Source organism: Nostoc sp. (assembly GCF_036917375.1).
Lineage (GTDB): Bacteria > Cyanobacteriota > Cyanobacteriia > Cyanobacteriales > Nostocaceae > Nostoc.
The window spans coordinates 1-57,671 of record NZ_JBALDN010000086.1; the positions used below are offsets into that span (position 1 = coordinate 1).

Annotated in this window: 49 protein-coding genes (1 of these 49 running past the window's edge); 17 read left to right on the top strand and 32 right to left on the bottom strand. The window is 41.2% G+C overall.

Features of this window, described 5'->3' with window-relative positions:
- Nucleotides 1-665: 665 nt before the first annotated feature.
- Nucleotides 666-1,241, bottom strand: coding sequence for a TIGR04376 family protein (locus V7K45_RS22295; protein ID WP_335007170.1), 576 nt, complete (start codon nt 1,239-1,241; stop codon nt 666-668).
- A gap of 149 nt (nt 1,242-1,390) precedes the next feature.
- On the opposite strand from V7K45_RS22295, the gene V7K45_RS22300 reads away from it, so the two are divergent.
- Nucleotides 1,391-2,899, top strand: coding sequence for a DUF3131 domain-containing protein (locus V7K45_RS22300; protein ID WP_335007171.1), 1,509 nt, complete (start codon nt 1,391-1,393; stop codon nt 2,897-2,899).
- Between the two features lie 343 nt (nt 2,900-3,242).
- On the opposite strand, the gene V7K45_RS22305 is transcribed toward V7K45_RS22300, so the two are convergent.
- Nucleotides 3,243-5,696: an ATP-dependent Clp protease ATP-binding subunit gene (locus V7K45_RS22305; protein WP_335007215.1), complete on the bottom strand. Its 2,454-nt coding sequence runs from the start codon at nt 5,694-5,696 to the stop codon at nt 3,243-3,245.
- A gap of 308 nt (nt 5,697-6,004) precedes the next feature.
- Here V7K45_RS22305 and V7K45_RS22310 point away from each other — a divergent pair, with 308 nt between their 5' ends.
- Nucleotides 6,005-6,301 carry a DUF3288 family protein gene (locus V7K45_RS22310; RefSeq protein ID WP_094353136.1) on the top strand — a complete coding sequence of 99 codons (297 nt, stop codon included), beginning with the start codon at nt 6,005-6,007 and terminating at the stop codon, nt 6,299-6,301.
- 458 nt (nt 6,302-6,759) lie between these two features.
- Here V7K45_RS22310 and ypfJ read toward each other — a convergent pair whose 3' ends face one another.
- A complete protein-coding gene (gene ypfJ, locus V7K45_RS22315) occupies nt 6,760-7,617 on the bottom strand; it encodes a KPN_02809 family neutral zinc metallopeptidase (protein WP_335007172.1) in 858 nt (285 codons plus the stop codon).
- 722 nt (nt 7,618-8,339) lie between these two features.
- On the opposite strand from ypfJ, the gene V7K45_RS22320 reads away from it, so the two are divergent.
- Nucleotides 8,340-9,302 carry a general stress protein gene (locus V7K45_RS22320; RefSeq protein ID WP_335007173.1) on the top strand — a complete coding sequence of 321 codons (963 nt, stop codon included), beginning with the start codon at nt 8,340-8,342 and terminating at the stop codon, nt 9,300-9,302.
- Between the two features lie 519 nt (nt 9,303-9,821).
- On the opposite strand, the gene V7K45_RS22325 is transcribed toward V7K45_RS22320, so the two are convergent.
- Entirely contained in the window at nt 9,822-11,336 is a 1,515-nt protein-coding gene (locus V7K45_RS22325) for an MlaD family protein (RefSeq protein ID WP_335007174.1), read from the bottom strand.
- Nucleotides 11,337-11,430: 94 nt separating this feature from the next.
- Nucleotides 11,431-12,213, bottom strand: coding sequence for an ABC transporter ATP-binding protein (locus V7K45_RS22330; RefSeq protein ID WP_335007175.1), 783 nt, complete (start codon nt 12,211-12,213; stop codon nt 11,431-11,433).
- Between the two features lie 653 nt (nt 12,214-12,866).
- Between V7K45_RS22330 and V7K45_RS22335 the strand changes: the two genes are divergently transcribed.
- Nucleotides 12,867-13,925 carry a threonine aldolase family protein gene (locus V7K45_RS22335; protein ID WP_335007176.1) on the top strand — a complete coding sequence of 353 codons (1,059 nt, stop codon included), beginning with the start codon at nt 12,867-12,869 and terminating at the stop codon, nt 13,923-13,925.
- A 323-nt stretch (nt 13,926-14,248) separates the two neighbouring features.
- Here V7K45_RS22335 and V7K45_RS22340 read toward each other — a convergent pair whose 3' ends face one another.
- The gene (locus V7K45_RS22340) at nt 14,249-14,689 is read right to left on the bottom strand and encodes a thermonuclease family protein (protein WP_335007177.1); all 441 of its coding nucleotides are present in this window, start codon (nt 14,687-14,689) and stop codon (nt 14,249-14,251) included.
- A gap of 422 nt (nt 14,690-15,111) precedes the next feature.
- Here V7K45_RS22340 and V7K45_RS22345 point away from each other — a divergent pair, with 422 nt between their 5' ends.
- Nucleotides 15,112-17,571, top strand: coding sequence for a single-stranded-DNA-specific exonuclease RecJ (locus tag V7K45_RS22345; protein ID WP_335007178.1), 2,460 nt, complete (start codon nt 15,112-15,114; stop codon nt 17,569-17,571).
- 134 nt (nt 17,572-17,705) lie between these two features.
- Here the strand turns inward: V7K45_RS22345 and V7K45_RS22350 are convergent, their stop codons facing one another.
- From V7K45_RS22350 to V7K45_RS22390, 9 genes are all read right to left on the bottom strand, one after another.
- On the bottom strand, nt 17,706-19,052 hold the full coding sequence (locus V7K45_RS22350) for an NAD(P)/FAD-dependent oxidoreductase (RefSeq protein ID WP_335007179.1): 1,347 nt from the start codon (nt 19,050-19,052) through the stop codon (nt 17,706-17,708).
- Nucleotides 19,053-19,385: 333 nt separating this feature from the next.
- The gene (locus tag V7K45_RS22355) at nt 19,386-20,174 is read right to left on the bottom strand and encodes an SDR family oxidoreductase (protein ID WP_335007180.1); all 789 of its coding nucleotides are present in this window, start codon (nt 20,172-20,174) and stop codon (nt 19,386-19,388) included.
- 18 nt (nt 20,175-20,192) lie between these two features.
- Complete coding sequence (locus tag V7K45_RS22360; protein WP_335007181.1) at nt 20,193-21,014, bottom strand: NADPH-dependent oxidoreductase; 822 nt, start codon at nt 21,012-21,014, stop codon at nt 20,193-20,195.
- A gap of 101 nt (nt 21,015-21,115) precedes the next feature.
- On the bottom strand, nt 21,116-22,234 hold the full coding sequence (locus tag V7K45_RS22365) for a sulfonate ABC transporter substrate-binding protein (protein WP_335007182.1): 1,119 nt from the start codon (nt 22,232-22,234) through the stop codon (nt 21,116-21,118).
- A 152-nt stretch (nt 22,235-22,386) separates the two neighbouring features.
- Nucleotides 22,387-23,148: a class II aldolase/adducin family protein gene (locus V7K45_RS22370; protein ID WP_335007183.1), complete on the bottom strand. Its 762-nt coding sequence runs from the start codon at nt 23,146-23,148 to the stop codon at nt 22,387-22,389.
- Nucleotides 23,132-23,806, bottom strand: a complete 675-nt coding sequence (locus tag V7K45_RS22375) for a hypothetical protein (RefSeq protein ID WP_335007184.1) — start codon at nt 23,804-23,806, stop codon at nt 23,132-23,134. The genes V7K45_RS22370 and V7K45_RS22375 overlap by 17 nt, the downstream gene beginning before the upstream one ends.
- A 168-nt stretch (nt 23,807-23,974) precedes the next feature.
- Nucleotides 23,975-24,181, bottom strand: coding sequence for an RRXRR domain-containing protein (locus V7K45_RS22380; RefSeq protein ID WP_335007185.1), 207 nt, complete (start codon nt 24,179-24,181; stop codon nt 23,975-23,977).
- Between the two features lie 1,050 nt (nt 24,182-25,231).
- A complete protein-coding gene (locus V7K45_RS22385; RefSeq protein ID WP_335007186.1) occupies nt 25,232-25,483 on the bottom strand; it encodes a hypothetical protein in 252 nt (83 codons plus the stop codon).
- Between the two features lie 365 nt (nt 25,484-25,848).
- Nucleotides 25,849-27,111 carry an HhoA/HhoB/HtrA family serine endopeptidase gene (locus V7K45_RS22390; RefSeq protein WP_335007187.1) on the bottom strand — a complete coding sequence of 421 codons (1,263 nt, stop codon included), beginning with the start codon at nt 27,109-27,111 and terminating at the stop codon, nt 25,849-25,851.
- Between the two features lie 324 nt (nt 27,112-27,435).
- Here V7K45_RS22390 and V7K45_RS22395 point away from each other — a divergent pair, with 324 nt between their 5' ends.
- The gene (locus V7K45_RS22395) at nt 27,436-28,332 is read left to right on the top strand and encodes an ATP adenylyltransferase family protein (protein ID WP_335007216.1); all 897 of its coding nucleotides are present in this window, start codon (nt 27,436-27,438) and stop codon (nt 28,330-28,332) included.
- 14 nt (nt 28,333-28,346) lie between these two features.
- Here the strand turns inward: V7K45_RS22395 and V7K45_RS22400 are convergent, their stop codons facing one another.
- The 6 genes from V7K45_RS22400 to trxA all read right to left on the bottom strand — a co-directional run bounded on the left by V7K45_RS22400 (nt 28,347) and on the right by trxA (nt 33,952).
- Nucleotides 28,347-29,636, bottom strand: coding sequence for an MFS transporter (locus tag V7K45_RS22400; RefSeq protein WP_335007188.1), 1,290 nt, complete (start codon nt 29,634-29,636; stop codon nt 28,347-28,349).
- Between the two features lie 190 nt (nt 29,637-29,826).
- Nucleotides 29,827-30,492 (bottom strand): nitroreductase family protein, encoded by a 666-nt coding sequence (locus V7K45_RS22405; protein WP_335007189.1) that lies wholly within the window; start codon nt 30,490-30,492, stop codon nt 29,827-29,829.
- A gap of 98 nt (nt 30,493-30,590) precedes the next feature.
- Nucleotides 30,591-31,022, bottom strand: coding sequence for a YybH family protein (locus V7K45_RS22410; protein WP_335007190.1), 432 nt, complete (start codon nt 31,020-31,022; stop codon nt 30,591-30,593).
- 124 nt (nt 31,023-31,146) lie between these two features.
- Nucleotides 31,147-32,259 carry an alkene reductase gene (locus V7K45_RS22415; protein ID WP_335007191.1) on the bottom strand — a complete coding sequence of 371 codons (1,113 nt, stop codon included), beginning with the start codon at nt 32,257-32,259 and terminating at the stop codon, nt 31,147-31,149.
- 328 nt (nt 32,260-32,587) lie between these two features.
- Nucleotides 32,588-33,382 carry an SDR family NAD(P)-dependent oxidoreductase gene (locus tag V7K45_RS22420; protein ID WP_335007192.1) on the bottom strand — a complete coding sequence of 265 codons (795 nt, stop codon included), beginning with the start codon at nt 33,380-33,382 and terminating at the stop codon, nt 32,588-32,590.
- A gap of 246 nt (nt 33,383-33,628) precedes the next feature.
- Complete coding sequence (trxA, locus tag V7K45_RS22425; RefSeq protein ID WP_012412473.1) at nt 33,629-33,952, bottom strand: thioredoxin; 324 nt, start codon at nt 33,950-33,952, stop codon at nt 33,629-33,631.
- 80 nt (nt 33,953-34,032) lie between these two features.
- Between trxA and V7K45_RS22430 the strand changes: the two genes are divergently transcribed.
- Complete coding sequence (locus V7K45_RS22430) at nt 34,033-34,383, top strand: ArsR/SmtB family transcription factor (RefSeq protein ID WP_335007193.1); 351 nt, start codon at nt 34,033-34,035, stop codon at nt 34,381-34,383.
- 248 nt (nt 34,384-34,631) lie between these two features.
- On the opposite strand, the gene V7K45_RS22435 is transcribed toward V7K45_RS22430, so the two are convergent.
- Both V7K45_RS22435 and V7K45_RS22440 read right to left on the bottom strand, forming a co-directional pair.
- Nucleotides 34,632-35,231: a nucleotidyl transferase AbiEii/AbiGii toxin family protein gene (locus V7K45_RS22435; RefSeq protein WP_335007194.1), complete on the bottom strand. Its 600-nt coding sequence runs from the start codon at nt 35,229-35,231 to the stop codon at nt 34,632-34,634.
- The gene (locus V7K45_RS22440) at nt 35,228-35,464 is read right to left on the bottom strand and encodes a hypothetical protein (protein ID WP_335007195.1); all 237 of its coding nucleotides are present in this window, start codon (nt 35,462-35,464) and stop codon (nt 35,228-35,230) included. Before V7K45_RS22440 ends, V7K45_RS22435 begins: the two co-directional genes overlap by 4 nt.
- A gap of 129 nt (nt 35,465-35,593) precedes the next feature.
- Here V7K45_RS22440 and V7K45_RS22445 point away from each other — a divergent pair, with 129 nt between their 5' ends.
- The gene (locus tag V7K45_RS22445) at nt 35,594-36,208 is read left to right on the top strand and encodes a pentapeptide repeat-containing protein (protein ID WP_335007196.1); all 615 of its coding nucleotides are present in this window, start codon (nt 35,594-35,596) and stop codon (nt 36,206-36,208) included.
- 127 nt (nt 36,209-36,335) lie between these two features.
- Here V7K45_RS22445 and V7K45_RS22450 read toward each other — a convergent pair whose 3' ends face one another.
- The gene (locus V7K45_RS22450; RefSeq protein ID WP_335007197.1) at nt 36,336-37,583 is read right to left on the bottom strand and encodes a glycosyltransferase; all 1,248 of its coding nucleotides are present in this window, start codon (nt 37,581-37,583) and stop codon (nt 36,336-36,338) included.
- 122 nt (nt 37,584-37,705) lie between these two features.
- Here V7K45_RS22450 and shc point away from each other — a divergent pair, with 122 nt between their 5' ends.
- Nucleotides 37,706-39,622, top strand: coding sequence for a squalene--hopene cyclase (shc, locus tag V7K45_RS22455; RefSeq protein WP_335007198.1), 1,917 nt, complete (start codon nt 37,706-37,708; stop codon nt 39,620-39,622).
- Between the two features lie 154 nt (nt 39,623-39,776).
- Here shc and V7K45_RS22460 read toward each other — a convergent pair whose 3' ends face one another.
- A complete protein-coding gene (locus V7K45_RS22460; RefSeq protein ID WP_335007199.1) occupies nt 39,777-40,223 on the bottom strand; it encodes a TOBE domain-containing protein in 447 nt (148 codons plus the stop codon).
- A gap of 372 nt (nt 40,224-40,595) precedes the next feature.
- On the opposite strand from V7K45_RS22460, the gene V7K45_RS22465 reads away from it, so the two are divergent.
- Nucleotides 40,596-41,393: a hypothetical protein gene (locus V7K45_RS22465; RefSeq protein ID WP_292731256.1), complete on the top strand. Its 798-nt coding sequence runs from the start codon at nt 40,596-40,598 to the stop codon at nt 41,391-41,393.
- A gap of 651 nt (nt 41,394-42,044) precedes the next feature.
- Here V7K45_RS22465 and V7K45_RS22470 read toward each other — a convergent pair.
- Both V7K45_RS22470 and V7K45_RS22475 read right to left on the bottom strand, forming a co-directional pair.
- On the bottom strand, nt 42,045-42,704 hold the full coding sequence (locus V7K45_RS22470) for a sugar transferase (RefSeq protein ID WP_335007217.1): 660 nt from the start codon (nt 42,702-42,704) through the stop codon (nt 42,045-42,047).
- Between the two features lie 463 nt (nt 42,705-43,167).
- Nucleotides 43,168-43,983 carry a WecB/TagA/CpsF family glycosyltransferase gene (locus V7K45_RS22475; protein ID WP_335007200.1) on the bottom strand — a complete coding sequence of 272 codons (816 nt, stop codon included), beginning with the start codon at nt 43,981-43,983 and terminating at the stop codon, nt 43,168-43,170.
- Between the two features lie 1,002 nt (nt 43,984-44,985).
- On the opposite strand from V7K45_RS22475, the gene V7K45_RS22480 reads away from it, so the two are divergent.
- The gene (locus V7K45_RS22480; protein WP_335007201.1) at nt 44,986-45,279 is read left to right on the top strand and encodes a hypothetical protein; all 294 of its coding nucleotides are present in this window, start codon (nt 44,986-44,988) and stop codon (nt 45,277-45,279) included.
- Between the two features lie 2 nt (nt 45,280-45,281).
- On the opposite strand, the gene V7K45_RS22485 is transcribed toward V7K45_RS22480, so the two are convergent.
- The 5 genes from V7K45_RS22485 to V7K45_RS22505 form a co-directional block, all read right to left on the bottom strand.
- Complete coding sequence (locus V7K45_RS22485; protein WP_335007202.1) at nt 45,282-45,962, bottom strand: response regulator transcription factor; 681 nt, start codon at nt 45,960-45,962, stop codon at nt 45,282-45,284.
- Complete coding sequence (locus V7K45_RS22490) at nt 45,952-47,463, bottom strand: ATP-binding protein (RefSeq protein WP_335007203.1); 1,512 nt, start codon at nt 47,461-47,463, stop codon at nt 45,952-45,954. Before V7K45_RS22490 ends, V7K45_RS22485 begins: the two co-directional genes overlap by 11 nt.
- A gap of 381 nt (nt 47,464-47,844) precedes the next feature.
- The gene (locus V7K45_RS22495; RefSeq protein WP_335007204.1) at nt 47,845-48,015 is read right to left on the bottom strand and encodes a hypothetical protein; all 171 of its coding nucleotides are present in this window, start codon (nt 48,013-48,015) and stop codon (nt 47,845-47,847) included.
- Between the two features lie 55 nt (nt 48,016-48,070).
- Nucleotides 48,071-48,457, bottom strand: coding sequence for a hypothetical protein (locus tag V7K45_RS22500; RefSeq protein ID WP_335007205.1), 387 nt, complete (start codon nt 48,455-48,457; stop codon nt 48,071-48,073).
- A 288-nt stretch (nt 48,458-48,745) separates the two neighbouring features.
- Nucleotides 48,746-49,960: a GAF domain-containing sensor histidine kinase gene (locus V7K45_RS22505; RefSeq protein ID WP_335007206.1), complete on the bottom strand. Its 1,215-nt coding sequence runs from the start codon at nt 49,958-49,960 to the stop codon at nt 48,746-48,748.
- Between the two features lie 399 nt (nt 49,961-50,359).
- On the opposite strand from V7K45_RS22505, the gene V7K45_RS22510 reads away from it, so the two are divergent.
- The 6 genes from V7K45_RS22510 to V7K45_RS22535 all read left to right on the top strand — a co-directional run.
- Nucleotides 50,360-51,775 (top strand): GumC family protein, encoded by a 1,416-nt coding sequence (locus V7K45_RS22510; RefSeq protein WP_335007207.1) that lies wholly within the window; start codon nt 50,360-50,362, stop codon nt 51,773-51,775.
- 196 nt (nt 51,776-51,971) lie between these two features.
- Nucleotides 51,972-53,264: an O-antigen ligase family protein gene (locus V7K45_RS22515; protein WP_335007208.1), complete on the top strand. Its 1,293-nt coding sequence runs from the start codon at nt 51,972-51,974 to the stop codon at nt 53,262-53,264.
- Nucleotides 53,265-53,308: 44 nt separating this feature from the next.
- Nucleotides 53,309-54,577: a lipopolysaccharide biosynthesis protein gene (locus tag V7K45_RS22520; RefSeq protein WP_335007209.1), complete on the top strand. Its 1,269-nt coding sequence runs from the start codon at nt 53,309-53,311 to the stop codon at nt 54,575-54,577.
- Nucleotides 54,578-54,734: 157 nt separating this feature from the next.
- Nucleotides 54,735-55,625: a beta-1,6-N-acetylglucosaminyltransferase gene (locus tag V7K45_RS22525; protein ID WP_335007210.1), complete on the top strand. Its 891-nt coding sequence runs from the start codon at nt 54,735-54,737 to the stop codon at nt 55,623-55,625.
- A 137-nt stretch (nt 55,626-55,762) separates the two neighbouring features.
- On the top strand, nt 55,763-56,806 hold the full coding sequence (locus V7K45_RS22530) for a glycoside hydrolase family 5 protein (protein ID WP_335007211.1): 1,044 nt from the start codon (nt 55,763-55,765) through the stop codon (nt 56,804-56,806).
- A 286-nt stretch (nt 56,807-57,092) separates the two neighbouring features.
- Nucleotides 57,093-57,671 carry the start of a hypothetical protein gene (locus V7K45_RS22535; protein WP_335007212.1) on the top strand. The gene runs 687 nt beyond the window's last position, so 579 of the gene's 1,266 nt are visible here — the first part of the coding sequence; the start codon lies at nt 57,093-57,095; its stop codon lies beyond the right edge, outside the window.

Sequence of the window (57,671 nt, forward strand, 5' to 3'; positions counted from 1 at the left end):
TCTGCTTAATATTAAAGATTTCCATGTTTAAAGCTTGTATTTTATCAACTCAGTGCTGCTGGGTCATTTTTTCCTACTTAGTCTAAACTCCAGATGGAAGCTTGGTATATATAGTTTATATACATACTACACGCTTATTAGTTTTGTCGTCGCTGTGCGAATTTGACAACCGATTCAGGGACGGGATAATCCTGATTTACCTGGAACTGCTGCTTTTTCCCATGAGCAACAGCAATGAACCTATCCTACTATTCTAAAAATTCCTAATTCTTGTCGTAAAATGTGCCTGAAAACTTTGATTTTTCGTTTTTAATGCTCACTCAGCTTAAGAGGTTGTTTGAAAAGTAGTTGGCTGTGATTTTAATCACATTATTACCCCCCTTAATCCCCCCTTGTAAAGGGGGGAAACCGGAAAATCTTGTTCCCTCCCCTTTACAAGGGGAGGGTTAGGGTGGGGTAAAACTGACGCGAAAAACCAAGTGAGTAAGCTATTTCTGGCGATGCCTACGGCTGGCTGCACCTACGCATTTGTTATTTCGGCGATCGCATTTGCTATTTCGGCGATCGCATTTGTTATTTCGGCGAACGCATTTGCTATTTCGGCGAACTCATTTGTTATTTCGGCGAACGCATTTGTTATTTTGGCGTATTTTAGCCAATACGCGCTACTTTTTCATATTCCGCTTCATTTGTTCTAATTCATCCTGAGTTTCCCAGTTACGGAACTTCTCTTCTAAGTCATCAAAACCACTAGAAAAATTGCTAGTTTGATTCGACCAGCCAATGCTTTCCGATCGCTGCTGGGTTTGCGCTTTAGCACGGGCTGTCTGTGCTTCGGCGGCTTTAGCTTGCACTTCCTGTCGCCGTTGCTGAATTTTTTGCAGTAATTCTTGAGATTGGTTAATGCGTTCTTTCAGCCCTTGCATGTGTCCCCAGCGCTGATTACCTTCGCGCAACAGGGCTGCTTCTCGCTCGCCCGCCGCCGCTGCCAAATCCTCTCTATTGGCGTTTTTGGCTTTTTGAATGCGGATATGCCAACGCTGAATTTCTTGAGCGGTGGAGAGAATTTCTTCTTCCGATCGCTTCTCTTGTAATTTTAAATCTGCGATTAACTTTAATGTGTCTTCTTCTTGCTCACGCAGCTGTTCTAGCAGCGCCTCTAACTCCAAATGTGGATTATTACGCAAGAATTCTTCTAAACGGTTTTCTAGAAACCGACTCAAATCATCAAATAAGCCCACTGCTAGAACTCCAGAGATCGGGTGCGTGACTATTTTATTGTAGTAGTCAGGTGGACTTCTGGGTGTTAGTTAGATTTCAAAGTTGGGAAGAATGTATTTGGTGAAACTACGCAAATAACCCTGACTTACAACATAAGGCTTTAATCAGTATGAGTTCTGACTTTCAACCACCACCTAAGAGCTTGTCCATACTAGCTACTGTAGGAGGAGTCGTTACCGCTGCGATCGCGATCGCACTTTTAAATGGTTGGTCTAAGCAACTTTCCAATACTTCTATTATAAAAAAAGCTGAAATATCAACATCCCCAATTGCTTTACAACCAGAGAAACCCCAACCCCCTGTCTTTGGTGTCAAAGATCCTGAAATAGTTGCCAGCCTTGATGCTCAATCCGTAGTTTTGCCAGGTCAACCCATTCCTAAGAATCAACTAACAGTAGCCATAATTCCATACGTTGCCCCTGGAGTTGGAAAACTGACCCCAGAAGAAATGACAACGGCACGTATTGCTTGGTCATACTTCCAGCGCAACTGGAACGATGAAACTGGCTTGATCAATTCCGTTGATGGCTTTGCCTCGATAAGTATGTGGGATCAAACAGCAGCGATCGCAGCTTTAGTCAGTGCTAGAGAACTGAATATCGTGCCTGCGGCTGAATTTGAAGCCAAAATGAGCAAAATGTTGAATACACTGGCATCAATGCCTTTATATAAAGGAGAACTACCCAACAAAGTTTACAATGCGAAAACTCTCGTACCTGTTAATTATGGTCAACTAGATAAACGGGAAGAAATTGGCTGGTCAGCCATTGATTTGGGAAGAATGGCAATCTGGCTGAAGATTGTCGAGGCAAAGTATCCAGAAATGCGATCGCAAACAGCAGCAGTTTGGAAACACTGGCAAGTCAAGCGTCTGACCACAAACGGTCAAATGTTTGGTACTGCTGTCATCAAAGGCAAAGAACAATACAATCAAGAAGGTCGCTTGGGCTATGAGAATTATGCTGCTTATGGTTTGAAGCTTTGGGGTTTGAATGTTAATAAAGCTTTAGATTATCAGTTCAATACTGCCTTTGTCGATCTTTATGGACAAGGAATTCCTTACGACAAACGGGACTATAAAAACTCTGGAGCCAATAATTACGTTCTTAGCGAACCCTATATCTTAGATGGTATTGAAACTGGGTTTCAAGCTTTGCCTAAAGCTTATGCCGATCGGATTTTAGCTGCCCAAGCAGCGCGTTATGAAGCGACAAAACAATTAACCGCCGTCACCGAAGACAACTTAGATCGCGCGCCATACTTTGTTTACAGCAGCCTATTTGTCAACGGACAACCTTGGGCAACCATCGCGGATACCAGAGAACAGCACAACAATTTGCGATTCCTCAGTGCCAAAGCTGCGATCGGCTGGCACGTGCTTTATAATACTGCTTATACCCGTCAGTTATTTGATTTCGTTCAAGGCAATCTTAAGTCTCAAGATGGCTGGTACAATGGCTTTTATGAGTCTCTGCGTCAGCCGAATAAAACTCTTACTGCTAACAATAATGGTGTAATTATGGAAAGCTTACTGTATAAGCAAGTTGGGCAGCCACTTACTGTTTGGGCAGGAGTCAGAAGCCATAAGTCAACTGAAAAGACTATAAAAAGACCGTAAGTTATACCAATTTGAAAAAAGAATGCGACAAATAGACTATTTGTAGAGACGCGATTCATCGCGTCTTTAGCCAAGGATGTGTTGCAATCATTAATTGAATTGATATTATTTCATGACCGCGCATCTCGTATTCCTCCTCAATCCTCCCCTTGCTACAGTGTGTAGGCGGGTATTGCCCCTCAAAATAAATCGCATAAAAAAACCCCTAGTATTTCTACTAGGGGTGAGAAATAATACCATTTCACTTGATGTTTGTCTGAGATGACCCTGTTTATGCCTCTGCTCTAGGCAAGAGGCTGGAGTGTTTCTCAAATATTACAGTAAAAAGCGATCGGGTATAAAATTAGCCAACATTTGCCAAGAGCAATTCTCGTTTTTCTGATTTTTGTACTCTCACTTGAGAGTCATCATCAACATCGATAAGGGCTGTGTCGCCATCTGTAATTTCACCAGACAGCATTGCTTCGGCGAGAGAATCTTCTAAGAGGCGCATAATTGCCCGACGTAACGGCCTAGCGCCGTAGCTGGGGTTATAACCCTGTTGTACCACAAGCTCTTTGAAGCGATCGCTGACTTCTAAGATAATTCCTTTTTCCGTCAAGCGGCTAGCAACATCGCGAAGCATAATTTCGGCGATTTGCTTAACTTCATCCTTGGAAAGCTGGGTGAAGACGATAATCTCATCAAGACGGTTAAGGAACTCAGGACGGAAGTAAGCTTTCAATTCCTCATTTACCAAGGTGCGGATGCGGTTATAACTAGCGTCGGCTTGAATGTCGAAGTCAAAGCCTAAACCGCTACCACCTTTTTCAATCACCTTGGAACCGATGTTAGAAGTCAAAATGATCAGCGTATTCTTGAAGTCCACTTTCCGACCTTTGGCATCGGTAAGATGACCGTCATCCAAGAGTTGCAGCAGCATATTGAATACATCGGGGTGTGCTTTTTCGATTTCGTCGAATAGCAGCACTGTGTAAGGTTTGCGCCGCACGGCTTCTGTCAGCTGTCCGCCTTCGTCGTATCCTACATAACCGGGAGGCGAACCAATTAGCTTGGCGACGGTATGACTTTCCATGTATTCGGACATATCTAGCCGAATCATTGAGTCTTCCGCGCCGAAGAAGTAGGAAGCTAGTGCTTTCGCCAATTCTGTTTTACCAACTCCAGTAGGCCCAGAGAAGATAAAGCTAGCAATAGGACGATTGGGATTTTTTAAGCCAACGCGAGCGCGACGGATACCGCGAGCTACAGCCGACACTGCTTGCTCTTGTCCGATGAGCCGCTGATGCAGGGTGTCTTCTAAGTGTAGGAGCAACTCTGACTCAGATTCAGTGAGCTTGTTGACTGGTACGCCAGTCCAAGAGGCAACGATTTGGGCGATGTCTTCTTCATCAACTACAGTCGAGTTGACAGGTTGATCGTTTGGTGTAAAGGTTGCTTGCAGTTGTTCTGCGAGTTTTAACTCTTGGTCGCGCAGTTGTGTTGCTTTGTCAAAATCTTGGACTCTGACTGCTGCTTCTTTTTCTTTGGTAACGCCAGCGAGTTCGCGCTTGAGTTCTTTATTGGGAGAACTTTGGGAGTTCCGCAGCCGAACGCGAGAACCAGCTTCATCAATCAAGTCTATTGCCTTATCGGGCAAGAAGCGATCGCTAATATAGCGGTCTGATAATTCTGCTGCTGCGACAAGTGCTGAATCCAAAATTGTGACTTTGTGGTGTTGTTCGTAAGCACCGCGCAAGCCGTAGAGAATTTGTACGGTTTCCTCTACCGATGGTTCCCCTACCTGAATCGGTTGGAAACGACGTTCTAGGGCAGCATCACGCTCAATATGCTTACGATATTCATCGAGGGTAGTTGCGCCGATGCACTGGAGTTCACCCCGTGCTAAGGCAGGTTTAAGGATGTTGGCTGCATCCAAGCCACCTTCTGTACCACCAGCGCCAACCAAGGTGTGAATTTCGTCAATCACCAAGATGATATTGCCCACAGTGCGGACTTCTTCCACAACTTTTTTGATGCGTTCTTCAAAATCGCCACGGAAGCGAGTTCCAGCTACCAATGACCCCATATCGAGGCTGATAACTTGCTTGTCTTGTAAGCTTTCAGGAACATCTTGGTTAATAATACGTTGAGCTAGACCTTCTGCGATCGCAGTTTTGCCAACTCCTGGTTCCCCAATCAACACCGGGTTATTCTTGGTGCGGCGACCGAGAATTTGGATTGCCCGCTCAATTTCCTTCTGGCGACCAACTACGGGGTCCAGTCTGCCTTCTTGGGCTAATTTGGTCAAATTTCTGCCAAACTCTTCCATCGTTAGCGGTTGGGTGCGCTTTTGATTACCACTACCAGCAAAAGCCGGTGCATTTTCACCCAAACGGCGAACTATGGCACTACGGACACTCTTGAAGTCAACCCCTAGATTTTGTAGTACTTTGGCGGCGACACCTTCACCAGCCTCGGTTAATCCTAAGAGTAAGTGTTCAGTGTTAATGTAATTCTGTCCCAAACTATGAGCTTCTTTAAACGATTGCTCGAAGAGGCTTTTTACTTTAGGAGTAAAAGGAATTTCTGGTGGTACAAAGCCAGAACCCCTACCAATAATTTTTTCTACCTCGCGACGTGCATCTTTGAGGGTAACGCCTAATTCAGCCAGCACTTTAGCAGCAACCCCAGTTCCTTCTCCCATCAAACCCAGGAGAATTTGTTCAGTTCCTACAAAATTGTGTCCCAGGCGACGTGCTTCCTCCTGAGCTAGCATAATTACTCTAATGGCTTCGGAAGTGAAGTGTTCAAACATAATGGGTTCTTGCTCCCTCGCTGCTTGGACTTTGGGTGAGATAAAATTCACCCTCATCTAAAGTTTTTTGTATTTTCTTAAGGACTAATGTAACTTTATTTAAAGTTAAGTGGCAGTGGTGAGAGCCGTAAGACATCAGGTGTACTTGCCGTCTACTAGGAGTGCTGAGTGGAGTACGGGGAAAGTCAGAAGTTGCAAAGTTGACAGTTAAACTTTCGGTATTTGACAATTTTCTTTTGTCTGTTTTGTTTTCCACTGTCAGCTAAACTTAAAATTCAGGACTTAGCACTCTAAACTCAGGACTGACAATGACTGAAGCAACGGCCGGTAAGGACCAACAACATCCACTTTATAACCGCGATCGCCCCCTTATTGATATTTTACTCGCTCAAGAGGCGACAGACTATAACTTAGCAGAATTGGCTAGACTGCGAATGCGCTATCAAGGGTTTCCAGGGGCGAGAGACATCCAAAAAGACCTAGATAAAGTCTTGCAACAGTGGGGTTTGACCGAAGCCGAGCTTTTTGAGAAAACTCGTCAAATTCACGATTTGGGTGGAATTTACAAAAGCCGTGGCAAGAAAGATGAACAGGATTGGAATTAGTTATTCTTTTCCATTCCTAACTCCTGACTCAGCCCTGGAAGGATGATCGCTAATTTTGTGCCTTTCCCTAATTCAGATGTCACTGTGAATTGTACACCATGTTTTTCTTCTATAATCTACCGGGAAATGGCTAATCATAAGGGAGTATTTTTACTTACTGGGTTAGTGGTAAATAAATAGCCAAATAGTTTTTGGAATATTAAAATAAACCTTGCTAGCGATCGCTACCTCGTTTCCAGAACGAGATGAGTTTAGACAAGTCTTCTTGGAAATAGTCTAAATCGATTGTGGCGATCGCTTCTTCAATTTCTGCTCCTGCGATCGGGAAAGTTTTGCCAATAAAGCTCGATACCTGCCAGAGAATCGTAAAACTTGAAATACAGCATATTTCAAGTTTGTTTACCCAAATATAAAGTGTATTTTACTCCTGAATTCCGAATTTTGGATTCTGCTATATCTTAGGAATTTGTCTTGGCAAAAGTATTACATTTCTGAGGATCGCCCGTTTGGATACCTTGTTTAAACCAACGAACCCTTTGGGCGGAACTACCATGTGTAAAAGATTCTGGCACAGCATAGCCTTTAGCTTGTTTTTGCAAGCGGTCATCTCCAATACTGCTAGCTGCGTTCAATGCTTCTTCAATATCACCTGTTTCCAGAATTTGCCGTGAGCGTTGAGCATGATTTGCCCAAACGCCTGCAAAACAGTCTGCTTGTAATTCTAATCGCACAGAAAGCTGATTTGCTTGTGTCTGACTCACTTGGTTCTGCAAGGTTTGAACTTGCTGCGAAATCCCCAGTAAATTTTGGACATGATGCCCAATTTCATGAGCAATCACGTATGCTTGAGCAAAATCTCCCGGTGCCTGATATCGAGTCTTCAAATCGCGGTAAAAACTCAAGTCAATATACACCTTTTGATCGCGCGGACAATAAAACGGCCCAACTGCTGAACGTGCAAATCCACAAGCAGACTCCACCGCCCCTGAGTAAAGAACTAACTTTGGTTCTACATAACTTTTTCCATCTTGCCGAAACTGCTCACTCCATGTATCTTCTGTATCAGCCAGTACAACAGATACAAAATCCGCCATTTGATCTTGAGTTTGAGATCCTGTTGTTTGAGGTGACTCAGCGATCGGGCTATCACTTGGTGGGGAATCTTGTTGCCAAAGGGCACTGGGATCTCCACCCAATAGTAAAACCACTAGCGATATGAGTGCTGCTCCTACGCCCCCACCCACGACAGGAGCGGAAATCTTCATCCCACGCCGATCTTCAACATTTGTACTCCGACGACCTATTTGCCAACGCATAATTACTGCTTACCAAACTCATAAAAAAATACAGCTTGAACTACGTAGGATGAAATCTACACAAGCCTTTTAGCTATACAAATGAATATTACTTCTTCTATGTATCGATCTCTTCTGCCTACGGACAAACTAGAAATAAAGGACACTCAGCCTTTAGGAAGGTTTTGTTAAATAGGTTGCCCATCAGAGCGCACAGAATTCCCGGACTCCTTATAGGGAACACCACAGTCAGGACGGAAGCGAAATTTCAAACACGTAATTTGCATTCCATGACCAAGCTCTGAGGATTTGGGATATCAACACAGGGGAATATCGTTATGTCTGCGTTGGATATAGACTTTTAGTTGAGGCTGTCTCGTGTCACTCAATACGGTTCGGTTAAAGGTGAAAGGGTTAAAGGGGAAAGGTTTTTAATACATCCTTTCCCCTTTACCCGCAAACCCATTCCCCAGACCACAAAGAAAGTGAAAAATGCTTATCCAAACCGTATTGCCGTGTCACTCACTAACAATAATTCCGCATCAGTTAGGGGTCTTTCCGACTTAGTGTCTTCACTTTTTGACTTGCACCGTTGAGGCTGTTACTGCTTACCTCATGAGCGAAAGAATATATTTTATTACTAAGGATAGTTTTGAATTGAACCAACTCGTATTTAATATAACAGGTACTGAAGAATCAACTTTGTCAGTTATTAATTTTTCCCCTGCGACCAAGGAGTAATAATGGTTTTAATTCAATATCAACGTGCTGTAGGCGTATTTACTCATCGAAGAGATGCAGAGCGGGCAATACATGAGTTGAGAGATTCTGGCTTGGCGATGGAGAAAGTATCTATACTTGTACAAAACTCAGATCGCAATCATGAGATTGCCGATAATAAAGTTAAAGAGGAAACTGGTGATAAAGCTGACGAAGGTGCAACAGTAGGAGGGCTTTCAGGAGGCGCTGTTGGTGGGTTAACTGGTTTATTAGTAGGTCTTGGGACTTTAGCAATCCCTGGAGTTGGCCCAATAATGCTGGCTGGGGCGGCAGCAACTGCTTTAGTTACAACCCTTGTTGGGGCAAGTATTGGTGCTGCCACTGGGACTTTTGCTGGTGCATTAGTTGGTTGGGGAATGTCGTCAGAGCAAGCTAGAGCATATAACGAGCGAGTAGAGGAGGGACACTATTTAATAATCGTGGATTGTACATCTTTTGAAATTGCTAAAGTACAAGAAATACTACAGCGTTGGGGTATTGAAGAGTTTGGTATTTACGAACATCTTAACAGTGAATATGAAACTACAAATTCTCTGACCACAACGACTTCTACTACTGCCATTCCTAATAAAAGTGGGATGATGTCTAAATATAGTGTTAGTTGCTTCAATAGCATAGATAATGCTGAGGCGGCAATTAAGGATATGTGTGTCGCAGGTTTTTCAGTAAATCAGATTTCCTTAATTTGCAAAGACTTTTCTCAATTGGTTGGGTCAACAGGCATTAATTTAAGTGAACGCTTTGACGCTATGAGGTTAGGAATAGCAGATGAATGGGCACGCTTTTATAATGAGCAAATAGAGCAAGGCAATTACATACTTATCGTTAGTGGCACAGATCGCGAGCAAGATATAGCTAGGTCTATTCTATGTAATTATGGGGTTCAAGAGTCTCAAATTTATGACCCAATGTTAATTCGTTCTTAAAAGCGGCTGCTGTCAATAAATGGCAGCAAAGTTATTTGAGTTTTGGAAGATACAGCAGAATTCAGAATTCAAGAGTAAAACACAACACAGTCCAGAATGAGCAACAAATCCCAGATGTAGAGACGCGATTTATCGCGTCTTGAAAGAGCAATTATCTACACCAATAACCTTTAACCCAAGCATATTGGAGTAAAACACGCTTTATATCTGGGTAACAGAATTAGCTTGTGTACCTCACTTTCCTTGAAATCTGCTGTATCAATAGACTGCTTGGCATTTGTCGGGAAAAGGGGAAGGTGGGGTCCCCTCTGGGGATAAGGGGAAAAGGTTCTGTATTGTCCCCTTCCCCTTTAACCTTTACCCTTTTCCCCAAGAATGCAAAAAGCACTTTTGCAAAAGGTCTAATAAGCAATGGGTTTTGCAGCCTGAAAACTGTATTATGCAGACAATCGACACCTTTCAAGGTTATAGCAAGTGGTGTCGATGAACTTCAATACATTCACCTGACAGTAAAATATTTTACTTAAAATTCTCAGCATTTCTGCTCCGCTCAGGGTCAGCAGTGAGCGAAGGCGAAGGGTCAAGCTGTATTGCCTCTTTCTGTGTCTCCAGTTGCTCCCGTTGCTTGCCATACTCCCGCAGCTGCTTCAAAAGGTTTGCTTGGGATGAGTTTGGGATAGACGGACTGGGACTTGGTTGAAGGTCGGTGTCGGTACTTGCAAAATTAGCCGCTGAGGAATTATCTTCGTAGACTGGTAGCGACTTGTCATTAAACATCGCCTGTTGGGTTGGTGTTGGGATAGGAATTAGATTCTTTGGTTTGCTCACAGCAGCTTTTACCGAATCTAGAGTAGTAGCAACCTGCACTTGTTGCTGCATCTGTTGTGTAGAAGATACTAAACCACTTAAACCATTCACCAATTGCCGCAGATTTTTACGGAAATTTGGATCGCCTGTCAATTCATCTAAATCAGATGTAATTTTTTGGGTATTTTCAAAGGTTACTCGTGCTGAATCTAAAGTTTGTTGCAGCAACACCGCATTCTTTGGATCGTTTAAGGTTTTAGAAGCATCACGTAAATTAGCTGAAGCTTGGGCTGCATTTGCTGAAAGCATTTCTAAATTGTTGAGTAATTGTCCTTGAGTTAATCGATTGACTGATGGTGATAAGCTACTGACTGTAACACGCAGTTGGTTGCTGGTTTCGGTGATATTGTTCAACGCACCAACCAGTGTCGAACGATTTGTTGTCACCAAATTATCCAGGTTGTTCAGCAATCGATTTGCTTGAGTTGCAGTTGCACCGAATTTATTTACTGTTTGATTTGCGGATGCATTAAGTTGGTTTGTCGCCCGTTGCACTGAATTAGCCGTAGCGGAAAAGGTAGTAAGTTGTAGTTGTAAGCTTTTGGTCAAACCTTGTAAATCCTGACTTAACTCAGTAAAACTGGATGCTGCGCCTGTGGTAGTTTCTAGAACCCTATTGACATTTCTATAAAATTTTGGATCGTTGTATGCACCGGCTAGCTCAGTTGAACTGCGAATTAATGCATCAACACTGATACCAACCTGACCTTTTAATCGAGAGCCATTACAGACTATGAGGCTAATATCACAATTTTTATCTAGGGGTTTAGCAATCACAACCCCAGTAGGCAAGGTTGTTCTTGGTGTGATGTCGATAATACTTTCGCTAATTAATCCGCTTTGATTAGCTTCCACCACTACATTACGGGGGATAATTAGGTTAGTTTGGGCAATTTCAATCACTACATCAATGGCATTTGCCCCTGGTCGAACCTGGGAAATAGTTCCTACCTTAACGCCACGATAGCGAACTGCTGCTCCCTTTTGCATTCCGCCAGCGTTGGCAAATTCTACAATAATTTTGTACGAACGACCAGCAGCAGTGAATCTATTTAACCACAGAAAGAGTAATCCAAATACCCCTAGTCCTAGCAGGAGTAATAACCCCACAGAACCTTCTCTAAATGTTCGCCCAGACGCGAAGCGACTTGTCATAAGACCTCGCATTTTTTTGCCTCCACCAACAACCAATAACCAATTAGGAGTTAAAAGTTAGGAGTTAGTAGTTAAATTTAACTCTTTACTCCTGGCTTTTAAGTTTCTAGCCGGCGACTTTAATCGGGCCTTGAACACTTCCACTGATAAATTGTCTGATCAAGGGATGTTCTGTGTTGTATATTTCACTAACTGTACCTTGCCACTGCACTTTACCTTCATAGAGAAATATAAGTCTATCAGATGTACGGCGGATAGTGCTGTCCTGGTGGGTAACAACAGCATAAGTACTACAAACTCCATGTAAACATTGCAAGTGGCGGATTAAATCTTCGATGACTGTCGAGGCAATGGGATCGAGTCCGGCCGTTGGTTCGTCGTATAGTAGAACTTCTGGCCCTTCATTGGGATTATCGGGGTTAGACATAATCGCACGGGCAAAACTTACCCGTTTGCGCATTCCCCCAGAAAGTTCGGCTGGGTATAGGTGGCCTATTTCTGGCAAACCTACCATCTCCAATTTCTCGTTTACCAAATCTCGGATGCGCGATCGCGGCAGCTTTGAATTTTGATAAAGTAAAAATCCCACATTTTCCTCTACTGTCAGCGAATCAAATAGCGCCGCCTGCTGAAACACCATACCAATGCCAACCTGCTGGCCGCCATCCTCAATCAAACCCTCTCGCCGCACTCCTTGCACATAAATTTCTCCTTCATCGGGACTAAGTAACCCCGCTATTACTCGTAAGATTGTTGATTTACCCGTCCCTGATGGCCCAATAATCCCCAGTGCTTCTCCCCGGTAAATGGTCAAGTCTACATTATCTAGAACTTTATGGCTACCAAAGGACTTAGAAACACCTTTCAGTTCAATCAATGGTTCAGTCATTAGTTATTAGTCACTTGTACTGGGCGCAGCCGAAGTATTGGTCATCGATCGTTGGTCATTAGTCAGTAGAAAATAAACAAATGACTACTGAGAACTAACAAAGGACAAATATGCCCAATAGTGATTTCATGGCGATCGGTAGTACATTGTATAGTGTATTATAAGTAAATAATTAGCATTTTAATTAGCAAACTTTATTTTTTTAGCATAATATTTAGTTATTGGCGATGTTTATCGTCTCGAAATATCCTCAACGCCAAGCTGACGAAGACACCGTAGTAATTAAACATCTCAGTGATGTGAAAATAAGATTTCAGTTTTCTGTAGACATCAGCAAAGTAATTTATATATTATTAATATCCCACTTAACTTGATAACGATTCAGGTTGATACAAGATAGAAAAGTCAGATTTAAGTTGTGAAAATCAAAAGGTTCAGACTCGCTATTTTTTATATAAGTCAAAAATCTTCTTTTTCATTAATTATTAACTATAGCTCTAAAAAATTAGCTTTCTGCTATCCAAAGTTATTGTAATTAGCAGAATTATTAAATCATTGGAAATATTAATAGCATTACTCTTCAATGATTTGGCAAAGCCCAAAATTATTTACTAGTATTGTAACAACTACTGTTAAAAAGCAAAGTAAAAATTATGAGTAACCAATTAGAACAGTTTGCAAGTGATAATTCTTCTGGGATTTGTCCAGAAGCACTGGAATATATAATTAGGGCAAATCAAGGTAGTGTTCCAGCTTATGGAAATGATGAATGGACTCAAAAAGCAACAGATTATTTTCGGGAACTCTTTGAAATTGATTGTGAAGTATTTTTTACCTTTAACGGCACAGCCGCAAATTCTTTATCTTTAGCTGCTCTTTGCCAGTCATATCACAGCGTCATTTGCCATGAGACATCTCACATAGAAACAGATGAATGTGGCGCACCGGAATTTGCATCTAATGGCTCTAAACTACTACTTGCTCACGGTAAGAATGGCAAATTAACATCACAGGCTATAGAGTCAATTGTCACCAAACGTACTGACATTCATTATCCCAAACCTAAAGTTATTAGTATTACGCAATCAACTGAATTAGGAACTTTATATTCTATTGAAGAACTTTTAAGTATTAAAGAAGTTGCAAATCAATATAACTTAAAACTTCACATGGATGGCGCTCGTTTTGCAAATGCAGTTGCCGCTATGAATAAAAGCCCTGCTGAAATTACTTGGAAAACTGGGGTGGATGTATTATGTTTTTGTGGTACCAAGAATGGAATGGCATTAGGTGAAGCCATTCTTTTCTTCAATAAAGCGCTAGCAGAAGATTTTGATTATCGATGCAAGCAAGCAGGCCAGCTAGCTTCAAAAATGCGGTTTATTTCGGCTCCTTGGTTGGGTTTATTAGAAACTGGTGCTTGGCTAAAAAATGCTAGACATGCTAATCAATGTGCTGAATACTTAGAAAATCAACTATCAAATATAGAAGGTGTTGATTTGATGTTTCCTAGAGAAGCTAACGCCGTATTTGTGAAATTACCTGAAGAAGTTATTCACAGTTTAAAAGCCAAGAACTGGCAGTTTTATACATTTATTGGTGTGGGAGGAGTACGTTTTATGTGTTCTTGGAACACTACTCAATCAAGGATTGATGAGTTGATTGGTGATATTAAAAACGCAACAATCAATGGGGTAAAGGGGAAGGGGTAAAGGGGAAAGGGATAGAATTAATTTCCCTTAGCACTTTAATTTTTCCTCGACATCTTGCAAAATTTACTTTTGCAAGATGTCTCATAAGTAGTCAAGCATACATGATATTATTTATTGACAAAAATTAAATATGAAAAATCTCAAATAGGGAAATAAGTACAGTAATCCTAAAATTTAAGACGATTCAGTTAAGGATTATTGATGTAGATAATTTGTCTTTTAAGACGCGGTAAATCGCGTCTCTACATTAGGGTTTTGTTGCTCATTCTGAACAGTATTGTCCTAAAATTGCTCTAGGTTATTATAACTGATAATGTCAGCGCTTACTTGGTATGTAACTTCAACTGTAATTTTGATTGTTGCCACAAACCCAAATGCTTATTTTTAGCATTAGCTTCTGCAATTAAAAATTGGGTTTTGCTCTCATAGCAATTTTGTAAAGATTCTTGGTCAACGACCGCATTACCTGACTCTACTAAAAAGAGATTTACTGACCGATTATCTACAAACACTTCACCCGCTGGGCGACCATTTTTAATTTGTTCTGTGCTTCTAATCACGACGGGAGTTTGAGGTGGTAATAGCTGTTTTAGCCTTTGTGTTGCTGCTAAACCATAGCGCTTGTCAGTTGCCTCTGGTGCGTTAATACATGCTAACTTAACTATAGTTGTTTGTCCTGCATTATCTTTAACCAAAATTGTGTTCCCGTCTGTAACACCAACTACTGTACCTAGCACCAACATTAGTTGAAGTAATTCCATCATTTTATATGTAATATTTTATGTACAAATAGAATTTTATTTCGGTGCTGAGTTCCCTAGTGTGATTTAGCTCACAAATTACTGATAAAAATGATATAAAGAATCTACTAGAGACATCTGCTATTTATATACAACTAAATTATGAAACTTTACTTAAATAAATTTAAATTTATACAACAATTAAATAGGTAAAAATAAGCTGTATCATTGTAAGCAAAGTTAAATAATTTTAGAAAATTATGCTTGGTTGACTTCAGTCTTTTACGTTTTCGATGATATTGTTGTACTTGAATTTAAGTTTGATGACCAGATTATCTGAGCAATTCCTGGAACCTTTCTTCACTCTTCTAAAATTCAACTCCACAGGTTTACAAATTATCCTTGTATTTTAAGAGTTTTAACTTCTAAATCCTAACTTTGTTTGTATGCCAGAACAACAGCAGTGGACTATAACAGCAACTGAACAACCACCAGAGTGGTTTATCCAAGCAGTGAAACAGTATACACCTGCATCAAATGGACTGTATGCAGCGCAGTTGTTGTGGCAACGAGGTATTAAAGATCGTCAACAATTAACAGCTTTTATCAACTATAAAGTTTATCAACCAGCAAGTCCCTTGGAGTTTGGGCAAGAAATGCATCTGGCGATCGCACGGTTGCAACAAGCATATAATACTAAAGACAAAATCGCCATTTGGGGAGATTTCGATGCCGATGGGATTACCGCTACATCGGTACTTTGGGATGGATTGGGGCAGTTTTATGCTCAAAATACTCAGCTAGTTTACTACATTCCCAATCGCCTGAAAGAATCCCACGGACTTAATAATCAAGGAATTGATAACTTAGCAAAAGAAGGTTGCAAATTAATTGTTACTTGCGATACAGGTAGCACAAATGTTGAAGAAATTATCTATGCTAAACAGCTAGGTATAGATGTAATAGTTACAGACCATCACACTTTACCAGCCGAACGCCCCCCTGTTGTAGCGATTATCAATCCTCGCTATTTTCCAAAAGAACATCAGTTATTTAATCTTTCCGGGGTGGCGGTAGCTTATAAGTTGGTGGAGGCACTATATCAAACTCTGCCCAATGTTGCTAAATATCCGTTAGAAGATTTATTAGATTTAGTTGCAGTTGGATTAATTGCTGACTTAGTGCAGTTAAGTGGAGATTGTCGCTACTTGGCACAGATGGGAATTCAACGACTGCAAGAAGATTTTAAACAGCCAGCAGCAGCGCGGAGGCGTCCAGGGGTAGGAAGATTATTAGAATTGTGCCAGAAAAGTGGCGATCGCCCCACAGATATTTCTTTTGGTTTGGGGCCAAGAATTAACGCCGTTAGTCGCATTCAAGGCGATGCTAGTTTCTGCGTGGAATTATTAACTAGTCGGGATGTCAAACGTTGTAACGAACTAGCTGAAGTTACAGAACTCGCCAACGCCCGCCGCAAATCTTTACAAAAAGATGTGCAAGCACAGGTGGCGCAAAAACTTACTCAATTAGACTTATCAACCACCAGCGTCATTGTCTTAGAAGATGCCCAATGGCCTGCGGGTGTATTGGGCTTAGTTGCGGGACAGATAGCACAAGAAACAGGACGCCCGACGATTTTGTTGAGTACGGAAGGAGCAGAGGAGCAGGGGAGCAGGGAAGCAGGGGAGCAGAGGAGCAGCACTTCGGCTACGCTCAGTGACCAGGGAGCAGGGGAGCAGGGGAGCAATACTTCTCCTCTGCCCCTCCGCCCCTCTGCCCCTCTGCTTGCAAGGGGTTCCGCTCGTTCGGTTAATTCTGTCGATTTATACCAGCTGGTGAAAGAGCAAGCACATTTGTTACATCGCTTTGGGGGACATCCCTTTGCAGCAGGTTTGAGTTTGTTGGTGGAGAATATTCCTTTATTTACAGCGGCGATTAATCAGCAGTTGCGGCAATCTTTGGGTAGTACAACTTTAACGCCAACTGTACAAGCAGACTTGACGGTAACGGTAGCAGACTTGGGGAAAGAGTTATTTTTGGAACTGAAACTGTTAGAACCTTGTGGAATGGGTAATCCTGTTCCGAAATTGCTAATTCAAAACTGCTGGTTTGAAAATTCTTGGCATCGCAATCAGCAGGATTGGCAAGGGAAAAAGGTGCAGTACATTAAAGCTGAGTTTGATATTCGGGATGACTCTAGCAGAAGTGCTTTTCCTGGCTTATGGTGGGGACATTACAAAGATGAATTGCCCATAGGAAGATGTGATTGCATAGCAGAACTAGACTACAACACCTTCAAAAAACGTTATGAAATCAGATTAATTGCCGTGCGTTCTTCTGCTAACTCAGCACTCAACGCCCCGCTATCGCTAACACCCTTCATCCTAGACTTACGGAATCAGGAACACTCAGCAATTCAACATTCAGGACTAATTATTGAAGATTGTCCCACAAATTGGGATGATTTACGTATGTGGTTGCGGCGATGTTTGGCGATCGGCCGCTCTACGTCTGGGCTTGAGAATCAGCAACAATTAGCGATCGCTTGGTCTAAACCTAACCATCAACCACCCAATCAAATTTGGCTGACTCTTGTCGGAATTGCCAAATATCTCAGTCGCACAAATCAACTAGTTACCCGCGGACAACTTTTAGAGAAAATCGGCGTTAGCGACCAAACCTTACTTGTCGGCATCAAAGCTTTAAAATATTTAGGGTTCACAGTTCAACGACAAGACCGTTCTTTACAAATTACCTGGAATCCAAACGATAGTGCCGAAAACCTTGCTGACGAAGCAGTTGCGCGATTTTTAGCTGCTGTTCGAGAAGAACAATTTCAGCAACAGTATTTTGCGGAAGTTCCTTTATCTACGATTGTTGCGATCGCCAGCTACGACAGTAAATAATTTAAAGGGTTTATAGCGTTTGCTACACAGCCTCTTCCCCCCTGCTCCCCTGCTCCCTGGTCACTGAGCGTAGCCGAAGTGCTGCTCCCCTGCTCCCTGTACGATATGAGTCCTATCGGGTATCATGCCTGAAGTTACAGAGGTGTGCCAGAAGGCTGTTGCACCCTCTTGTTAACAGTTTTTCCTTCTACAAAACCATCTCGGCCTGTAATCAATCTAGAGCGACGATTACGAGTGATATAATTCCATCCCCACTGAATTGCTACTACTACTTTAGTGTCAAACTCGATTAAGAAGTAGATGTGAATTACTAGCCAAAAGAGCCAAGCAATGAAACCTTTGAGTTTGACTAAGCCTAAATCTACAACAGCTAGATTTTGCCCAATCATCGCCAAAGTACCTACGTCATTGTAACGAAATTGTGGCAAAGTCTCACCTTGCAGCCTGCGTTTAATGAGTTTAGCTACATACTCTCCTTGTTGTTTGGCTACAGGTGCAACACCAGGTAAGGGTTTACCATTTTGATGGGAAAAGTTGCCTAAATCTCCCACTACAAAAATGTTGTTATAACCCTTGATAGACAAGTCCGGTTCTACAATTACACGTCCGTCGCGATCGCACTCTACACCTGTACTTTTTGCTAGGGCTTTCCCCATAGGCGAACCTTGAACACCTGCTGCCCACAAGATAGTTTTTGAGGTAATTTCTGTCAATTCATCGCCTTGCTTGAAAGTAACGATGTTACCTTCAATATTTGTCACTCTGGTGTTGGTATAGACAGCCACACCCAACTTTTGCAAAGATTCTGCTGCTACTTTCGATAATTCTGGTGAAATGTGTGGAAGGATGCGATCGCCACCTTGCAATAGTACAATTCTCGCTTCTGAGGTGTTAATGCTGCGGAAATCTTCTGTGAGAGTTTGGTATGCTAATTCTGCGATCGCCCCGGATAATTCTACACCGGTAGGCCCACCCCCGACAATCACAAAAGTCAATAAAGCACGGCGTTTTTCAGGATCGGTTTCTTTTTCTGCTGCTTCAAATGCCGAAAATATCTGGCGACGCATTTCTATGGCATCTTCAACAGTTTTCAAGCCAGGAGCAAATTCTTTCCAGTTATCCTTACCAAAATAGGAATGGTTAACACCTGTGGCGACAATCAATGTGTCATAAGGTACTACTTCATCACCCAGAATAACTTCTTGCGCTTTTGGATCGATATCATTTACCTCTCCCAACAACACTTTTGTATTCTTGCTTTTGCTGAATACAGATCGCAATGGTGCAGAAATATCAGCAGGTGATAGCGTACCTGTGGCAACTTGATATAAAAGCGGCTGAAATAGGTGAAAGTTACGTTTATCAATGAGAGTAACATTTACATTTGCTTTCTTCAAAGCTTTTGCTGTATACAGTCCACCAAAGCCGCCACCAACGATAACAACCCGATGTGGTGCATTCTTTTCAAGTGAGACTTCCATAAGAAATATTTCCTTGTGTTAAGAAGTTGTAACTATTCTTAACAAAGATGTAACAGCATTATGATAGTGGTTGCTGTCTATTTGGAACAATTGAAGAAATGATGAAAGTAGTCAAAGTTAGTTTTTTGAGGAAGGTAGGGGTTCGATTACGCAGCAGTTGAGCGTAGTCGAAACTCAACAACCGGGCAGGGAAAGGCTTGCCGTGAGCGTAGTCGAACGGGGGCAGGAGGAAAACTGCGTAAGGGTACGATGACTCGCTAGCCGCCAGTCGTAGAGAATTCATTCTGAATTCTGATTCCTGACTCCTGAATTCTGTTCGATGGATCGAGCCGCTCAAAATGTGCTTTGAATAATTCCGCCATCTACTTGCAGCATGACTCCGTTCACAAATGAGGCTGCTGGTGAACTCAGAAATACCGCAACATTGGCAAACTCTTCAGGTGTCCCCATACGACCCAAAGGGACTGTTTCATTGATTCTAGCAATTTCTGCTTCTTTCGTTTCACCACTTTTAACGATGCGGGCGTTAATTAATTCTTCTACCCGTTCTGTATATGTCCAGCCTGGTAGAATACTGTTGACGCGAATTTTATCGCTACCCAGTTCTTGGCTGAGAGTTTTCGTTAAACCAATCACTGCTAATCGAATGGAATTAGATAAAACCAGATTTTGGACTGGTTGTTTAGTTGAGGTTGAGGTGATGGTCAGAATTGCTGGTGCAGTAGATTGGCGTAAGTGAGGTAGAGCGTACTTTACCAGACGTACCGCACTCAGCAAAGTCAAGTTGAGCGAAGTTTCCCAAGTTGCCAAATCGATATCATCAAAACTGCCAGCAGGTGGGCCTCCAGCGTTGGTAACGAGGATATCTAACCCGCCGAATTTTTCCACTGTGGCGTTAATTACCCGTTCAATATCTTCTTGATTAGTAACATCCGCACGCAGAGGTAGCACTTCTGTACCTGTTTCGCTTTTAATCTCCGCAGCAGTTTTGTCAATTAACTCACTGCGGGCGCAGATAGCAACTTTTGCACCCTCACGGGCAAATTGCCTGGCTGTAGCTTTGCCCAAACCTTTACTAGCAGCTGTCACTAAGGCGACTTTGCCACGGAGTTGCAAATCCATAATCTTGATTCTTCTTGTTTACAGCAATTTGAAGCCCAGGTTATTAAGAGCTTCACGCAAGCGATCGCGTCCTCTCAATGATTCTACAGTGGCAATGCGTTGGGCTGAGTGTTCTGACCAATCACCAGGAACATTCATCTTTTGTTCAGTATAGAATTCTTTGATGATGTCGTTGTAGTGAGCGATCGCTTCTTCTTGTTCTGCCAATTTATAGGTTTCACGATGCAGCACAGCTGACTGGGGCAACCTTGGCTTAATCGCCGCTTCTACTTCCGGATTTGGATAGCCTACACACAATCCAAATACAGCATACACAGAGGACGGCAAATTCAATATCTGTGCTACCTCTTGCGGGTGGTTTCGGATTCCACCGATATATACTGTTCCTAAACCAAGTGACTCAGCTGCAACTGCGGCATTTTGCGCCGCCAACGTTGCATCAATTGTTGCCATCACAAACATTTCCAAATATTCCAGCGCATCATGAGATATGCCGCGACTGTCAGCAACATGACTTAGACGCGCCAAATCTGCTAACCAAACCAAGAATAAAGGAACCTGCTTAATATGTGCTTGGTTTCCCGCTAGCTTGGATAACTCCTCTTTGCGCTGTCGATCTTCGACTGCTACCACACTCCAAGTTTGCAAATTCGAGGAAGTAGATGCAGATTGGGCAGCTGCAATTAGTAACTCCAGAGTTCCCTGTGGTAAAGGATCGGCTAAATAAGACCGAATTGAACGGTGAGATAGTAGTGCTGTTAGCGAATCATTCCATGCAATTTCGGGATTGAAGGGAATTTCACCGTAACGCGATCGCAGTAGTTCTGTAGGATTAGTCATAATCAATTCCAAGATTTACATTTTCAAATTTGCTACTAATACCAATTTCATCTGTAGGTGCATACATCTCTATGCCCCTACAGCCGATTCATTGTACTAGTTTAAGTTTTTGGTGAGAAAGCAGCATATTCTTCTTTTGTCAACATTGCATCTTTCACATTTATCTGTTTGGGAATTAACTTCAATTTGTAATATGTATCTGCAACACCTTGTTGTAGATTTATCAGATTGTCGTCAATTGGTACAATCCCAAAAGTCCGCCTGTTAGTTGCTTTTTTCATCGTCTCCAAGTCAATTCCTAACACAGGTGCGAGAGTTTTTGCTACCTCTTCTCGATTCTGTTTAGACCATTCTTCGAGATTTTTAATTTCCTCCACTATTGCCTTGACAGTTTGAGGATTTTCAGTGACAAATTTGCGAGTCATCAAATAATATCCTCCCTGTTTATTAATTCCTGTACCATCAATTAGGACTCTGGCTTTAGTTGCCTCTTGAGCCGCAGCATAGAAAGGGTCCCAAATTACCCAAGCATCTACACTCTCTTTCACAAATGCAGCACGAGCATCAGCTGGAGCTAAATATTTAGGTTCAATGTCTGTATATTTTAATCCGGCTTTTTCTAAAGCTTGGACTAACAATAAATGGGCACTAGATCCTTTTTGAAAGGCAACTCTTTTGCCCTTCAAGTCAGTAAGTTTTTGAATTTGCGAATTTTGAGGAACAAGAATTGCTGAACTAGCCGGAGTAGCCGCAGTACCAATAACATAAGTTAGTGATGTTCCCGCAGCTTGGGCAAAGATTGGCGGTGATTCTCCCACAGGGCCAATGTCAATACTACCTACATTCATCGCTTCTAGTAGTTGTGGCCCCGCTTGAAATTCAGTCCACTTTACAGTTATTCCTTCTGGTGCCAAACGCTTTTCTAAAACACCCTTAGTTCTCAGCAAAATGGTCGATTTTTGATAGCCAACTCTGACTACTGTTGCTTTAGTGGAAGTAGAATTCCCCTGAGATGTGGCATTGGCATTAGGGGCATTAACAGTAGGTGTCGATGAACAAGCAGCAAATAGCAAGCTCAGACAAAGACCTGTAACAAAAGCCCCCACTACTGGTAAAGGAAAAGAAAAGAATAATTTATGTTGGTTGTTAAAGGGGATATTCCTGAATTTTATCAACGATATCCACTTGGGAATTAAGCGGCGCAAGATTTGGTTAATCATCAAAATGATTTCTCTGAACTATAGCAATACTATAAACTTATAGGTTTACCGGAGTATATAAATAAATTTAAGTTTAGTGGACATCACAATAGCGGGAAGTGAGTTAACTGCATACTTCCCCGCTTATTATCCTAATGCCAAAAAATACAGCACTAATTTAGTAAATCGGGTTCTTCGCGCACAATCCGGTCGTAAAGCGGCTGAAAACTGAACCACCCACTTACATGTGACCCCACTTGAGTTTGTGTTAAACGGGCTGTTTCGTGTTTGATAGTAGTAGGTCTACCCGCAGCTTCAGCCAACAGTTGGCCTTGGCACGATCGCTCCAAGCTAATGTACCAAAAAGCAGCTTCATCAACTGTATGTCCCACAGTTAAAATGCTATGGTTACGTAGGATTATGGCTTTCTTTGGCCCCAAGGTTTGCGCCAATCGCTGACCTTCAGAAGTTTCTAAAACAACACCTGTAAAATCGTCAAACAGGGCATGGTCTTCGTAAAAAGCACAAGAATCTTGAGTCAAGGGGTCAAGGAGACGCCCCAAACTAGACCAGGCTTTACCATAAAGTGAATGGGCGTGAGCCGCGGCGATGACATCCGGTCGAGCTTCATGAATCTGAGAATGGATGGCGAAAGCAGCTTGGTTTACCTCAGCATCGCCTTTAACCACCTCACCTTCTTTGTTAACTAAAATCAGGTCAGAAACTCGGATATGACCAAAGTATGCCCCGAAGGGATTGACCCAGAAATGGTCTGTAAACTCAGGATCGCGAGCCGTAATATGGCCTGCGATTCCCTCACTGAAGCCAAACTTACCAAACAGGCGAAAGGCAGCGGCGAGGCGTTGCTTGCGGTGCAGGCGTTCGTCTTCAACTCGCTCGAAAACTGGGGGTTTTGGTCTAATATAATTGGCCATGTTCTTTTTCCTCCTCTTCTTTACAGGGAGCGTTGGAATATCCAGAGCGAAAGGATTTGACGCTGTGAGATGCTGGGATGAACTGGTGACGCAAGACGCAACCAGTATCATTACCCAAAGTATGAATGGATACAGATGCGCTCTGGGATGTGGTTTTGACGGCGTGGATATCACCATCTGGGGGCAAGAGGCGGTAGATATCCCCTGGTTGAAGCGATCGCACTTCAGTTACTTGTAATTGTGCATGTCCTTCGGTATCACCGGTATCTACACGGCGATAGACTGTTTCTTCTTGATCGCCCTTGTATAAACCAATCAATCCCCAAGCTAAATGATCGTGGACAGGAGTCGTTGAACCTGGGGGAATTACCAAACTGAATACCGACAGCGAACGGTCTTTAGCGCGATAAAGCAGCCATTGACCAATACCGCCACCCATCCGGCTTTCGGGATTAACTTGGGCAAACTCTTCCGGTAGCCATTCCTGTTGAGCAAGCAGTTCTTGAAAATAGGGTTCTAGTCTAGCTAGAGTTTGTGTGCGATCGTCAACAGTGCTAGCGGTAATTTCCCGCACTGTTGCGACAAAGGATCGTAGTTCCTGGCTCTCAATAAACCATTGGTCTTCTGGTAACGGTTCTAAAATAGTGTGGTTCGTCATCTATATTCCTCTGTTTAGGAGGCGACTAAGATTAACTAATTACGACTTAGTAATTAGTAATACAACTCTTGGAGAGGCTGCACTTCGACTACGCTCAGTGACCAGGCCAACGGTTACGTCCTAAGACTACGCTCAGGACAAACTCAGTACAAGTTCGTAATTAAGAATTCAATTACGATTTATTTTAATACTATGATGAATCTTGAAGCCAAGTTGCTCAAGTTTTAAATGAGAAAGGGACTCCTTCAGAATGATAGTAAAAGGATATCGCTGAAATACAGTAGCTTTACCTTGTGACAATAGCAGCCTAGCATGGCTGATGCGTACTGGATATAACGGTTGTTTGTTGGCATCGAGAATGAATACTTTAGTCATACAATTTTGAATTTTAGATTTGCTATCGCCAGATTGAAAATTGGGGACTGGACACAAGAGGCAGAGATGGAGACAATACGGTTCGGATAAGCATTTTTCACTTTCCTTGTGGTCTGGGGAGTGGGTTTGCAGCTAAAGGGGAAAGGTTTTTAATACATCCTTTCTCCTTTCACCTTTAACCGAACCGTATTAGAGGTGGGAAGGTGTATAGGGGAAAACTGACTGCAACTTCTCCTCGGTTACAGAGCGCAGCCTCTCGTAGAGAAGTGCTGCTCCCCTGCTCCTTTTATAAAAAGAGAAAATAAGAATGAGAGTCTAGAAGTCAACTCCAGCACTCTCGTCTTTACCTATCATTTAGGGATTTCCAAGAAATCAATCATCCAATTTTGTGAGGTGTCTCACAATCATTTGTAGTTGGATATTTTTATTAGGAAGCCTCTTAGCAGTTATATTAATTCCTTTAAGTACTGTAAGTCCATCGGATAACCGCTGAATTGACTACAAGCAGAAATTATCACATACAAATTTAAAAAGCAATAGGCTAGCTGTTAGGGGAGACAAAGCGTAGCTTTAGCTCTTTGGGTTTCTTGGGATTTCAAGGAATTAAGCTGATATACAGCAGAATTTAGGAGTAATATGATGTCCGTTAAATTGCTCGTAATAAAAGCACCCCATACCCAGCCCCTTTCCCCAAGGCATCGCTACCGTGTATATACAAGTCGGATGTAAAGTAGGTACAGAGGATTTTCAAGAGGCAAAAACAGTGGATAATCCCATCTTAATTCACGCTGCGAAGATACCAGGAAAGGCATTTGGAGACGCTCGGTTGATAAAAAGGGGGCAGCATTAAAAGTTTGTAGTCAGGACTAAAGTACCGATCGATCCCAAGAAGCGATAAATCGCTCACTACAAACTAGGATTTTTTTGTATATAAAAATTATGCCCCTTTAGAAAGATTCTAAAGGGGATTTTTAAACAATAACTAAAGCTATGAAAAAATTGTAAAAAAAATATTATCCATCAATATTTTTTTTGCAATTGTAAGACTTTTTATCGATATACATAGCGAGCAGGTATCCAGCGGCGACCACGATTTGTTTGCACCCAACGTCCAGGAACCACTATCCTCCTTCTGGCTTGAACAGGGGTATGAACTCTAAATCGCACTGGTCTTCTGATTATTCTAACTGGAACCGATCGCCTGACTGGTCGTCTGATCTGAGCATCGGCTTGAAAAGGAATAAAGGTAACAGCAATTGGTAAAATCAGTGCCGCACTAGCAAGCATTCTTTTAATACTCATTCGCAAACTTCCCTTTTATGATATTGACATCAAAGAGATGAATATTTGCCCAAATATTCATCTCTTCGACAAATAAATACTAGGGTTAAAAAGAGCTATACACTAGTGAGAAAGGTCATTAGTTGAACCGTGACTAATGTCATGGATAAAAATTGTAAACATAACTCTGCTATTGAATAAAACAATTTTAATAAGGTAAAACTATTAATACCGAAAACTCCGATTTTAATGTTTGGGACACTGCCTACCTGACGGCAATACGGTTACTACAACTCAATTTTGCCACCTGAAAAAAAGGGACGAGTAAAATACCCATCCCAGAAAATTCACTTTTATTCAATTGATAGAAAACGATCGCAAAACTTTTATTGCACTTGGGTTTGGGTGGGGAAAGCACCAGGTTGCACAGCTATGTTAAGATTCTGCCCATTGCGACGTAATTCCATACGTAAATCGCTCCCAACTTGGCTATTTTCTACAGCCCTTTGGACACTGCTGGCATCTGTGACTGGTTGACCTCCAAGGGTTTGGATTACATCACCAGCACGTATCCCTGCTTTAGCAGCTGGTGAATTTGGTACAACTTTTACAACTAATACACCTTTATCTTCATTGACACTCAAACCGCTATTGGGATCTGAGTTGATATTTTGTTTTAGCTGAGGTGTTAACCCCACCATTTGAATTCCCAAGTAAGGATGTTCTACTTTACCTGTAGCTATTAGTTGACTAGAAATGCGTTGTGCTGTGTTGATAGGAATAGCAAAGCCTAATCCTTGTGCCCCTTGAATAATGGCTGTATTCATCGCAATTACCTGACCGCGAGAATTTAGCAGGGGGCCGCCGGAGTTACCGGGGTTAATTGCGGCGTCGGTTTGAATATACTCTACTCGCTTATCGGGAGCGCCGATTAGATTGCTACTGCGTCCGGTGGCACTAATGATTCCGGTAGTTACTGTATTATCTAATCCAAGGGGGTTGCCGATCGCGATCGCCCATTCTCCGGGTTGTAGTTGATCTGAGTTACCCAAGGCTACTAACGGAAGATTATCTGCCTGAATCTTGACAACAGCAACATCGGTTAACTCGTCTTTTCCTAACACTTTACCTTTAAAGCTACGCCCATCCTTGAGTGTTACTGTTACGGTATCAGCACCATCAACTACGTGGGCGTTGGTAAGAATACGACCATCAGCACTAATAATAAAACCTGAACCAGTACCCCGTTCTACGCGATCCTGTTGTTCTGGTATTTGAGAACCAAAAAAACGTTGGAAGAGTGGATCGTTAAATTCATCTGGTAACTGGGTTTTTACGGTTCGGGAAGAGTCAATTCGCACTACAGCAGGCCCTACCTTTTGCACCACCTGGGTAACAAAGTTAGGATCTGTAGCTGCTGGTAATGGAGGAGCAGCATTTACTCGACTTACTGCCAAATTAGATGCATTTTCAGACACCTGCTGAGAGTGTCCAGCTAGATAGCCGCCTGCCAACGTCATCCCCGATCCCAGCAGCACCAGCGATAGAGAGGCGGCAGCTTTTCGCCAGGGTTTATAATATTTGGCATCAGCAGTGTTATGTAAAATGCTATTTGATGGGTGTTCTCTGTCGCGAGATTCGTTTTGCATTGCTGTCTGGAAGGATATTTAGATGTATTACTAATGTAGATATGATTTATGACAGTTTTGTTGCAAAGGTATTGCGTTGTTGTGAAAGCTTTGGTATTTTATTGAACCGTATTGGAATATAGTCATTCGTAGAGACGTACATCGCTGCGTACTCTTTACCAAACTTAGCACTACACATCTTACAAAAGTAACAAATGCCAAGATGTTGGGGAAAGGTTAAAGGTTAAAGGGGAAGGGAAAATTCCATCCTTTCCCCTTTAACCCTTCCCCTTTACCCGACAAATGCCAAGAAGTCTACTCTTCATCATGCCTGAAGGAATGAAAATGGCACAGGGGAAAATCTTACTTAAACCTGACACTTTATGGACAAGTGTTAAAGAACGAACTGAATATGCTTTGCAATGCGGGGCGCTACTCTCGATTCCAACAGAATTTGAATTTGTTGAACAGGATGGCGTGCGCTTTTTGGTACGGATTTTGTCTAATCTGAATCGCAAAAAAGCAGCGAAGGATAAACAGGAAAAACAATCTGTTACTTCTGGTGAAGAATTTAATCCTTTTTTGCCTTACGAAGAGGATTTATTTGTGGCGGATATCTCCGATACCCATGTATCTATTTTAAATAAATTCAATGTTGTAGATTATCATCTGCTAATCATCACCCGTGGTTTCGAGGAACAAGAAAGCTTACTCACCCTGGAAGATTTTACGGCTATGTGGGCTTGTTTGGCTGATTTCGATGGTTTAGCATTTTACAACAGTAGCAAAACCGCAGGTGCTAGTCAGCGACACAAGCACTTACAATTAGTACCCCTACCACTTGCCCCTTCAGGGTTGCAAATACCGATTGAAGCTTTACTAACATCAGCACAATTTCAAAACTCGAATGCAACTTCAGCAAAACTTCCTTTTGTACACGCTTTCGCACCACTAAATTCTAATTGGGTGCGATCGCCATTGGCAGGGGCCCAAGCAACATTGGAAGTTTATCACGCTTTGCGTCACGCTGTAGGTTTAGATCCAAAGCAATCTGGTGCTTACAATCTGCTAGCGACACGAGAATGGATGTTAATCGTACCGCGATCGCAAGAGCATTTCCAATCTATCTCTGTGAATTCATTAGGATTTGCTGGTGCGCTGCTGGTGCGAAACGCAGCAGAAATGGAGATTCTCAAAACCCAAGGGCCGATGACTATCCTCAAAAATGTTGCTGTATCCTAATACTGACGCACACTCTACGAATTCTTCTCTACGAGATAATTATCCTTAGTGGGAGTTTGACCAATTTGCAGCACACAAACTGCGGCAATCAGACAGAGAACGCCTGATAAAATAAACGCTTGTAAATAACTACCCGTCCAAGTTCTCAAGACTCCGGCTCCGAATGCTGCTGTCGCTGCACCAAGCTGATGTCCTGCGACAATCCAACCGAACATCACACCGACATTTTCTTTACCAAAGGCGTTGGCAACAAGACGGACTGTTGGTGGTACGGTGGCAATCCAATCAAGTCCATAGAAGACGGCAAAAATGGAAAGTCCATAGAAGGAAAAATTGAAACTGAAGGGCAAGAAAATCAAAGATAAACCGCGCAGTCCGTAGTACCAAAACAATAAGTAGCGATTGTTCCAACGGTCAGATAGCCAACCGGACATAGTAGTTCCAAAAAAATCGAATAGTCCCATGATTGCCAAAAGCCCAGCAGCCTTGACTTCAGGTATATTGTGGTCAATACAAGCAGGAATTAGATGAGTTCCAATTAACCCATTTGTGCTTGCACCACAGATAAAAAAGCTACCAAATAACAGCCAGAAGTCTCGATTACGCATTCCCAGCCAGAGGGCGTTAAGAGTGGAGGCGATGGAATTGACTTTAGGCTGTAATATTTCCACAGTTTCGCTGTTGTCGCCAAAGGCTCGCAAACCGACATCCGCCGGACGATCGCGCATAAAGACTGCGATCGCTGGAATAATTAGAAGTGCTGCACCAGTCAGAGCCAAAGCCGCAGTTCGCCACCCAAAGCGATCGGCTATTGAAGCCAGCATCGGTAGAAACACTAGTTGTCCCGTGGCTGTACTGGCGGTTAAGATCCCCAGAACTAAACCCCGCTTTTCCCAAAACCAGCGATTGACGACAATAGCACCTAAAACTAAGGCAATAACTCCGCTACCAGAACCGACAACTACACCCCACAGCAAAACTAGTTGCCAAGAAGCTGACATCAAAGTGGTTAAACCGACACCGAGCGCAATGACAGCAAGCGAGAATACCATCATCCGCCGAATGCCGATTCGCTCCATAACTGTGGCAGCAAAAGGGCCAATTAATCCGTAGAGTACTAAGTTAATGGAGATTGCCAAAGATATAGTCGCTCTACTCCAGCCAAACTCTTGTTCGAGAGGCACTATAAAAACTCCCGGAGCAGAGCGGATTCCGGCTGCCACCAGCAAGGCTAGGAATGTTAAACCAGCTACGATCCAGCCATAGTGGAACGAACGACGCGCTAGGAAGGAGGGTAAGGACATAAGTGGGGATTGGGGACTGGGGAGTAGTCTGTCAAGAACTAATTGACGGATAAATTCCTTGTAGAGACGGCGATTTATCGCGTCTCTCTAACCGTAAAAATGAATGAATTTGACAGATTTAGTACAAGGATTAAGGGGAGCAGTGGGAGAATAACTATTGCCCAATGCTCCATTCCCAATTTAGAAAAAACTACCCTGCATAAGGATTACCAATTCTATCCACAGAGACGTTGGAGGAGAATGGCAAACGACCTGGATTTAAGCGTGGTTCTGCGGCATAGCCAACAGGAACTAAAACAGCGATCGCTAAATCTGGATTATCTTTTGCACCAATCACTTCTTTTACCTTGTCTTCAAGCCAACCATTCATAAAACAGGTAGATAAACCCAGACTTTCAGCTGCTAACACTAAATGGGTGGCAGCGATAATCGCATCTTTGATTGCATACTCCCGTTGTTTGTCTCCTAGTGTCTTTTGAAATTGTGGAATAGCAGTTTTAAAATAATTAGCTGTGCTTTCATTCCATGCCCCAGTTGCAAGAGCCTGTTCAATTATCGGGTTCAAGTTTTTTTCAGATGCACTCGCATCGGCAGCAAATACAAAGGTAACTGGTGCTTGGACAATTTGCTGTTGATTCCAAGCTGCTGCTGATAAGGCTGCCTTTTGCGCCTCATCTTGCACGAGAATAATTTGCCAGTCCTGAATATTGAAGCTACTGGGCGCTGCCACGGTTAACTCTACCAATTGCTTGAGTAGTTCTGGGGCGATGGGGTCTGTTTTAAAAGTTTTGATAGAACGACGTTGAGCGATCGCACTGGGTACATCTAAAGGTTGGGTTTGGATGATGGAACTCATGATATTCTCCTGATAGTTTGATTATGAGAGGGTTTCGGATTTTATATCTAAAGTGATTAAGAGCGTTAAAGAGCAGGGCAATCCAAATATATTCCTTTCTAATTGGCAATGTTAACCGGGTTAGAGATATGCTCGTGGATAATGCGCCATTGTCCCTCTCGCTTCTCCCATACAAGCGTCGCATGAGCCGTAATTCCAACCGCCTCATTCCCGATGGTGGTTGCTGTACTGTGGAAGAGCAAAGCAGAGACGGTAATGTTATCACCTGCAAATATCTGAATATCCCCAACTAATTTAACTTGCCACTGGGTTATTGCTGTCATGAAGGGCTTCCATATTTCCTCATAGGATTGCCATCCTTGAATTCGAGTCGTCTGCGGTGAGAGGGTATCGAAGGCGAGGAATTGTTCATCTTGCCAGTAGAGATTGTCTAAAAGAGAGAAATCAAAGGGTTTGTTGCCGGGACTAAACGCAGCTAGCCAATCGTTAACGCGTTCTTTGATTTGCGCTGCATCTAAAGTATCTTTCATAGTTCAAAACCAATTTTTACAATCATTTTACTGATGTTGTATCTGGGAAAAATCTAAAAATTCTCAGTTTGATTTGATACTTTAGAGTGCGGGAAGTGGGTTTTAATTATTTAGATGAGAAGAATTAGGCATTGACCACCTGCTCGTTAGCCGCCGACCAAAATGGATAGTCTGTATAACCCTTTTCACCGCCGCCGTAAAAGCTTGCTTGATTTGGTTCATTTAGTGGTGCATTTAAAGCCAAGCGTCGGGGTAAATCTGGGTTTGATATAAATAATGTGCCAAAGGCAACTAAATCTGCTGCTTTATTTGCCAGTACTGCATCGCCTTTTTCACGAGTATAACCACCATTGACCATGAGAGTACCTGTAAAGCGATCGCGTATATGACTAGTGGGTACTATTATCCCACCATGTCTAATATCTGCCTCTGTTGCCTCATAAATATGCAGATATGCCAAATTAAACCGGTTCAACGCTTGAGCGGCATAACCGAATGTCTCCAGAGGATTGGAGTCATGCATATCGTTAAAAGTCCCACTGGGAGAGAAACGTACCCCAACTCGGTTAGAATCCCACACACTAGTTACCGCCTCTGTCACCTCCAACAGGAATCGGGCACGATTTTCAATAGAACCTCCATATTTATCTGTGCGTTGATTCGTGCCATCCCGGAGAAACTGATCTATCAAATAACCATTAGCTGCGTGAATTTCCACGCCATCAAACCCAGCCGCTAGGGCATTTGCGGCTCCCTGACGGTACTGTTCGACTATCTGAGGTATTTCCGAAGTTTCTAAAGCACGAGGAGTAACAAAGGGTTTTGGCCCCTCATAAGTTGCAGCCTCACCTTTAGGAGTAATGGCAGAAGGTGCCACAGGTAAAACTCCATTCGGTTGTAAATCAGGGTGAGAAATCCTGCCTACGTGCCATAGTTGCAGAAAAATTCTGCCGCCGTGCTGATGTACGGCATCGGTTACTAACTTCCATCCCTCCACCTGTTCTAGTGAATGAATTCCTGGTGTCGCGGGATAGCCCTGTCCTTCAGGAGTTACCTGTGTTGCTTCAGAAATAATCAGTCCGGCGGAAGCACGTTGGACGTAGTAAGTAGCATTCAGTTGGTGTGGTACGTTTCCCTCACCTGCCCGGTTTCGGGTTAAGGGTGCCATCACTATCCGGTTAGGTAGTTCCAGATTTCCTAACTGGTAAGGAGAAAATAAGTCGATCTCAGTAGTCATTGGTTATATCTCCAAATTATTTTAGTCATTAGACTTCTTGCATAAGTCGGGAAAAGGGGAAAGGGGAAGGGGAAAAGGTTCTGTATTATCCCTTTCCCCTTTAACCTTTACCCTTTTCCCCCTCTTGCAAAAAGCACAAATGCCAAGAGGTCTATTAGTCATTTACCTCGTTCCCAGTCTCCGACTGGGAATGCTCGTCGTTGAGGCTCCGCCTCCCGAACTTGCGGCAGAGCCGCAATTGAAGTGCATTTCCAGCATCAGGCTGGAAACGAGATTTGAAAAGGGTTTGGTCTATTGCTGTGCCTTTACGACACATGTGCTTCAAATACTAAACAATCGACCGAATAACGCCACCATCTACCCGCAAAGCTGCACCATTAGTTGCCGATGCTACGGGACTAGAAAGATAAACTACGATCGCTGCTACTTCTTCATTAGTTGCAAAGCGTTTGATTAAAGAACTTGGACGCACATTTTGAAAAAATTCCGCCTCAACGTCAGCGCGAGTAATACCGCGTTCCTGCGCCAAGTTGGTAATAAAATCTTCAACTCCTTCTGAGCGGGTTGGCCCAGGTAGGACGGAGTTTACCGTAACTCCAGTCCCGATAGTCATTTCTGCTAGACCTCTGGCAATGGCAAGCTGTGCCGTCTTTGTTGTGCCGTAGTGAATCATTTCCACTGGGATCTGAATAGCAGATTCGCTGGAGATGAAAATTATCCGCCCCCAGTTTTGCTCTAGCTGCTTTTGCAGATATTGCCGACTCAAACGGACTCCACTGAGGACGTTAACCTCAAATATCTTTAACCAGTCTTCATCAGTAATATCAAAGAAGGTTTTTGGTTCATAAATACCCACATTGTTTATGAGTATATCAACGTGAGGAACCTCTTGAATGAGTTTCTCTACCCCTGATGCAGTGGCAGCGTCAGCAACAACACCAGAAACTTTCGCGTCGGGTATAGAATGCTTAATTTTAGCGATCGCTTGATCTACTCTTTCTTCAGACCGACCGTTGACAATTACTGATGCACCCTCTTGAGCTAGCCCAAGAGCGATCGCCAAACCAATACCAGCGGTTGAGCCACTCACCAGTGCGGATTTACCATGCAATTTCAAGTCCATTTCGCTCTTTCCCCGTTAGTTGAAACAAAACGATCTGGGATTGGGGACTGGGGAGCAGAGGGGCAAGGGAGCCAGAGATGAGGGAGTGAGGGAGTTAGGGGACAAGGAGATAAACAAAACTCCTAACTCTTAACTCTTAACTCCTAACTCCTAACTCCTAACTCCTAACTCCTAACTCAGCACTCAGCACTCAGCACTCAGCACTCCTAACGCCCGATGCCCAATTCCCCATGCCCTTGACTTAAATTAAAGATGCTGTGCTAAGGTCTTATTCAAGGTAGTTTTTGGAACCGCCCCTACGACAGTATCGACCTGGCGACCTCCTTTAAAAACCATCAATGTCGGAATGCTGCGAATTCCATAGTGGCTAGCGACAGTAGGATTTTGATCTGTGTTCAACTTCACAAATTTCACCTGTCCTTCGTATTCAGCAGCAACTTCATCGACAACTGGGCCCACCATCCGGCAAGGGCCGCACCACGGTGCCCAAAAGTCCACTAATACCGGAATTTCACTTTCCAAGACTTCTTGCTTGAATGTGGCTTCTGTGACGTTTGTAATGGATGACATAAATTGCCTTCCTACTTAATTCTATAATTCGATAATATCGAATAATAAAAATATATGCCACCTGATGAGATAATGCAACTATGAGATTCCTTTATCATCCAGATAGAAAAAATATTTCTTTACCGGGCGTGTTGTATGCATTGGGCGATCCGGTGCGGCTAGAGATTGTGCGGCTGTTAGCGACAGAGGGGGAACAATGCTGTGCGAAGTTTGATTTTGCGATCGCTAAGTCTACGATGTCCAACCACTTCAAGATTTTGCGGGAGTCGGGGATAGTCTTTACACGCAAAGAAGGGACACACCATATTAACATCCTGCGGCGTGAAGATTTAGAGATGCTGTTTCCAGGGTTGCTGGATGCGGTATTGAAAGCCGCTCAACCATTACCTGTTGAACCCGCCAGTGCTAAACAAACAGCTTCAAGGATTTAGGGATATTGGCGATCGCTATCTGTTTAAGAATCTGCTTGTTTTTCAATTTGTGTTTCTAAATCAGCCAAGACATCATGTTGTTCTCGAAAAGTCCTTGGAGTGTGAGATAAACCTAAATCTGTAGATAGCAAATCAATACCGTTGATAATTTTTGGTATCTGAGATCGATCGACTTGCAGGCCAAGAAAGCATTTTTCCCTGTAATCTGGTTTTCCCTGAAAGAGTGCGATGTCTACGACGGGCTACGCCTACGCTCTTTTCAAAGGGCGCATAACCTGATAGGCTTTTTCAGCCTTCTCAATTGATACTTGAGGTATTGGCGATCGCAGCCTGAGAACAGCGAGATCGATTAAATCTCTTGCTTCAACGCTGTCATCTGCGTAACGGTCAGAATTTGACAGCAGCTTAGAGGTAAAACAGTCATTAAAGCTTAAGCAGGGAACGAGTGACCACTTTAGATATCTTGGTGGATCTAGTTGAAAACGAGTTTCGGCAATAATTTCCGTTTTAATCGGCATATCATCGACAAAAACGATCATCCGAATTCCATATTGGTCAGTTGTGCTACGTCCAACTTGGATTTTACTTAAATCACGAAATAATGCTTCATGCCCACCCTCAAATACCACTGTCCGCAGGTATTTGTAACCTTCTGTACCAACAGAAGCGATAAAATCAACGTCCTTACTCCAACGATATTCTTCAAACTCAAATGCCAGAAGAGTTCCGCCACCGAAGTACTTGTACTGAGCGAAGCCGAAGTAAGCAGAACCCTTCCTAAATATGTCAGAATCTAAGGATTCAAGAACTGCGAGAATTTGATTATGATGTTCAAATCTGGATGTCATAAATAAACTTGCGACCAGGATTTATAGCGTCTGGCAAGTTCCTGAATAAAATTGAGTTCTTCACCCTCAAGATTATTAAATAGGTTGCGATATTGCCAACCACGCTCGTAGCGACTCAGCATTTGTTCTGGAGTAAACCGATATACATCAGCAGTTTGACAACAAATTGACTCCAGAAAAAGCAGCTTTTTGGGGACAATAACAGGATTATTTGTTGGTATTGCGGTTGTCATAATTTTTTGAATCAATCACTTCCAGCTTACTTTAATTTTAGCTATAAGAAATTGAGTAAACTTAAGAAATGTTAATGTTACTGAAATTGAAATATAGTTCATTCCAGAATTTATTGCGGAGGTCTATAGATGAGGATAACTGCTGAGGAGTTGCTCCAGCGATATGCTGCTGGGGAGAGAGATTTTAGTGGGGTTGACTTGGAAGGAGCTAACTTGGTTAGAGCTAATTTGAGTGAAGCCAAGTTGAGGGGAGCTAATTTGGCTAGAGCTAGTTTGAGAGAAGCTAATTTGGCATATATTCTTCTGGAGGATGCCAACTTGGAAGAGGCTGACCTGATCGGTGCCAATCTTGAAGATGCTAAGTTGATGCGTGCCAATTTGAGTTACACCAATTTGCGAGGTGTCGATTTGAGAGGAGCAATTTTGTCTAATGCCAACTTGACCAGCGCTAATCTGAGATGTGCTTGTTTGACTTGCTCCTCCTTGGATGGCGCTAACCTGACCAATGCTGATTTTACGGGGGCTGTTTTGGACAGTGCTAATTTGACTAATGTTGAGTTTGCTGGGATTAAATTGGATTGGACTATCCTGACCAATACTGACTTGAGTGGAGCCAAGAAATTGGGCATTCCACCCTTGGAACAAACTGGAATGCTCTTCCCCAGTAGCAGAGGCGCTCTGTTCTTGGAAACGAGGTTTCCTGATGGTGAGATCATCCAAGGTCCATACTACAGAAATTCCTAAATCATCAGTTATTGAAGTTTCAGCTAGTAAAGATTATTTAGGAGGTGAATCAATTGGCTTGTTTTTATTATCAACACGTAAAGCCATCTTATTTTGAATAAGGTCTTTTGCTTCTTGATTCAAATAGCTATAAATTATCTGAGTTGGGGTAAACTCTTCCTTTCCAAGCACCGCCGCGCCCTTGCCAGTGACGTAGTGCTGAGTCTAGAGTCATTAAGGTATACAGAAAAGCGATCGCAGGTAAACTAAAAGCGAACCACGGAGAACATTTATAAAAGCGGATCGTCGGATAGTAAGCGAAAGTCATTAATAGCCATCCTAATATACCTGTAAGTGCGATCGCCCAATTGCTCCAAACTGCACCCAGAATCACACATACAGGTGGAACTAAATAAATCAGAGGCATTCCTACCAAAGTTCCCAATAGTAGTAATGGAGAATAATTCAGTTGGGTATAGGCAGTACGAGCAACCATATCCCAAATCGTCGCCAGCGAGTCATAAGGGCGTAAACTACAAGTCAAGCTACTCAATCCCAGCCAGACACGCCCAATGGGGATTGGGTACTGGGTATTGGGTACTGGGGATTGGGAAAACTCTTCCCTAGTCCCTAGTCCCCAGTCCCCAGTCCCTCTCTTAACAGCCTGAGCTAGGGCGCAATCGTCAATTAAAGCTTGGCGAATGACTTGAATACCCCCGATTCGCTCTAAAGCTTCACGGGCAATCAGAATAGATCCCCCAGCGGCTGCGGCGGTGGGATTGTTGGGATTATTCACCCAGCGAAAGGGATAGAGTTTTTGGAAGAAAAAAACGAAAGCTGGAATCAAAAGTTTTTCCCAAAAGCTTTCACACCTGAGTCGTACCATTACTGAAACCAAGTCTAAATCTTCCTGCACAGCCTTAGCAACGAGTCGGCGGAGATTACCAGGATCGTGTTCGATATCTGCGTCAGTCAGCAAAAAATAGTCAGGTGCTAATAAACTCGCACTTTTGATACCTTGCTCAACTGCCCAAAGTTTACCCGACCAACCGGGAGGTAGGGAAGCGCCAGAGATAATATGCAGTTGTTGGGGTTTCCCAACAGCGTGAGCAACCCCTTCGGCAAAATTTGCTGTCCGATCTGTGCTGCGATCGTCTACCAAAAACACTTTGAAAGAACCAGGGTAATCTTGAAGTAGGAGCGATCGCAAACTAGTTGGTATTAACTCAGCTTCGTTACGAGCTGGAACCACCACACAAACAACAGGAAATGATTCTAGTTGAGTTTTTCCAATCTCTAATTGCTGGTCTGTCCGCCAAAATTGTCCCCAAAAACCCAGCAATCCTAACCAAATTGTCAAGGATAAGAGCATCAATCCTAATACAATTACATCCATGACCTATTGCAAATTATCAGTGACTCAGACAGAATACTATGTCTATTCATACAGGAAAAAAAATTTTTCGCTGTAATACCGCGTTCATAACTAGGTTGGGTGTTGAGGTTAAATAGGATTTGATGCAAACACAAGACAGGGTAAAAGTCAATCAAGTCGCAGATGCGATCGCAGCCAGTCAACAATATTTGCTTTCGATTCAAAATCTGGCAGGTTACTGGTGGGCAGAGTTAGAATCTAACGTCACCATCACTGCTGAAGTCGTCCTCCTGCATAAAATTTGGGGAACAGACCAAACAAGACCTTTACATAAAGTTGAAGCATATCTGCGTCAAGAGCAACGGCAGCATGGCGGCTGGGAACTTTATTACGGTGATGGCGGAGAACTTAGCACCTCGGTTGAAGCCTATATGGCGCTGAGGCTGCTAGGTGTACCAGCAACCGATCCGGCGATGGTTCGGGCGCGAAAGTTTATTCTACAACGCGGTGGTATCAGTAAAACTCGGATTTTTACCAAGTTACACCTAGCCTTGATTGGCTGCTACAACTGGCACGGTATTCCCTCACTACCACCTTGGATAATGCTGTTGCCAAAAGCTTTCCCTGTCAATATTTATGAGATGTCTAGCTGGGCGCGTTCCAGCACAGTGCCGTTGCTGATTGTATGCGATCGCAAACCTGTTTTTCGTACCGATTCAGCTATCAACTTAGATGAACTGTATGTTGAAGGTATCGATCGAGTCCGGTGGGAATTACCTGAAAGTGGCGATTGGACAGATTTATTCCTCACCCTCGATCGGGGGTTTAAATTGGCAGAAAACCTTAATCTAGTACCCTTTCGTGAAGAAGGCATCAAAGCCGCCGAGAAATGGATTTTAGAGCGCCAAGAAGCTACAGGTGACTGGGGCGGCATTATTCCGGCGATGTTGAATTCAATGCTAGCTTTGCGCTGTCTGGATTATGACCGAAACGATCCCATTGTAGAACGAGGTTTGCAAGCAATTGATAACTTTGCCATTGAAACCGAGGATAGCTACCGAATACAGCCTTGTATTTCACCCGTTTGGGATACAGCTTGGGCAATGCGTGCGTTAGTAGAATCTGGTTTTGCACCAGATCATCCAGCTGTAGTAAAGGCTGGAGAATGGTTGTTGCAAAAACAAATTTTAGATTACGGAGATTGGGCTGTCAAAAATCGTCAGGGAAAACCAGGGGCTTGGGCGTTTGAGTTTGAGAATCGCTTTTATCCCGATGTAGACGACTCGGCGGTGGTGGTGATGGCATTACATTTGGCGAAACTTCCTAATGAAAAAATCAAGCAGGCTGCGATCGCTCGTGCCTTAAACTGGATTGCATCTATGCAATGTAAACCTGGTGGGTGGGCTGCTTTTGATTTGGATAACGATCGAGATTGGCTTAACTCGATCCCTTATGGTGATTTGAAAGCGATGATCGATCCAAATACCGCAGATGTTACGGCTAGGGTACTAGAAATGCTGGGTGCTTGTGATTTGTCAATTGATAGTGATAATTTAGAGCGATCGCTTACTTATCTTTTGCGCGAACAAGAAACCGAAGGCTGTTGGTTTGGGCGTTGGGGTGTAAATTATATCTACGGCACCAGTGGCGTTTTATCAGCTTTGGCGTTAATCGATCCCCAAAGGCATAAACTCAGTATAGAACGGGGAGCAGGTTGGTTAGTTGGATGTCAAAATCCAGATGGTGGTTGGGGCGAGACTTGCCGCAGCTACAACGATCCCAGTCTCAAAGGAAAAGGAAATAGTACTGCATCTCAAACTGCTTGGGCTTTAATTGGCCTTTTGGCCGCAGGTGAAGCAACAGGTAAATTAGCTCTTGATGCGATCGAGCGGGGAATTGACTATCTGGTGACAACTCAAAAGCCAGATGGTACTTGGTTTGAGGCGGACTTTACAGGTACTGGCTTCCCTTGCCATTTTTATCTTAAGTATCATCTGTATCAACAATACTTTCCTTTAATCGCATTAGGTCGCTATCAAGCAGCGATTAAAGAAGGTTAATATTCGTTTTTAGTAAGGTAGCACACCTATGCTACCTTATCGTGCATTCCATTGATACGAAAACAGTTATTACATAAGCGATCGCATCTACTATATTTACTCAACTAAAGAAAGTTTATTCTATTAATATTTAATGCCCAAAATCAACGTATTTCTATTCTCTAGCAATGACAATATCGTTAGATTTAATAACTGCATAAGCTTCTTTTCCCTCAGATAATTCCAACTCTTCTGCGGAAGCTCTGGTGATAATCGAAGTTAATTCTACTTTGTGAACAATTTCCAAAGTAACCTCACTATTAACTGCTCCATAAACAACTCGTTTAACCACACCTTTAAGAATATTGCGAGAGCTAACTTTTAGTGGTTTCTTTTGAATACTACTTTCTATGTTAGGCTTTTGAGTGTAATAGATATCTTCCTGTTGTTCCTGTTGAGTTGGTGGTGATATTGGTGCTAAGGTTTGCTGAGTGAGACTACGCACGAGTTCCCGCAGAATCTCAGTCTTAGTGCGTTGAGACTGTTCGCAGAACTCTTCTAGAATCTTCCGCTCGTCCTCCGAGGTTTGAAATGTAACCCATCCTTGTTCTTTTCTTGGCATAATAATATTATTAATTTTGGTTATCTTGGTAAGATTCTACCAAGTATCAATTCGATACGTCGTTTTAGTAATAACATTTTTTTGTCGGTATTTTCGGCATTTTTACCGCAATTAATCAACTATTCTCATATAGTTAACTACATATATATTTATTTTTTTCTAGATGCGAAATATTTTGTTACTTGAGATTGTCTAAATCATCACTAAAATGATACCAACTAAGATGGTATAACATTAGTCTATGGTATTTGTTGGGGTAGCTACGCTTACGCAAGGATAATCTAACAGAAAATTCCACTGGCGTAGGCGTAGCCCGTCGCAGACATCGCGTTAGTGCCGTAGGATTATTTAACGTGAGTTCACAGCCAGGGGATGAAACACCTAAAATCACGTTCTCAAGACCTGCGGAGTTTATTTGAGAACAATATCACCATTGAATACGTGGCAGAACCCCTAAAAGCTATGCCAGCTGATGCGGAGGCGAAAGAAGTGCTGCATTGGATGCAAGCACAAAATTTTGATGTTATCGGCGTGGAGACGGGAGATATTATTAGCGGTTATGTAGAACGCTCTAGTTTGATCCCAGGCAAAAAAGGTAAATGTAGCGACTATCAACGGGTGTTTCATCCCAAAGAACTAATTGCCATTTCCACCCCACTGATCAAGTTGCTACCCATTTTGCAACAAACTCCGCGATTGTTTGTCTTGGATTGCAATCAGGTAAGTGGTATTGTTACCTGTGGTGACTTGCAGAAAGCACCGGTGCGAATGTTACTATTTGGCTTAGTAACGCTGCTAGAAATGAATTTGCTGCGGCTAGTACGGATTTACTATCCTCAAGATTCTTGGCAAAAAGTCCTTAAACCTGAGCGCTTAGAAGTTGCTCAACGATTATGGCGAGAGAGTCAGGAAAGAAACGAAGCCACCGATTTATTAGATTATCTACAATTCTGCGATAAGCGAGAGTTGATTTTAAATCAACCAGAACTTCTCCAGCAACTAGGACTAAAATCAAAACGGTTTGGCGAACGTTTCCTCAAGTCTGCTGAACAGTTGCGAAACCGATTAGCTCACGCCCAAAATTTAGTTAGTGGTTCCTCTTGGACAGAATTGATTTCTTTAGCAGAAGCGATGGAAAAGCTGTTAATTCATTGTGAGGAAGTTGAGTAAATTAGTCAGATTTTTTTAACATTATTGAATTAGCCGATCAAATCCGCTGCTGTGGATAAATCTAATAGCACCTCACTTAGGTCGACTTTATCCATTTTTTTGACAACGCAATACTCCTGTGGAGTTGTTACACGAACGCTAATCCTAAAATCTATATGGCAATACAGTTCAGATAAGCGCAACAAAACCCTTATGTAGAGATGCGATAAATCGCGTCTTGGAAGACCAATTATTTTCACCAATAACTTTTAATCCAAGTGTATTGTCCTATATGAGGTCTTGGTTTTACTTTTTCAATTTCACCGTGGGTTTCAAAGCCTTTCCCCTGTGGGGGAGAGGAATGGAAGTGAGGGAACAAACCATGCCACTTTCACGAGAAATCAAGACTTATATCTTTTTCTTTTTTCGTATGAAACCACCCAGCTTTTTAAGGTGGGTGAGAGGGGATCTACAAGTACCTAACGTCATAACAAAACATTTTTCAAACAACCTCTAAAATCATCTAATTGAGTCAGAGACAATACTTCAATCTGCGATGTCTACGACGGGTTTCTCTACGAGACACACTCGCGTTTAGCTACGTAATTTTAGAGCAACTATTGCAAGCTTATTTTTGAGCGAACTTATAACTGTTTTTCTATCAACTGTAGATTAGCAAGCACCGCTCTTATTTGACACAACTTTTAAAGTTTTCAAGATTAGACTAATATCATAAATGATAGACCACTTACGTTGATAGTCTAAGTCCATGTGAACAATATCTTCAAAGTCTTTAATACTGGAGCGACCATGAGCCTGCCATTCACCAGTGATACCCGGCTTGACATTCAACCGTTCCCAGTGGTGCTTTGAGTAGTGTATCACTTCATTAGGAGTGGGAGGGCGGGTGCCGACTAGACTCATTTCCCCCAGCAGCACGTTCCAAAACTGAGGGAGTTCATCTAAGCTAGTGCGACGGAGAAACCTTCCTACACTGGTAATGCGGGGATCATTCTCATTTTTGAATATTTGATCGCTTTCAGCTTCATTCTTAACTAGATGCTTAAGTTGGTCGGCTCCAACTGACATCGAACGGAATTTCCAAATTCGGAAGTGACGCCCATTCAAACCACAGCGAATTTGACTGTAAAATATAGAACCTGGGCTATCTAACTTAATAGCGATCGCAACAGGAATTGCTACGAATACTGTAATCGATAGTCCAATAACAGCACCCAAGATGTCAATCATTCGCTTGGCTTTACTGATTACAGAAGGATGAACTGGAACTTTAACTTTAGGAAGAGTATGGGCATCATCTAAAACTTGCATATCAAAAGGACGGGGAGTAAAGGTATTAGACATGGTAATTGCAGTTTCAGTAGTAAATTGATAAACTCGAGCGTCTGTAGATTTACTTGTTTCAATAATTTGTAAAAACGGGAATAAGATTTTCTAATAGGTTAAGCAAGTAAATATGTTACCAGTCAATCTGTTCTTTTAGATATTTGCCATGACGGTAGCGATCAATACTTCATGTTTAAGCATTCAACATCGTTACAACGGCGTCATAATTCTCATAAATTTCAAACACTGAATCCATCTGAGTCAGTTCAAAGATTGTCCGAACAGGTACTTGCAAATTACCGAATTACAGGCACTTAAATGCCTAGACAAAACCCTCTTAAGTAAAGGGTTAAGCCTGAATCTGAATTATCTCTAAAATTTACTTTGACTAGATGAATCACCCAAAGAGTAGTGTTACAAGCAACTTTTAATCAGTCTTGGTGATGAATTAAAAGTTCAAATCGTTTTTAAATCCAGACTTATTTTGTGCTGCTAATGTGATTTGGCTACTTTGTTCTTCACTTTGGCGTCGAGCAAGCGCGTAGGTTAGTACTAAACGTAAAAAGATAAAGTTGCCTAGAAGATAGCGCTGCCAAAGTCGAGTCGGTTCCATTGCCAGTCGCCACAGCCACTCCATACCAACAGAGCGAATTGGATAGGGGGCACGGGTCACGCGTTCAGCCATAAAATCGAACAGACCCCCTACACCCATACAAGTGATACGAGGCAATTGGCTAGCGTATTGGTTAATCCAAATTTCCTGTAGGGGTACGCCCATCGCCACTAACAGCAGGTGGGGGCGGGCTATCCGAATAGATTCTAATACTTGCTGCGTTTGTGATTCAGGAAAATAGCCGTCCTGAGTTCCGGCAATTATCAACCCAGAATAGGCTTTCTTGAGGTTAGCTGCCGCTTCTTCAGCTACACCCGGCTTACCACCTAAAAAATAGACTGATAAACCTTTTGCTGCCCCTTCTTTGCATAAAGCCGGAACTAAATCAGTGCCATTGAGATTATGCACTAATGGTGTACCCAACAAAGCGCTACCCCAACGAACTCCGCTCCCATCTGCCAACAACAAATCACTCTGCTCTAACGCCTTTGCCAATGCTGGGTTTTTGGCAGCAGTTACCATCGTGTGGGCGTTAGCATAATACACTCGACCACCCTGCCGCTTCAGCAACTGCGCCAGTAATAGTTCAATTGCCTCGTATAAAGGCATACGATCAAACTCGGTATTAAGAAAACTAACTCGGTCTGCCATATAACTTAATGCTCGCCATCTGGAGTTGCAAAATAGTAGAATTCAGAGCATTGCCCATATTTTCTGCTCCCCCGGAAATTTACTGACAGGTTATACATTAATTGACACAACAGATTTTGGCTGCTGATAAGTAAACATTACCTGCAACAAAACTGAAATGTTTGATCTGTCAGGGCTTTTGAGATACTTAACTGTTTAATGTGTAAGTACCATAAAAGCTTTGATCCGAATTGAGAGTTTATTCACAAGGTTTAGTAAAAACTTTGTGAAGCCTACGTATACTTTCGTACGCAAATACCGATGCAAAATACTATCTGATGGCTACTTAAATTATTTTTTATGCAGTATCCTGATGAGGAATAAAATTATCCAGCTAACTATCCGTTTGGCTGTAGCGTACAGATAGTCTAAATTTCATAATAAGATAAGTAGGCACAACAAAACAAATGTATGTTTAATTTTTTTAAAACTGTACAATAACCAATTTTTAAGCTATTTGTTCAATTTACATCTCTTAACATAGCTTGTTTTTTTAACACCGATCGGCTGACTACAGCACATAAAAAACCAAAAAAATCAGAGCTTTGACAACTACAGAAATAAGATAACAAACAAATATTGCCACGCAGAATTGGTGTTGAACAGATGATATGTTGAGTGAAAATATTTCCAGTAGCGAGTGAGAAGTTTTGTTTATCTCGTCATTTCTATATTCAGGTAATAATGGCAGTCTGTAGAGTTGTCAGATTGCAATTTAATTGCTTCATGCTTTTTATCTGTGAATGACTTGAGCCTTTCTGGGAAAAAATAAATCTTTCTTCCTTTCTATCTTTTTGCTCTTAACTGATGACTTAGCTCAACTTATTCGGCCAAAGGATTATTGTTACGTCCATTCAACGCTGACGATCGGCTATGCTAGGCGGTTACACCATCGCACTTGCTTTACAATCGCTAAAACCATTGTCTAGTAGGAATTTCCTATTTGCAGATAAGTCTAAATATATGAAAAGACACCGAATTATGGTTATTGGTAACAATGTCATGACCGTGCAGCGGGTCAGCAGTCATTGCCTAAAACAAAATGCAGAAGTTTTTCCATATTATTGTATTCCCACGCCGGAAGAGATCGCTTTGTTTGAACCTCATGTATTGGTGTTATGTCTACCCATACCCGATCGATTCCAGCATCAACTACTTCAGCCTTATATTTTGTGGTCAGAACAACTCGTGAATAACATCTCACCACTGGCTACCACTTTTACAGAATTATCTGATTGTTTACATAAATTCCTATAAGCTTAAATCAACCCTTGGCGTACGGCTAAAGCTGCTGCTTGAACGCGATCGTCAACGCTAAGTTTGTTGAGAACCATACGTACATAAGACTTGACGGTTCCGAGTGAAAGGTAGAGTTGGTTTGCAATCTGCTGGTTTGAGCGCCCTTGTGCAATCAGTTTAAGAATCTCGCGTTCACGACTACTGAGAATAGGTTGCGCTATTACCTGAGATACAGGAACATCGGGAGCGACAGCGGTTGACCTAAGCATCCGAGCAACTTTTTGAGCGATTAGAGGATCTAAATAAGCACCACCTTGAAGTATCAATTGAATGACGGCGATGAGCTGTTCCCATTCAATAGTTTTAAGGCAGTAACCATCAGCACCAGCTGCAAGCATTCCCATGACCTGGATATCGTCATCGAAGGCACTTAAGGCTAGAACACAAGTAGTCAAGCAGTTACTTTTTATTTGCTGGGTGGCTGTAATCCCATCCATAACTGGTAGATCGATATCCATTAAAACTACATCTGGTTGGAGTTGGCTAGCTAATTCAACAGCCTGTCCACCGTCCAATGCCTCTCCAACTATACTAAAACCAGGTTCTAGGCTAAATTGCCCTTTCATCCCTCGGCGGATTAAAGCGTGATCGTCAACTAATAGAACCCGCACAATTTTCTCTTCGTCAATGTTAGTCATCATTCTTGCTACATCTGGTTATATTCTGTTCGTCGTTGCAATCAACGTTATTTATGGCACTTGGGAGAGTAAACCAGAAAGTACTTCCCTCTCCAAGAGAACTTTCTACACCAATGATTCCTCCGTGAGCCTCAATAATTTGACGACATAAGTACAGACCAAGCCCACTTCTTCCACGATGCCCTCGTCCTTGAATAAAGCGGTGGAACAGCTTTTCCTGAGCTTGGGGTGCAATTCCTGAACCGTAATCACGCACCGAAATCTTCACTTGGTCTTCTTTAAAAGGTGTTATCTCAAAAACAATTTCCCCTTTGGGCTTACTTACCCGCACAGCGTTATCAAGTAAGTTTTGTAAAACCCGTTGAATTTCTAATTCATCGCCATAGACAGTTGGCAGGAATTGAGAAATTTTACAAAAGAAGGCTAACTCACGTTTAGATGTTGCTTTTACCTGACCAATTACTTTAACTAAAATCTTTTCCCAATTCAGGATATCGCAGGCTAAACAAGCGCTGCGTGCTTCATAACGGGAGATATCTAAGAGAAGTTCCACAAGCTTAAGCAGATCCTCATTAGCTTCACGGTACTCTTCAAATACTTCCTTCCAAGTGTCATTTACTGGGCCAAAAGCTCCTCTGCTCATACAGTCTAAAGTGTTGCGAGTGGCAAGTAAAGGAATACGTAGGTCATGAGAAAGTGCAGATATCATGTCTTCAAGCTGCTGGTTGCGCCCCTCAATGCTTTCTTGACGGTGACGAGTCTTATCAGCCATCGCGTTAAGAACCCCAGCTAGTTGCCCGATCTCATCTATAGAAGAATGGCAGAGTTGCACTTCCATTTGTCCCGCTTGCCAAAGTTCACAAACTTGTGTCAATTTGTTTAATGGAAGCTTGACTCGCCTATACAACAATTGGAGATTTAAAATCGCTCCTAACAAAATGATTAATGTGCTGAAAATGTTTATCGCAGTGTTAATATGATTCAAGTACTCTACATAATTTTTCCGAACCCTCAAAAGCATCTCTTCGCGCTGAATAAATTTCTTAATCTCGTTGTACAAGGAATCAGATAAAGTCCTTTTTGCCAAAGCAGAGTTGCTGACAGAACCAGAATGCGCTTTTTGCTTCAACTCCTTTTGCCACTGGTTATAGATATATTTAATTTTATCGAGTTGCTTTATTTGAGCAGGGTTGTCTTGTACCAGATTATACAGATCGTTGAAGCTGTTGTGAAAGCTGGGCTTTTTATCACCATAATTTATAGGATTAGTTCGTCCCTGAATGGAATTTTCTAGCAAACCTTTTTCTTCATTATCTATCACAGCATTGAGTAGATTTTCTCCTTCTCGCTCTACCAATAAAGCATGGGTAACCCGATCGCATGCTTCATAATTTAGGTGTGCTATCAAGAGGTTGAAGACTTGCTGTCCAAATAAAAATAGCACTAGTACGAAAACACTAGTATGGAGAGGAGTTAAAAAATTACCTTTTCTAGATGAATGCATTAAGAAAGGTATCAAGCTAATAGCTATCACTATCTAATATCTCCACCACCTTAATTACAGTTACCTAGCATACTGATTAAAATTCTATATTCTAGAACTGCAACAGCTTTGCTGGTATTAAACTTTCAATATTGTTATTCAAAAGCGTTAACTGTTCATATCATATATTACATATAAATATCCTTTATTTCTGATAATTTCAGTATTAACAACTCAATTGTATTAAATAATGGAGCAAAAATTATAATATTCTTTTCGCGGATTTTAACATGATACACACAAATTAAATTTTTTTTAGACGAGATTTCATACTTCCCACACTGGGAAATTTATATTGATATTAGAGATTATTTATAAGTTAAATTTAAAACAAACGTATTTTTACGGTGTTCCATAGTATATTCTCCTACCGTTAGTGCCAATAAAGACTAGTCCGAATTGCTGCCAGCTAGCCTCCATTACATTAGGCTCATTACCTATAGGCTGGTGTAAAAAGGCAATGTTTATCCATGTTTTTCCTCTGTCTAGAGAGCGAAAAACTCCTTCGCCCATACCAGCAATTTCCCCATACAAATACAGTGCAGGAATTTTGCTTTCCTTCTGTGCTTTATCCAGCCCAATTAGCAGTGTATTTACCTGCTGCTATGTATACAATATTTGGGTTATTTGGATCGAGTGCTAAGGCTTCTCCCCCATAATAATTGCTCTGTTGTAACCTAAATTTGTCTGTTAGCGGAATCCATTTATAATCTTTTGAATTCCAACGATAAAAGCCACCATTATCGGTTTTGATATAGGCTAAATCTCGCTCTAGTGGATGCAAATAAATGCCTGTAACAAAACCACCTCCTCCGATAGAGACATTAGCCCACTGATAGTCTGATGTAGCACTGCAAGCAAGCTTAAAGGGTGTAAATGTGACGACAATAGCCAGCGCAGCTATAGCAATACAAGTTGTTTTCCCTAACAGCCTCCAGAAACGGCGATCGCTCATACCGATTAACTAAGCTCAAGAGTATAAAGTAAGTTTACATATTTACATAAAAAATCATAAAAAGAAATGATATATTGAAATCACTCAGTATTAAAACCAAATTCTTGTATTTAGCGATAAAAGCCAATAAAAATAATGTAGCTTTATCGCTCAAGCTTTTAGTAGGTACAGATTAATACAGATAACTGCAATATATAACTACAATTATCAAAGTAAAATATTGGCGGATGCGTGCTACAATCAGAACCTGCTTAAACTAATTTTCTATATCTTCTCTCGCTTTGGTATCTAGCTTTTTAATAAGGCGACAGGTAGGGTAAACCAAAATGTAGTACCCTCATCGGCGGTACTTTCCACATTGATAGTGCCTTTGTGAGCCTCCACAATTTGAAGGCATAAGTAGAGACCTAGCTTATCTATGTTATTCCGGCCACGTCCTTGAATAAAGCTATTAAAAAGGCTTTCCTTTTCTAAAGGAGTAATTCCCAAGCTATTGTATCGCACTGATATTTTTACTTTCTCAACTCCAAAAAATGCTGCCTCAAGGGTAATTTCCTGGTCTGGATTATTTACTTTTAGAGCATTTTCAAGTAAGGTCTGCACAACTTGTTGAATCTCAAGAGCATCACCATATACAATCGGCAGCGAAGAAGCAATTTTATATTTAATTGCAGACTTCTCTTTCTGAGTAGCATTGCTGCGAATAATGGTTTCGAGAAAAATGGTTTTCCAGCTAATAATTTCGCACTTCAAGCTTTTATTAACTTCGGTTTTGTAGCGAGATACATTTAACAGAATTTCGACAAACTTCAAGAGTTCTTCGTTAGCTTGGCGGCAATCTTCTAGCACATCTCTCCAAGTGTCGCTCACAGAACCAAAAGCTCCGCCTAACATAGCATATAAAGTACCACGAGTGGCTAGCAGAGGAGTACGTAGATCGTGGGAAAGTGCAGAAATTAGGTATTTAATCTGTTTATGTTCATCACTAGTTATACGTTGTAGCTTGTATAAATTACGCTTTAATTCCATTTGAGCCATGACTTGACGACTCAACGTTTGCAACGCTCCGAGTTGTTCTAAGTTTAGTTGTCGTGGTACATGGTCTATTACACAGAGTGTTCCTAAAGCATATCCTTCCGGTGTTATTAACGGCGCACCAGCATAAAACCGAATATAGGGGTCAGAAGTTACTAATGGGTTAGTAGCAAAACGCGGATCGAGTTGTGTATCTGGAATAATCAAAGTTTCATGGGGCCGCAAAATTGCCTGAGCACAGAATGCTAAATCGCGGGAGGTTGATTCAGTGTCTAATCCGACTTTCGATTTGAACCACTGACGAGACTCATCAATTAAGCTAATTAAAGCTATGGGAGTACCACAAATTTGTGCTGCTAAACGAGTGAGATCGTCGAAGGCAGCTTCACAAATAGTGTCTAAAATTTGATATTGGCGCAAGGCTTGGAGCCTAAGAGTTTCATTGTTAGTTAATATAATTTCATTCATTTCAAAGAATGTGAAGCACGATCTGCGTATATTAAAGATAAATCCTAAAATTTATTTTGTCATCTTTCTATCACCATAAATTTGCTGTTTTCATTATGTTGGCAAGTATTGATTCTGTAGGGAGTAGATATTATAAATCAGGATGATAAATTATGTACAGCTAAGTGGATAGCTGAGTGGATAATTTTATTTAACTCTAGAGGATGCTGTCTACATCAATACAATCTTGACCATTAGACAGTTTTGTAATCGCTGTTTAAGAAGGAAACTTTACCAAGACTTATTAATAAAGTTTTCAGCTCCGATATAGTATAAACCTGGAAGTTTACTTAGGCGATCGCAAAACCCCATCTAAATTTTTTAATTTCGCAGCCAGTTCCTGACTTTAGAGGATTTTTAATGGCCAATAATTATATAGAAATCTCTGAATCCCCTGGTAAATCAAACAAATCAGTAGCAAGCCGAGGGCGTTGGTCAATTTACTTACTTTTAGGTTTAGCAACTAATGTCACTTTTTGGACTTCAGCTTTATTTTATGTAAAGATTACGCCACGAACCTACACTAGTTCTTCAGCTATTAATTTACCTGGAGCGGGGTCAAACGCCAATGTTAATTTACCAGGTATTGGTCAAGCTTACTATGAAAACTCGTCTCCGTACTCTTCGAGTTCTTCTCAAGACCCAAGAGAAAATTACAAATTTATTGCTCAAAGCGAAGCTGTACTCAAAGCAGCAGCAGCTCGGGTAAATATGTCCTTAGAAGAGTTTGGCAGTCCCCGTTTCAAGGTAATGGATAATACGACTATTATGACGGTTGAGTTTAAAGGTGCAAGTCCCCAAGAAGCTAAGAATAAATCTTTAGCTTTTTATAAAGCTCTGGAAATGAGACTTAATCAGCTTAGAAATGAAGAAGGTAATCAACGAGACGTAGGTTTCCAAACAGGACTAAATTCCTCTCAGAAAAAGTTGCAAATAGCTCAGAAGCGTCTTTCCGACTACAAAGCGAGTTCAGGTTTGAACTCTGAAGAGCAAATTAAGGATCTGGCAACAAATATTGAACAGCTGCGTAGACAACGAGCGGAAATTATAGCTCAACAACAACAAGCTACTACTCGTCTAAAACAATTATCCGCTAATTTAAAACTATCAGCCGGACAAGTTACAGATGCTTTTACTCTTCAAACAGACCAAATATTTCAGCAGAACTTAAAAAACTATAGTGATGCTAGCGCTGCTCTGGTTATTTTAGAATCTAAATTTTTATCAAACCATCCTACAGTAGTTGCAGAAAAAGCCAAGCGAGACGCTGCTCAAAAAGCCCTGCTAACGCGCAGTCAGTCTCTTTTAGGACGAATAGTTAGTCTGACAACCTTAAAGCAATTAAACCTCAGTAGCACTACCTCTAATTCAGCTCAAGAGACTCTTTTGCAACAATTGGTTATAGTTCAGACAGACCAAAAAGGATTTACAGCTCAAGCTCAAGCCATAGAGCAACAGATTGCCCAGCTTGAGAATAGACTAAAAAACTTGGCACAGCAAGAGTCTAAGTTGGATGCCCTGAAACGAGATATGCAAGTTGCTGAAGCAGTCTTTTCTTCAACCCTCACCAGACTGGACATTGGCAAGTCGAATACTTTTGGCTCTTATCCGCTGATTCAGATTGTTGCACAACCTAGCTTATCCGAGAGTCCTACTCAGCCAAAAAAATCATATGTTTATTTAGGTGCAACTGTTGGCTCGATTTTGTCAAGCATTGGTTTTGCGTTGTTATGGTTGCGCGATCGCAAGCGCAAAATTTCGAGAGATGAAAGATGAATAAAATGACTTTTACTTATATATTTTTAAGATATTTAATGATACAAAGTCAAAGTTTTTAGCTTGTTGGCTACTGAATTCTATCTAAACAAATGCATTGATAATTTATAGGAGTTTCTATAAATTTGCTACTCAATTAAAAAGCTAGAGTTTTCTACTTTGACAGTGAAAATTATTTTGCAATTAAATTGTATAAATGAAGCCTAATAACTTCCCAGAACGCGTAATTTGGTACTCTATAATAGGTACTTATGGTTTTTACTTTATTGGAGGCCTTTATATTTTAGCTCCAGCTATAGCTTGGATACTATTGGTTTATCTGGGTAAGAAATTATGGGAGCAAAGTGAAACCACCCCGGAAAATGAAAAGATAGTTATTCCTTGGACTGTTTGGCTATGGATAATCGGTATGCTCATTGAGGAGGTCGCTTTAATTATAGGGCATATAGATTTTGATTTAGATAATGGACTACTAATCAAATCATCTTTTGGTTGGGCTAAGGGCTGGGCACTAATGGCTATATTTCCCTTAATTGGCTGTTTGTCAATTCGTCCCCAATTACTCTATCGTGCTGCTTGTATAGTTTGTTTTCAATCCTTGCTTTATACACCTATCTGTATCTTTGCCTCTGTTGTGCATCTACCCCAGATACTTTATGTTTCACCACTTAAGGCTGTAGGGGGACCAGGACAAGAATTTTTTTCGGTGATACTGTACGGAATTGATTCAGATGATGGTTTACCTCGTTGGGGTTTATTTGCGCCTTGGGGACCAGCTTTAGGATTTGTTGCTAACGTTTATTTTTTCCTAGCTTTACAGGAAAAGGACAATAAATGGCGCTGGTGTGGCATTATTGGCAGCATTGTCATGTGTGTCATTTCAAAATCGCGGATTGGCTTGCTATGTTTTCCGATAGTTTTAGTTACAACTTGGGCATTAAAAAACATCTCTCGACCTATGTTCTTAATCTTTATGAGTTTTATGTCCTTCTTATCCGCTATTACTGCCCCAACTATTTTGGAAACACTCTCTACTTTCGTCGACCAAGTTAAATCTGCTCGTGCAAGTTCTACACGGGTTCGCGCTGTCCTATGGAGAATTGCTCTAGAACGTTGGAAAGAGGCTCCTATTTGGGGTCATGGAACTGTGCAACCTGGACCTCACTTAGTGGAATTTATGAAAATTGGTAGCCACAATACTATAACTAGCCTTTTATTCGTCAAAGGTATTGTAGGGTTTTTAGCTTTTGCTGTTCCTATGGTATGTAGCATCCTATATCTATTAATTAAAGCTCAAAAAAGTGAAACAGCAAAAGTCGGTTTGAGTATTAGCTTAATCTTGCTTATATATACATCTGGCGAAAACCTAGAAATTTTAGCCTACCTCTTCTGGCCTGGTCTTGTAATGATAGGAATTGCATTTAAAAATCAACTGCCAGTAGTCAACGCTAACAATATGGTTTTCAGTCAAGACTTGGAAGTTTTTTAGATAAATTTTGCTTTCTATGTAATTGTTTCAATAGTCATAAACTAATGCTAATCACTAAATTTAAGCAGCAATTATCTAGTAGATTTATTCGCAATATTGGCTGGCTGGGTTTAGGAGAACTAATTCCTCGCATCTTCCGTTTAGGAATAACAGTCATTTTGGCGCACTTTTTGAGCGCCTATGACTACGGTTTGGCAGCGATTGTTATGACAGTTGGTGAATTTTCACGGGTGTTTACGGAATTAGGTATTGGTGCAAAGATTATTCAGGCAGATAAAGAAGAGCTAGAAGAGCTATGTAACTCTGCATATTGGTTAACCTGGATAGTTTTACCGGCAATATTTATTATTCAATGCCTTGCAGCTTTTCCAATTTCTTGGTTTTATGGTAGTAATCAGATTATTCTTCCGATTTGTGTATCAGGAATTCCTTATCTAATTTGGCCTATATCTGCCATACAAGGTACTCTAATTGAGAGAGAGAATCGACTTAAAATTACAGCATTTCATAACACTATTTATACCTCAGGTAGTTATATATTGTCTGCAATACTTGCTTTTTGCGGTATGGGGATGTGGTCGATTGTTCTACCGTGGGTTTTGATTGCTCCGATTGGAGTTTATATATATTACGTTAATCATACCTGGCGTCCAAGTTCAGGAATGACAACAAAGCATTGGAAAGAAATTTTTAACTTTGGTAAAAATTTCCTTGGTATCCGTTTATTAGGAACACTGAGAAACAACTTAGATTATTTAATAGTCGGGCGTTTTTTAGGAGTTGAAGAGTTAGGAATATACTTCTTTGGTTTCAATGCTGGCTTAGGAATTAGTCTCAGTATAATCGGCGCTGTTACTTCAGCTATATTACCTCATTTATGTGAGGCACGAGCAGACAAGTTGGAGTTTAAAAAAGTTTACTTGCATACCCTCAAAACAATTGGCATTATCATTATTCCTTGGGTAATTTTACAATCGAGTTTAGCACCTTTTTATGTACCACTTGTTTTTGGTCAAAAATGGGTAGTTGCAATTCCAATTTTAATATTGGTTTGTCTATCAGCAATCCCCAGACCTTTTGCAAATGCTGCCTCTCAGTTGTTAGTGGCTATTGGTAGGCCTGATTTAGATTTCCGCTGGAATATATTGTTTACTACTTTGTTTAGTTGTGCGCTGCTTATTGGAGTGCATTGGCAAGCTATTGGGGTAGCGACATCTGTTTTATTACTCCACTTTCTCTGCTTGCCTTTATTTACACTGTGGGTTATTAGGTATGTTTTTCCTAATTACAAAAATTTAAGTATTAAAGGTTAAAAACTAAGTTACAGTTTAAATCGACTTAGATTTTAGTCTTATTATTGCAATTTATTGATGTCTGATTAACTAGCAAAGTTTTATTTGGAGGTTAAAGTTAATGAAGTTTCTATACCTAATACAGTCTCATAAAAATCCAGACCAGATTTATAGACTTGTGCAAACTATTAGAAGGTCAAGCCCAAATTCTTACATATTAATTAGTCATGACTTTAGGGCTTGTGATTTAGATGTAACAGATATAAGAAATTTACCAAAGGTTGAGGTAATTAGTGGTATAGGAGGACGAGTAGATTTTTCTATAATTCAAGGTTATCTCAATGCTGTTGATTGGATTTTTAGCAATTATATTGAATTTGATTGGTTAATCAATATATCTGGTCAGGATTATCCTATTCAACCACTGTCGAAAATAGAGAAATTTCTTGAGCAAACTAAATATGATGGTTTTTTAGATTATTTTAATGCACTTAATGAGCCAAGTATATGGGGAATAAAACACACTCGTGAACGCTATTTATATCAATATTGGTATCCATCGATAAATGTTCCTCCACTTTTTAAAAAGTTAATAAATCGTTCGGGAAACATTATTAATAATGTTCAACCATTTGTAAATGTTTCTTATAAGTTTGACCGTTTAATGTTAGGATCTATTGCTACTTCACCTCCTTTTAATGAAAACTTTTTATGCTATGTGGGGTCTTACTTCCAAACTCTTTCTAGAAAATGTATTAAATTTTTATATGAATATACACATAACAATAAGACATTAGTTGATTACTATAAGAAAACCTGTGTTCCTGATGAGTCTTTTATTCAAACAGTTTTAGTTAACAACAAATCTTTAAAATTATGTAACAACTCTAAACGCTACATAGACTTTTCTAACGACTGTCGAGATGGTCATCCACGCACACTCACAACTGAAGATTATCCAAAAATAATTCAACAAGATGTTCATTTTGCTAGAAAGTTTGACGCAGTAAAAGATAGTAAAGTTCTAGATATGCTGGATGTGATAGTACTACAAGCTATTAATAGTTAGGAAAAATATTTACTTTCTTAAGAGTATTGTATGTTAGAGAGGAATAGAGATATGCACCAGTTACTATGCACAATTTATCGCGATCGCAATTTCTACGCCTGGGATTTTTTTCCCTCTGCTCAGGGCTTACAGTTCCTATGTACAGTTTTGTAAAGGCAGCGAATAGGTCTAAGTCTACAATCAAAACCAGCCGACTAAGCACATTATCTAAAGGTTTTAATCTTGAACACTGGCAAGGACATGAACTTACAGATGGGTTCTATACAAAAACAACGCTGTTACAGTACAAAAGCTTAGGTTTGACTTATACTAGACTACCAGTTGTTTTGCCTAAATTTTTTAATGATAGCAACCCAAGTGTATTAAAGAAAGACTCTCTTGCTGCTCTAGATACCATTATTCAGATGCACATAAAAACGGGATTGGGAATTATTCTATCTCCTTTCAATCACCCGTATGAGTTGTACTCTGATCCCGTTTTACTTGAAAAGTATCTAGCTTTTTTTAAGGCTTTTGCTACTCACTTAAGCAGTACAAATCCAGAAAACGTATTTCTAGAAGTGATGAATGAGCCTTGGGCAGAAACGTCTCAAGACTGGAATAAAATTCAGCTGCGACTAATTCCAGCAATTCGCTCAGGCGCACCAAATCACACAATTATTGCTAGTTCTAACTTAAGAGTTACTATATATGATTGGAACAATGTTCAAGCACTTCTAAAAACCCAAATTGCAAAAGACGAGAACGTGGTGTATAACTTTCACTTTTACGAACCGTTTATCTTTACACATCAAGGAGCAACTTGGGGATGGAGTGCTTTGAAATTTATGAATACTATACCTTACCCTTCAACTCCACGAGCAGTTGCACCTTTGCTAAATCAAATTCCAGACTCTCAAGCTAGACAGATTGTAGAAAATTATGGTAAGGAAACATGGAACAGAGTTAAGTTGCTAAATGTTTTGTCATCAGTTGCAGATTGGGCAGAAACTAACGGAGTTTCGGTGATCTGCAATGAATTTGGAGTTATACCTTGGACAGCTCCAAGAGATTCAAGGCTTCGTTATTTAAAAGATGTTAAGGAAGTTTTTGAGTTCTATGGAATTGGTTGGGGAAATTGGTTTATACCGAATTTAGAGGACAAAGAAGTGATGCAAGCACTTGGTCTTAAGTCTTTATAAATAGATTATTTTGTCAGGTAATTAAATGCTAATCGATAAAGTAAAAAATCAGCTATCAAATTAGTTTATTCGCAATGTTGGTTAGGGGGAGCGGAGTTGGCTAATCTTATCTTTTGCTTGGGAACAATAATTAACCTATCTCATGTTTTTAACCTCTATGATTACAGTATAATAGCAGTTGTTTGAATTTAACAACCAATGAATTTACAACTGTTTATACTCTCACCTCTGGAATCGGATCTAAGATTATTCAAGCTGAAATCTAAATTATTTGTAGGAATTTATTATGAATATGAAACCTTACGACACCATTATCCAAACAAATAACAACTTCAATAATCAGAATAAAAAAGAAAAATTTTTTACTGTCAAGTTGGTAACATCTGGATTGACAGATATGCTGTGGCAGCTATCACTTCTATATAGAATTGGTCAATTATGTGATTATACTTATGTACATACGTCACTTGCCTATGAGAAAAGATACGAGTTAAATTTTCCAGGAAAGATTCTTAAAAAGATTGAGACTACTGTTAACAAATTTCTGCAAATTGATAGATATTCTGATAAAATTAGTAATTTCCTTGGTCTTGATAAATGGGAGCAGAATATAAGTAATAAAAAATTTATTAACTTTAAAATTATTGAGATACCTATAGATGAAATTTATTATGAAGATAAGATATCTAATATCGAGCAGCTAAAAGAGTCTATTGAGAAATTTATTACCGAAATAACTCCATCTACCAAAAAAATTATCTACTGTTTAGCATTTAGACCTCAACTATATGAAGATCGTCGTGCTTTTCGCTTAGACGAATTACTAAACAGTGCAGATCCAGAAGAAATTATGCTTCAACCACTT

What these genes read in the sequence shown, in the direction of transcription:
- V7K45_RS22460 (WP_335007199.1), bottom strand. Translation starts at nt 40,223, where the DNA reads ATGCCAAGAAAAGAACAAGGATGGGTTACATTTCAAACCTCGGAGGAC.
- V7K45_RS22505 (WP_335007206.1), bottom strand. Translation starts at nt 49,960, where the DNA reads ATGAATGAAATTATATTAACTAACAATGAAACTCTTAGGCTCCAAGCC.
- V7K45_RS22340 (WP_335007177.1), bottom strand. Translation starts at nt 14,689, where the DNA reads ATGATGGAATTACTTCAACTAATGTTGGTGCTAGGTACAGTAGTTGGT.
- V7K45_RS22475 (WP_335007200.1), bottom strand. Translation starts at nt 43,983, where the DNA reads ATGGCAGACCGAGTTAGTTTTCTTAATACCGAGTTTGATCGTATGCCT.
- V7K45_RS22335 (WP_335007176.1), top strand. Translation starts at nt 12,867, where the DNA reads ATGAGTAACCAATTAGAACAGTTTGCAAGTGATAATTCTTCTGGGATT.
- V7K45_RS22310 (WP_094353136.1), top strand. Translation starts at nt 6,005, where the DNA reads ATGACTGAAGCAACGGCCGGTAAGGACCAACAACATCCACTTTATAAC.
- V7K45_RS22485 (WP_335007202.1), bottom strand. Translation starts at nt 45,962, where the DNA reads ATGATGACTAACATTGACGAAGAGAAAATTGTGCGGGTTCTATTAGTT.
- V7K45_RS22470 (WP_335007217.1), bottom strand. Translation starts at nt 42,704, where the DNA reads ATGCAAGTTTTAGATGATGCCCATACTCTTCCTAAAGTTAAAGTTCCA.
- V7K45_RS22500 (WP_335007205.1), bottom strand. Translation starts at nt 48,457, where the DNA reads ATGAGCGATCGCCGTTTCTGGAGGCTGTTAGGGAAAACAACTTGTATT.
- V7K45_RS22395 (WP_335007216.1), top strand. Translation starts at nt 27,436, where the DNA reads ATGGCACAGGGGAAAATCTTACTTAAACCTGACACTTTATGGACAAGT.
- V7K45_RS22490 (WP_335007203.1), bottom strand. Translation starts at nt 47,463, where the DNA reads ATGCATTCATCTAGAAAAGGTAATTTTTTAACTCCTCTCCATACTAGT.
- V7K45_RS22515 (WP_335007208.1), top strand. Translation starts at nt 51,972, where the DNA reads ATGAAGCCTAATAACTTCCCAGAACGCGTAATTTGGTACTCTATAATA.
- V7K45_RS22480 (WP_335007201.1), top strand. Translation starts at nt 44,986, where the DNA reads ATGAAAAGACACCGAATTATGGTTATTGGTAACAATGTCATGACCGTG.
- V7K45_RS22380 (WP_335007185.1), bottom strand. Translation starts at nt 24,181, where the DNA reads ATGACTAAAGTATTCATTCTCGATGCCAACAAACAACCGTTATATCCA.
- V7K45_RS22415 (WP_335007191.1), bottom strand. Translation starts at nt 32,259, where the DNA reads ATGACTACTGAGATCGACTTATTTTCTCCTTACCAGTTAGGAAATCTG.
- V7K45_RS22345 (WP_335007178.1), top strand. Translation starts at nt 15,112, where the DNA reads ATGCCAGAACAACAGCAGTGGACTATAACAGCAACTGAACAACCACCA.
- V7K45_RS22530 (WP_335007211.1), top strand. Translation starts at nt 55,763, where the DNA reads ATGTACAGTTTTGTAAAGGCAGCGAATAGGTCTAAGTCTACAATCAAA.
- V7K45_RS22405 (WP_335007189.1), bottom strand. Translation starts at nt 30,492, where the DNA reads ATGAGTTCCATCATCCAAACCCAACCTTTAGATGTACCCAGTGCGATC.
- V7K45_RS22445 (WP_335007196.1), top strand. Translation starts at nt 35,594, where the DNA reads ATGAGGATAACTGCTGAGGAGTTGCTCCAGCGATATGCTGCTGGGGAG.
- V7K45_RS22320 (WP_335007173.1), top strand. Translation starts at nt 8,340, where the DNA reads ATGGTTTTAATTCAATATCAACGTGCTGTAGGCGTATTTACTCATCGA.
- V7K45_RS22400 (WP_335007188.1), bottom strand. Translation starts at nt 29,636, where the DNA reads ATGTCCTTACCCTCCTTCCTAGCGCGTCGTTCGTTCCACTATGGCTGG.
- shc (WP_335007198.1), top strand. Translation starts at nt 37,706, where the DNA reads ATGCAAACACAAGACAGGGTAAAAGTCAATCAAGTCGCAGATGCGATC.
- V7K45_RS22520 (WP_335007209.1), top strand. Translation starts at nt 53,309, where the DNA reads ATGCTAATCACTAAATTTAAGCAGCAATTATCTAGTAGATTTATTCGC.
- V7K45_RS22420 (WP_335007192.1), bottom strand. Translation starts at nt 33,382, where the DNA reads ATGGACTTGAAATTGCATGGTAAATCCGCACTGGTGAGTGGCTCAACC.
- trxA (WP_012412473.1), bottom strand. Translation starts at nt 33,952, where the DNA reads ATGTCATCCATTACAAACGTCACAGAAGCCACATTCAAGCAAGAAGTC.
- V7K45_RS22450 (WP_335007197.1), bottom strand. Translation starts at nt 37,583, where the DNA reads ATGGATGTAATTGTATTAGGATTGATGCTCTTATCCTTGACAATTTGG.
- V7K45_RS22360 (WP_335007181.1), bottom strand. Translation starts at nt 21,014, where the DNA reads ATGACTAATCCTACAGAACTACTGCGATCGCGTTACGGTGAAATTCCC.
- V7K45_RS22365 (WP_335007182.1), bottom strand. Translation starts at nt 22,234, where the DNA reads ATGATTAACCAAATCTTGCGCCGCTTAATTCCCAAGTGGATATCGTTG.
- V7K45_RS22385 (WP_335007186.1), bottom strand. Translation starts at nt 25,483, where the DNA reads ATGAGTATTAAAAGAATGCTTGCTAGTGCGGCACTGATTTTACCAATT.
- V7K45_RS22510 (WP_335007207.1), top strand. Translation starts at nt 50,360, where the DNA reads ATGGCCAATAATTATATAGAAATCTCTGAATCCCCTGGTAAATCAAAC.
- V7K45_RS22440 (WP_335007195.1), bottom strand. Translation starts at nt 35,464, where the DNA reads ATGACAACCGCAATACCAACAAATAATCCTGTTATTGTCCCCAAAAAG.
- V7K45_RS22355 (WP_335007180.1), bottom strand. Translation starts at nt 20,174, where the DNA reads ATGGATTTGCAACTCCGTGGCAAAGTCGCCTTAGTGACAGCTGCTAGT.
- ypfJ (WP_335007172.1), bottom strand. Translation starts at nt 7,617, where the DNA reads ATGCGTTGGCAAATAGGTCGTCGGAGTACAAATGTTGAAGATCGGCGT.
- V7K45_RS22375 (WP_335007184.1), bottom strand. Translation starts at nt 23,806, where the DNA reads ATGACGAACCACACTATTTTAGAACCGTTACCAGAAGACCAATGGTTT.
- V7K45_RS22300 (WP_335007171.1), top strand. Translation starts at nt 1,391, where the DNA reads ATGAGTTCTGACTTTCAACCACCACCTAAGAGCTTGTCCATACTAGCT.
- V7K45_RS22465 (WP_292731256.1), top strand. Translation starts at nt 40,596, where the DNA reads ATGAAACACCTAAAATCACGTTCTCAAGACCTGCGGAGTTTATTTGAG.
- V7K45_RS22430 (WP_335007193.1), top strand. Translation starts at nt 34,033, where the DNA reads ATGAGATTCCTTTATCATCCAGATAGAAAAAATATTTCTTTACCGGGC.
- V7K45_RS22305 (WP_335007215.1), bottom strand. Translation starts at nt 5,696, where the DNA reads ATGTTTGAACACTTCACTTCCGAAGCCATTAGAGTAATTATGCTAGCT.
- V7K45_RS22325 (WP_335007174.1), bottom strand. Translation starts at nt 11,336, where the DNA reads ATGCGAGGTCTTATGACAAGTCGCTTCGCGTCTGGGCGAACATTTAGA.
- V7K45_RS22435 (WP_335007194.1), bottom strand. Translation starts at nt 35,231, where the DNA reads ATGACATCCAGATTTGAACATCATAATCAAATTCTCGCAGTTCTTGAA.
- V7K45_RS22390 (WP_335007187.1), bottom strand. Translation starts at nt 27,111, where the DNA reads ATGCAAAACGAATCTCGCGACAGAGAACACCCATCAAATAGCATTTTA.
- V7K45_RS22350 (WP_335007179.1), bottom strand. Translation starts at nt 19,052, where the DNA reads ATGGAAGTCTCACTTGAAAAGAATGCACCACATCGGGTTGTTATCGTT.
- V7K45_RS22410 (WP_335007190.1), bottom strand. Translation starts at nt 31,022, where the DNA reads ATGAAAGATACTTTAGATGCAGCGCAAATCAAAGAACGCGTTAACGAT.
- V7K45_RS22370 (WP_335007183.1), bottom strand. Translation starts at nt 23,148, where the DNA reads ATGGCCAATTATATTAGACCAAAACCCCCAGTTTTCGAGCGAGTTGAA.
- V7K45_RS22495 (WP_335007204.1), bottom strand. Translation starts at nt 48,015, where the DNA reads ATGGGCGAAGGAGTTTTTCGCTCTCTAGACAGAGGAAAAACATGGATA.
- V7K45_RS22330 (WP_335007175.1), bottom strand. Translation starts at nt 12,213, where the DNA reads ATGACTGAACCATTGATTGAACTGAAAGGTGTTTCTAAGTCCTTTGGT.